We start from the raw sequence: 56,537 nt of genomic DNA, 5'->3' as shown, positions 1-56,537 counted from the left end.
ACGCCCCGGTTGGAGCGCAGCCCGCTCAGCAGCCGCACCGCCTGGGTGCCCGTCTCGCAGGCGCGTTCCAGGTCGCGCTGCTGGAGTTGGGCGGTGGCGAGCAGCACCAGGTCCACCGCGCGGCGGCGGACCCGGGTCGGCGGGTGGAGGTCGAGCGCCCGGCGGGCGTAGTGCTCGGCCGGCCCGGCCTGTTCCAGGTCCCGGTGGCAGTGGGCGAGTTCGTCGGCGAGGTAGGCGTCGTCGAAGTGGACGATCCAGTCCGGGTCGTCCTCCGGGCGGCGCTTCTCCATCATCTCCAGCGCCTTGGCCGACACCGCCTCGCAGGAGCGGGCGTCGCCGAGCAGGGCGTGGCCGCGGGCCTCGGCGGCGTAGAACATCGCCATCGCCGTCGGGGTGGCCACCGTCCGGGCGCCCTCCTGGGCGGCGCGGGCGAGTTGGGCGATCTCCCGCGGGTTGCCGAGGGTGGCCGCCAGGTGGCTCATCGAGGCGGCCAGCACATAGCCGCCGTAGCCGCGGTCGTCGGCGGCCTGGGCGAGCCGCAGGGCCTGGATGTAGTAGCGCTGGGCGAGCCCGGGCTGCCCGGTGTCCACCGCCATGTAGCCGGCCAGTTCGGTCAACCGGGCCACCGCGGCGAACAGTTGGCGGCCGGTCTCCTCCCGGTAGGCGCCGCCGAGCAGGCCGGAGACCACCGAGTTGAGGTAGTGCACCACGACCGGGCGGACGTGACCGCTGCCGAAGCGGTGGTCCAGGTCGACCAGCATCGCGGTGGTCGCCTTGATCGCGGCCACGTCGGTCGGGCCGACCCGGGGGCCGCCGGTGCGGGCCACCACCGGGTCGGGCGGGGTGATCAGCCAGTCCCGGCTGGGCTCCACCAGCGCGGAGGCGGCGACCGTCGCACCGGTCAGGAAGTCCCGCCGGCCGACGTCACTGCGCCACAGCTCGCACACCTGCTCAAGGGCCGCGTTCAGGGTCGGCGCGAACTGCAGCCCGATGCCGGAGCTGAGGTTCTTGCCGTCGGCCATGCCGATCTCCTCGACCGACACGCTGCGGCCGAGCTTGCGCCCGAGCGCCTCGGCGATCACGGCCGGCGCCTGCCCGCGCGGCTGCTGCCCGCGCAGCCAGCGGGCGACGGAGGTCTTGTCGTAGCGCAGGTCCAGTCCGTGCTCCGCGCCGCACAGGTTGACCCTGCGGGCCAGACCGGCGTTGGAACAGCTGGCCTCCTGGATCAGTTGCTGCAGGCGCTCGTTGGGCTGTCGTGCGACGAGTGGTCTCGCGGCCATTGGGCTTCGCCTCCCCACACCCTCCGGTCCCGGCCGGCGGGCGACGATGTGCTGATCTGTTGCCGACTGTCCGACCGTCCAAGGAATCTGACACCAGGTTAGCGATCAGCAACGCCAGCGGGATACCCACGGTGACGAACCGCACCCCCCGCGCGCCCTGGGGAATGCTTCCGTGCGCCCCCGCTGCGCCCGCCTCCGCCCGCCCCAACTCGCTTGAGTCACCGGTTCGGGTGACATTGCCGGGATGCGGCCGACCGGGGCCCGCCGGGCCGTAACCAGCCTCACACACGGTAGTTGAGCAGCCCGTGGAAGACATCCCCGACGCCCCCGGCCAGGACAAGAACGCCGGCCTGCCCCCGCTGCTGATCGAAGCCGTCGGCTACGCCGAGAACCGCCACTGGGAGGTGGCCCCGGGCGCCTGGCTGATCGACGGCGACGGGCCCGCCCGCTGCTCCTGCGGCGACCAGCGCTGCACCCAGCCGGGCGCCCACCCGCTGGACGCGGACTGGGCCCGCAAGGCGAGCGCCGGGCCGGGTGCGGTGCGGCGCTGGTGGACGGAGCGGCCCAAGGCCTCGATCCTGCTGCCCACCGGCCGGTCCTTCGACGTCCTGGACGTGCCGGAGACGGCCGGGTGCCTGGCGCTGGCCCGGATGGAGCGGATGGACCTCCAGCTCGGCCCGGTCGTGGTGCTGCCCACCTCGCCCGGCCGGGTGGGGCGCCGACTGCACTTCCTGGTGCTGCCCGGGGTCGCGGCCAAGCTGCCGGAGATGCTCCGCAAGCTCGGCTGGCCGCCCGGGCGGCTGGACCTGGTCGCCCGCGGCGAGGGGGACTGGACGGTCGCCCCGCCGTCCCGGATCGGCTCCACCGGCTACGCCCAGTGGGCCCGCTCCCCCTCCGAGTCCAACCGCTGGCTGCCGGACGCCGCCGAGCTGATCAGCCCGCTCGCGTACGCCTGCGGCCGCGAGGCGCCCGCGCAGCCCGTCCCGGTCGCCCAGCCGGCGGGCGTCTGACCGGACCACGCCCCGCCGCGGACCTGAGGTCCTGTCCGGCGGACCGAAGCCTGCCGCCCTACGCCGATCGGGTGAGGGTGCGCACCGCGCGACACAACGCGCGCGAGTGACGGGCCTTGTCTCCCACCGGAGACGAGGCCCGTCACACGCATGTGCGGATAAGGCCTCGGTCTACCCGCTGGTCAACCGGGAAAGCCCCCCGTACGAGTGACAGCGCTCAAGGATTGCCAAGATCGGCCGAGGGGAGGAATGGCGGTGTGGGGGTCGCCGGAAGGGTCGCTCGGACGGGGAAGCCGGGCGAGGCGGTGGAGGGGAGCGGGAGGGAGCCGGGGAGGACGAGAAGGGCCCGCTGCACGGGGAGCAGCGGGCCCTGATCGTCGGTACGGAGCGGGTGGCCCCGCCCGACCGGGGTCGGGCGGCGAGGCGGGGCACCGGGTCAGGCACCGGGTCGGACGGTGGGGTCAGGCGGTGACTCAGGCGGTGGACTCAGGCGGTGAGGCTGGTGGCTCAGGCCTGGGCGACGAAGACGTGCTGGGCGATGTCCTTGCCCAGCTCCGCCGCGTTCTCCCCGGTGCCGACCAGCACACCGCCGACGCCGGCGCCCATGGTCACCTTCACCGTGGAGCCCGGCCGGACGCCGGCCCGGCGCAGGGCGCTCATCAGCGCGCTGTCGGTCTGGATCGGCTCGCCGATCCGGCGGACCACCACGTCGGCCCCGGCCTCGCCCGGCTTGACGGAGTCCAGCGGGACGAGCGCGGCGTCGAAGCCCTCGCCCTCCGCCTTGGTGTCGCCCAGCTCGTCCAGGCCCGGGATCGGGTTGCCGTACGGGGACTGGGTCGGGTGGCCGAGCATGGCGAGCACCTTGCGCTCGACCGTCTCGCTCATCACGTGCTCCCAGCGGCAGGCCTCCTCGTGCACCTGCTCCCACTCCAGGCCGATCACGTCGACCAGCAGGCACTCGGCGATGCGGTGCTTGCGCATGACGCGCACCGCGAGCCGGCGGCCCTCCTCGGTGAGTTCGAGGTGGCGGTCCCCGGCGACCTGGAGCAGCCCGTCGCGCTCCATCCGCCCGACCGTCTGGCTGACCGTGGGTCCGCTCTGCTCCAGCCGCTCCGCGATCCGGGCACGCATCGGGACGATGCCCTCTTCCTCCAGCTCCAGGATGGTGCGAAGGTACATCTCTGTGGTGTCGATCAGCCCAGACATCGCCGCTGGCTCCGTTCTTCGGTGTCCTCACCGCCAATTCTGACGTACCGCACCGACAACCGGGCCCGCCCCGGGGTTTCCGGGACCGGTTTTCGTTCCTGTTGACAGCGGTACCGCCGGGGCGCGACCGTGCTCGCCGTAGCTTTCTCCACTGGCGGTCCGGGCCATCCCGGCCGCCCCACCCGGCCGGCGCCCCCACCGGCAGAGAGCGAAGGCACCCGATGAACGACCTGGTCGGCAGGTACTTCGACGCCGCGATCGCCCACCTGAACCGGGTCCGCGAGGAGGAGTCCGACTCCATCGAGGCGGCGGCGGCCCTGCTGGCCGAGGCGGTCTCCGAGGGGCGGCGGGTGTTCGCCTTCGGCGCCGGGCACTCCTCGCTGCCGGCCCAGGACGTGGTCTACCGGGCCGGCGGGCTGGTCCCGATGAACCTGCTGAACGTGCCCGGGATGGCCGGGGTGACGATGATGCCCGCACCGCTGTCCAGCGCGCTGGAGCGGGTCTCCGGGCTCGCCACCGCGACCCTGGACCTGACCCCGGCGACCAGCGGGGACCTGCTCTTCCTGATCTCGCTGTCCGGCCGCCAGGTGATGCCGGTCGAGCTGGCCCGGTACGCCCGGGACCGCGGCCTGAAGGTGATCGGGGTGACCTCGCTGGCCTACCCCGGCGAGGTGCCCTCGGCCCACCCCTCCGGCACCTACCTGAAGGACCACTGCGACGTGGTGCTGGACAGCAAGGTCGCGGTCGGCGACGGCGAGCTGAGCCACCCGGGCGCCGAGACCTCCTTCGGCCCGGTCTCCACCATCGTCACCAGCGCGCTGATGCAGGCCGTGGTCGCCTCGGCGGTCGGCCGGCTGGCCGACCGGGCGGCCGCCGGGGACGCGCCCGCGCCGCCGCTGTTCCGCTCCGGCAACGTGCCGGGGGGCACCGAGTGGAACGCCAAGCAGATGGCCGAGAACGCCGAGCGCATCCTCTACACCTACTGATACCGGCAGGACCGCCTGATCCCGACCGGCCCGCCCCCTGGCACGCCCGCTGACGGCGAGTGCCGGTCCGACTACGGGGCGTACCGGACAATCCACCGGGCCTTCCCGGCCATTGCGGACCGCTCCGGCCACCGCCAGGCGTACCGGGAAGCCGCCCGGGGCAGGAGAGCCGAGGGACCTGAGCGACGGGTGGGGGCCGAGCATGGCGTCTGGTGCGGGACCGACCGGGTGGGTGCGCGAACAGGAGCTGCTGCCCGAGTTCTTCTGGGCCGCCGACGCGGCCTCGCTGCGCGGCCAGCGCCGCGCGGTGCTGCTCTCCGCCGGGGAGCTGGCCCTGCTGCTGCTCGCCGCCGCGACCGGCTCGGCCGACGGCGAGCCGTGGGCCTGGTCGGCCGCCGCGGCGTACCTGGGCGCGGTGGCGCTGGCGGTGGTGATCGGCCGGCAGAACCCCCAGGGCCTCTGGTACGAGGGCCGGGCGGCCGCCGAGTCGGTGAAGACACTGGCCTGGAAGTTCGCCGTCCGGGCGGACGCCTACCGGCCGCCGCCGCGCAGCCTGCCGGACGCCGAGGGGCTGTACCGCTTCCAGCTCACCCGGGTGCTGGGCGCCTTCCGGAACAGCCCGGTGCCCGTGCCCGCGAGCGGGGTCGAGGTCACCGAGGCGATGCGCGACCTGCGCGGCCAGCCGCTGGCGGTGCGCCGCGAGGTGTACCTGAACGAGCGGATCCGGGTGCAGCACGACTGGTACCGCCGCAAGGCCCGCTACTGCGCCCGCGCCGGGTACTGGACCGGCGTGCTGGGCGTGCTGCTGCCGGCGCTGGGCCTGGCGCTGGCGGTGCTGCGGGCGCTCGGCGCGTTCACCTACGACGCGCTGGGCACGGTCTCGGCGGTGGCCGCCTCGGTCACCGCCTGGGCGCAGCTGCGCCAGTACCGCCCGCTGGCCGCCGCGTACGCGCTGGCGGCCGAGGAGTTGGAGCTGATCCGCCTCCAACTCGCCCGGCTGGACCTGGAGTCGGTGGACGCCGAGGAGCTCTGGGCGCGGCTGGCCCGGGACGCCGAGGACGCGGTGTCCCGCGAGCACACCACCTGGCAGGCCCGCCGGGAGGTGCGCACCACCACCGACCCGGAGTACTAGGAGGAACGCGTGGCGTTACGGATGGTCAAAACGGCGGACGGCCGCGCCCTCGCCGTCGAGTCCCTCGGCGACCCGCGCGGCCGTCCGGTGTTCCTGCTGCACGGCATGCCGGGCAGCCGGGTGGGGCCGCACCCGCGCAGCACCGTGCTGTACCGGCTGGGGGTGCGGCTGATCTCCTACGACCGGCCCGGTTACGGCGACTCGACCCGGCTGTTCGGCCGCCGGGTCGCCCACGCGGCGGCCGATGTGCGCACCATCGCCGACGAGTTGGGGCTGGACGGCTTCGCGGTGCTGGGCCGTTCCGGCGGCGGCCCGCACGCGCTGGCCTGCGCGGCGCTGCTGCCGGAACGGGTCAGCCGGGTGGCGGTGCTGGTGGGGCTGGCCCCGCGCGCCGCGACCGGCCTGGACTGGTACGCGGGGATGACCCCGTCCAACGTCCGCGCCTACCGGGAGGCGGAGCGCGGGCACGGCCGGATCGCGGACGCGATGGAGTTCCGCTCCCGGCAGATCAAGGACGACCCGGTCCGGCTGCTGAACGGGCTGCGCACCGAACTCTCCCCCGCCGACCGGGAGGTGGTGGCGGACAGCGGGCTGCGCCGGATGCTGCAGAGCAACTACCGGGAGGCGTTCCGGCACGGCGCGGACGGCTGGATCGACGACGTGCTGGCCTTCACCGCGGAGTGGGGCTTCGAGGTCGGGTCGATCGGGGTGCCGACCTGGCTGTGGCACGGCGCGGACGACCAGTTCTCGCCGGTCGACCACTCCCGCTGGCTGGCCGACCACATCCCGGGCGCCGAACTCTTCCTGGAGCCCGGCGCGGCGCACTTCGGGGCGTTCCGGGTGATGACCACGGCCCTGGCCTGGGCCGCGGGTTAACTCCGGATCGGGGTGAGCGGCCCGGAACCGCCCAGCACCGCCAGGATGTTGTCCACCGCGAGGTCGCCCATCGCCTGCCGGGTGCGCACGGTGGCGCTGCCCAGGTGCGGGACGAGCACCGCGCGCTCCTGGGCGAGCAGCGCGGACGGGACGGCGGGCTCGTGCTCGAAGTTGTCCACGGCGGCCGCGAACAGCGCGCCGGACTCCAGGGCGGCGGCCAGCGCCTCCTCGTCCACCACGCCGGCGGTCATGCTGACCACCACCGCCCCGGGCGGCAGCATGGCCAGCCGACGGGCGTCCAGCAGGTGCCGGGTCTCCTCGGTGCAGGGGCAGGTGACGACCAGCACGGTGGAGGTGGCCAGCAGCTCCTCCAGCGGCTTCCACTCGGCGCCGGCGGCCTGCTCGGGCGGCAGTTCGCGGCGGTTGTGGTAGCTGACCGGCATGTCGGAGGCGGCGGCCCGGCGGGCCACCGACTGCCCGATCCGGCCCATGCCGAGCACGCCGAGCGGGGTGCCGGCCAGTTCCAGGCCGAGCAGGAAGTTCGGGCTCCAGGTCCAGGGCGTGCCGGAGCGCAGCAGGCGCTCGCCCTCGCCGAGCCGGCGGGTGGCGGCCAGCAGCAGGGCCCAGGCGGTCTCGGCGGTGGCGTTGGTGAGCACCCCGGGGGTGTTGGTGACGACCACGCCGCGTTCGGCGCAGGCCGCGAGGTCGACGTTGTGGTAGCCGACGGCGTGGTTGGCGACGATCTCCAGCTGTGGGCCGGCGGCGTCCAGGAACTCGGCGTCCACCCGGTCGTTGAGGGTGGTGAGCACGGCCCGGCGGCCGCGGACGGCGTCGAGCAGTTCGGCCCGTTCCAGCGCCCGGTCGGTCTCGCCGCAGGTGACGGCGTACCGGTCGGTGAGCCGTTCCAGGACGCCGGGCGCGGGGTGCCGGGTGACCAGGACCGGGGGCGGGGTGCTCGCACTCATGGTTCCGGAGCGTACCCCGCCCCCTTCCCCGACTACACCGGCTGCGGCTCCAGGTCGCGGTTGATCCGCTTCCAGCCGCGCGCGGAGACCGTGTTGGGGTGTTCCTCGCCGAACTGCCGGATCAGCTCGGAGATCGCCCGGGCGCGCAGTTCGGCGGCCTGGGTGTGCCGGCCGGCCGCGCGCAGGGTGATCGCCAGGTTGGCCTCGCAGGCGACGGCGTCCGGGTGCTGCGGGGTGTAGCGCCCGCACAGGCCGGCGTAGGCGGACCGGCCGAGCTGTTCGGCGAGGTCGGTCTGCCCGGCGTCGCCGTAGGCGTTGGCCAGGTTGATCACCGCGTTGAGGGTGTACGGGTGCTCCGCGCCGACGGAGCGGGTCAGTCCGTCGACGGTGAGCCGGCCGCGTTCGATGGCGCCCTGGACGTCGCCGCTGCCGCGCAGGTAGATGCCGAGGTTGTTGGCGCAGGCCAGGGTGAACGGGTGCTCGTCGCCGAACAGCCGCCGGTGGCCCTCGAAGACGGTGGAGCAGAGGTCGCGGGCGGCCTCCTTGTCGCCGGAGGCGCTGTGGTCGGCGGCCAGGTTGAGCGCGCAGGCGAGGGCGTCGGGGGCGTCGGCGCCGTAGCGCTCCAGGTAGCGCTCGTAGGTCTCCTTGGTGATCCGGCGGGCCTCGGCGAGCTGACCGATCCGGCGGAGCGAGACGGCCAGCGACTTGGCGTTGCGCAGGTTCTCCGGGAGGTCCGGGTCTAGCACGTCGCCGAGGTCGGAGGTGACTTCCTGGAGGAGGTCTACCGAGCCGCGGTAGTCGCCGAGTTCGCGCAGGTCGCGGGCCAGGTTGGACTTGGTGGACAGGGTGTAGGGGTGCTTGGGGCCGAGGACGGCGGTGCGCCGGTCGAGGGTCTCCTGGTCGAGTTCGCGGGCGGCCTCGCTGTTGCCGACCAGCCGGTAGTCGATGGCCAGGTTGTTGGCCATCGACAGGGTGCGCGGGTTGTCGTCGCCGAAGAGTTCGCGGAACTGCTCCAGGATCTCCTGGTCGAGGTCGAGCGCGGCCTGGAAGCGGCCGAGTGCCCGCCGGTCGGCGCCGAGCGAGCCGGCCGTCATCAGGGTGTACGGGTGGTGTTCGCCGAGCAGCACCCGCTGGCGCTCCAGGGTGGCCTCGTCGAGGGCGAGCGCCTCGGCGTAGTTGCCCTGGGAGCGCAGCACGTTGGCGAGCTGGAAGCGCAGCAGGAGGGTCTGCCGGTCGTCGTCGCCGAGTTTGCTGGTCCATTCGGCGTCGAGGGCGTGGCCGAGGTCGCGGGCGCGGTCGAGTTCGCCGCGCTTCCACAGGTAGCGGACCCGGTCGATGAGCAGTTGGCGGGTGTCGGCCTCGTCGCAGTTGTGCGCCTTGGAGGGCGACAGGTGGGGCCAGATCTCGTCGAAGGCGGGCCAGTTGGCGGGGTCGTCGGTGTCGCCGAGGACGGGCCGGGCGCCGGTGAGGATGCGGTGCACCTCGTGGACGGCGATCTCCTGCTCGTCGTCGGTCATCCCGGCCCGGATCACCGCCTGGACGAGCCGGTGCACCTGGAAGCTGTTGCTGCCGGCGTCGACCTTGGCGAGGGCGTACCGGCCGATCGCCTGGATGACCTTGCCCAGCATGAACTTGTCGCTGAGGTCGGCGTCGTAGCGCACCAGCGCGCGGATCATCTGGTCGCTGTAGAAGAGGTTCATCGAGATCGGCTCGGGCGCGAAGAAGGCGCACAGCTGGAGCAGCCGGACGGCCGCCGGGGACTGCTGGCGCAGCCGTCCGATCGAGACGTTCCAGGTCGCGGCGACCGGGGTGGGGTAGTCGGTGGGGTGGTCGACGGCGAGGGCGCGGGCGGCCTCGGCGTGCAGCTGGTTGACGTAGGTGTCGACCGGGGTGCCGGTGGTGTCCAGCCAGGCGGCGGCCACCTCGACGGCCAGCGGGAGGTCCCCGACGGCCTCGGCGACCCGGTCGGCGTCCGGGCGGGAGAGGCTGCGGGCGCGCCGGCACAGGTGCTCGACGCTCTCGCCGCGGGTGAAGACGTCGACCTCCAGCGCCTCGGCGTGCCCGGTCCAGGCCTGGTTGCGGGAGGTGACCAGGATGTGGCCGGAGCCGCCGGGGAAGAACCGGCGGATCTCGGAGGGCTCGTCGGCGTTGTCGAAGATCAGCAGCCAGCGCGAGGTGGGCACGCCGCGGCGCAGCGCCTCCCGGGCGGCCTCGGCGGCCTCGGTGACCGAGTCGCCGACCCGCAGGCCGAGTCGGCGGGCGAGTTCGGCCAGTGCCGGGGCGACCAGTTCGGTCTGCTCGGCGTCGATCCACCAGACCAGGTCGTAGTCGGACATGAAGCGGTGGGCGTACTCCAGCGCCACCTGGGTCTTGCCGACGCCGCCGAGCCCGTACAGGGTCTGCGGGGTGGGCAGGACGGCCGCCATGCCTCCGCGCAGCTGGTTGCGCAGCTGCTCCAGGACGGCGGCGCGGCCGGTGAAGGAGGGGTTGCGCGGCGGGACGTCCCAGACCGAGGGCTTGCTGCCGGGGAAGCGCGGGCCGCCGGCGGGGGCGTCGCCGAGCACCGCGTCGCCGCGGCCGAGGGCGCGCAGCAGGCTCTGGATGGACTGGGTCTCGTCGCGGCCGACCAGGTCGACGGGGTTGCGGTTGCTGAACGGCGCGGTGAGCCGGACGTCGCCGACGCGCACCGGCAGCAGCTGGCGCCGGGTGCCGGAGGGGTCGGAGTTGACCACCGACTCCCACAGCGCCCGGGCCTGCGGGGAGCGCTGGTAGGCGGGCGAGAGCACGGCGACCGTGCGGTAGGCGGAGTCGATGCCGCGCTCGGTCTCCTCGCGCGGGTCGGTGCCGGCGCTGAGGTCGCGCGGCAGCACCCGGAAGCCGGCCCTGGTGAGCACGGACTCGATCCAGTCCGCCCACATCCGGTCCTCGGGCACGTAGGACAGGTAGAGGTCGGCGGGGACGGACGGGCGGCGGCGGGTGAAGGCGTCGACGTAGCGCAGCCGCACCTCCTCGTCGATCGCCGGCAGCCCGCTGACCCGCCCCTCGGTGATCATCGAGGTGAGCCGTTCGCAGGCGGCCAGCATCGAGGTGGGGGTGCCGGTCTGGTCGCCGAAGGTGGCGAGGATCTCCTCGTAGGCGTAGAAGGGCCGGTACGGGATCTCCACCGAGCCCCAGTAGCCGGCGAGTTCCTCGCCGCCCAGGCCGGCGGGCAGGCCGTCGAAGCGGACCCGGGCGAGGGCGCGGCCGGCGTCCGCCTTCTCCTTCTCGCCCTCGTCGATGCGCATCGGGACGGGCAGGATGCGGATGCCGCGGTCGCGGTAGCGGTCGTGGATGTGCTGGGCGATCCGGGAGGCGCCGTCGATGGACTGGTCGCTGAGGGTGAAGCAGACCACCAGGTCGTCGGGCATCTGGACGGTGCAGATCTCGGCGATGTCGGACAGGCCGGTGCGGGAGTCGATCAGCACGTAGTCGTAGCGCTTGGCCATGTCGGCCTTGAGCGCGTCGAAGAACTGCCCGCCGTCGAAGCGGTCGTAGAAGATGTCCCAGTCGAGGTGGGTGACGGCCTCGGAGTAGTCGCGGTTGAACTGGCCCGCGGAGAGGAAGTCCAGGCTGCCGCCGGCCGGGAAGTACGGCCAGGAGAGCGAGAGCGCGTGCGGGTGCACCCGGGCGAAGTCCAGGTGCCAGCCCTCGGCGTGCTCGACCGGGCGCAGCGCCTCCTCGCGGTACTCGGCGATGAGGTCCATCATCCCGGTGGTGCCGGCCAGCGAGGCCGGGTCCAGGAAGGGGTGGAAGAACTTGGCGAGGCCGGGGGCTTCGAGGTCCCAGTCGACGGTGAGCACCCGGAAGCCGTTGGCGGCCAGGATCCAGGCGGTGTTGGCGAGGGCCATGGTGCGGCCGGTGCCGCCCTTGTAGGAGTAGAAGGTGATGATCCGGCCGTTGCGGTCCTGTTCCGCGGCCCGCCGGGCGGCCTCGCGGGCGGCGGCCATCTCGGCGGCGCCGAGGCGGAGGTTCCTGGTGGTGTTGTCGCTCATCGGTTCGGTCCTCCCAAGGGCGCCATCCCAGCATCGGGGTCATCGCCGTCGTCACGGTCGTAGCGGTGGTCGCGATCGTTCTCACGGGCGGTGCGGTGGTTGAGGTCGGTGGTGCGGCCGGTGGTGCGGTCGGTCGTGCGGTCGGTCGTGCGATCTACTCGGTCGGTGTGGCGGTCGAGCGGGGTGCCGCGGTCGAGGGGGGTGCTGCGGTCGGGGGGATCGTTCCGGGCGGTGGGGCCGTCGCGGCCGTCCCGGTCCGGGCCCCGGTCCCGGTCGGGATCCCGATCGGGGTCGTGGTCCCGGTCGAAGGGTTCCGGTCCGTAGGGTTCGGTCCGGTGCCCGCCGAAGCCGTCCGGCCCGTACCCTCCGGGACCGCGGCGGAAGGCCTCGCGCAGGCTGGGCCGGGGCGTCGGCGGCTCCTCCGGTTCGGCCCTGGTGCGGCTCTCGAAGGCGTACTTGGCCTTCATCGCGGCCCGGGGCAGCGCGTCGTCGAAGTCCTCCAGGCTGTTCAGCCCGGTCGGGCCGGTGACGCCGAGGAAGCTGGGGCGGCCCGCGCGCCGGGTCTTGCGCAGGGTCTGGTCGGAGAGCCCGCTGAACTCGCCGTCCCGTTCGAGGCATTCGCGGTCGTCGGTGTTCCACGGCTCCAGCACGCTGACCCAGGTGGCGTCGGAGCGGTCGAAGCGGCGGACGAGTTCGCGGCGGCGCGGGTCGCGCAGTGACCAGCGGTCGAGCAGCAGCAGCCCGGGGGCCTCGGCGTTGCCCTCGATGATCGACTCCACCTCGTCGTCGAACTCGTGCACGGTCGGCTGGAACCCCAACTGCCGGGCCAGGCGCACGGCGTGCTGGGCGATGGGGGATCCGGCCGGGCGGTACGGGTGCCAGTCGGTGCGCCGGGCGCCGTAGAAGTCGGGGTTGCGGTCCCGCGGCAACTCGCCCTGGTGGTAGGTGAGTACGGAGATCCGCAGCTGTTTGGTGGGGGCGGAGACGTTGAACGCGCTCGGCAGGCCGTTGAATTCGAGCCGCCGCCCGACCGGGATCACCGTCTCCTCCGCCACCTGGACGATCCGCGCCGCCAGCCGGTGCACGGCCAGTTCGTACGCGGCCCGGAAGTAGCTGAGCTTCATCAGCGCGTACAGGCCCTCGGTGGCGTAGTCGGGCCCGAATCCCGCGTGGTTGAACTGCAGTTCGCTGGCCACCTTGGGCAGCCGGTAACGGCTCATCGGCGCCCACAGCACCGGGACGATGCCACTGGTGCGCTCCACCTCCATGGTCGCCGGGTAGACCGGACGGCGGGTGAAGGCATGCCACTCCTGGCCGCACGGAACGCTGTTGAAGTACCGGGGCGAGTACAGCGGCACGAACACCCGGCAGGTCGCCAGTTCCTCGGACAGCCGCTCGGCCCACAACTCGCCCTGGTGCATGGACTCGTCCATGAACCCGACGGGCACGCCGGCCGGGACGGTGGTGAGTTGGAGCACCGCCTCGCAGAGGTCGCGGTACAGCTGGCGCACCCAGTGGTTCGGGTCGCCGGCGCCACGCGCACCGGACTTCGGCGTGTGCGCGTAGGAGAGGAAGAAGTACGGCCGGGCCTCGTCCTCGTCCCAGCCCCGGTCAGTCACACGTGCCTCCCCCGGGCCCGTCGGCAACCTGCCTCCCGCAGCCCCCGTGCGGCGGGGTCTCAGTGTAGGAACGACTGACACCCCAATGGAATAGCACAACGGGTCGTACGAATTGACATGACCGAAACGATGCCGCTGTCCTCTTGCGTGGACCAGTACCCTCGTTGCGGCCGACGTGAACGATCAGCCGACGCGAACGATCAGAAGGGGCCCTCATGGACCAGCTCAACTGGCAGCGGTCGAGTTTCAGCGCCGGCGAGGCCCAGTACCTGGAGATCGCCTCCGCCGGGGACCTCGTCTACATCCGCCAGTCCGACAACCCCGACCTGGTCGTCACCACCACCCGGGTCAAGCTCAACGCCTGGATCCTGGGCGCCAAGGACGGCGAGTTCGACCACTTCGTCGGCCTCTGACCCGCTGCCCAGCTGACCCGCTGACCCGCTGACTCGCTGACCCGCTACTGCCGGTAGCGGGCCGCCAGCGTCCGGACCGTCCCGGCGATCCGCTCGCGCAGCTCGGCCGGTTCGAGCACCTCGACCTCGGCGCCGAGGCGCAGGAACTCCCCGTGCGCGTGGTCGACCGACTCGATCGGGACCAGGGCCTCCGTCCAGTCGCCCTCCCCCGGTGTCACCCCGAGGCGGCGGGCGCCCTCCGGGGTGAGCCGCACCAGCGCCTCCCCGGTGTGCAGCCGGGCGTGGAAGTCCGCCAGGTACGTCCGCCAGTACGCGGGCAGGTCGAAGCCCTCCGGCACGGCGAACTCGCCCCCGGGGTCGCCGAGTTCGATGATCTGGTCGACCCGGTAGGTGCGCGTCCCGGACGGCCCGCCGGCCACCAGGTACCAGCGGCCCGCCTTGAGCACCAGCCCGTACGGCTCCACCCGGCGCTCGATCTCCTCCGGCGCCCGCCACCGCCGGTACCGCAGCAGCACCGCCCGGCGCGCCCACACCGCCGAGGCGACGGCCGCCAGGTGCGGCGTCTCGTCGGCGCGGCCGTACCAGCCGGGGGCGTCCAGCAGGAAGCGCTCCTGGATCCGCCCGGCGTGCTCGCGCAGTTCGGCGGGGAGCGCGGCCCGCAGCTTGAGCTGGGCGGCGGCGAGCGCCTCGCCGAGGCCGAGGTCGGCGGCGGTGCCGGGGAGGGCGGCGAGGAAGGCGGCCTGCGCCTCGTCGGCCGTCAGCCCGGTGAGGCGGGTGCGGTAGCCGTCGACCAGCCGGTAGCCGCCCGCGTGCCCGGCCTCGCCGTACAGCGGGATGCCGGCGGCGGCGAGCGCCTCGACGTCCCGGTAGACGGTGCGGACGGAGACCTCCAGCTCCCCGGCCAGTTGCCGGGCGGTCATCCGGTCCCGGTTCTGGAGGAGCAGCAGCAGGTTGACCAGTCGGCTCGCGCGCATGCCGCCCAGTGTTCCCGTCTCCACTGACAGTGGATGTCAGTGGAGTGCCCCTAGCCTGCGGCGCATGAACGACTTCGACTTCTTTCACGGCTCCTGGAACGTGGCCAACCGCCGCCTCACCGCACCGCTCACCGGTGGCGGCACCTGGGAGGAGTTCCCCGGCCGCACGGCGTGCCGGCCGCTGTTCGGGGGCGCGGGCAACATCGACGAGATCCTCTTCCCCACCCTCGACCGCCGGGGCGCCACCCTGCGGCTGTTCGACCGGGCGACCGAGCAGTGGTCGATCCACTGGTCCGACAGCCGGACCGGGCGGCTCGACCCCCCGGTGGTCGGCGGCTTCACCGGGGAGCGCGGCGACTTCCACGGCGACGACGTCCTCGACGGCCGCCCGATCCGGGTGCACTTCGCCTGGCACCGCCTCGGCCCGGACACCGCCCGCTGGGAGCAGGAGTTCTCCGCCGACGGGGGCCGCAGCTGGGAGCTGAACTGGACGATGGACTTCACCCGCACCGGCCCCGCGTTCGAGGGGCTGGCGGCATGAGCTTCATCGTCGAACTGCGCCAGTACACCCTGCGCCCCGGCGCCCGGGAGACCCTCATCGAGCTGTTCGAGCGGGAGTTCGTGACCGGGCAGGAGGCCGTCGGCATCACCCTCGGCGGCCGGTTCCGCGACCTGGACGACCCGGACCGCTTCGTCTGGCTGCGCGCCTTCCCCTCGATGGCCGAGCGCCGCCGCTCCCTGGAGGCCTTCTACTACGGGCCGGTCTGGCGGGAGCACCGCGACGCGGCCAACGCCACCATGGTCGACAGCGACGACGTCCTGCTGCTGCGCGGGCCCGGCTTCCTGCCGCCGCCCGGGGCCCGCGAGGTGCTGGCGACCGTCTGCCACCCGGCCGACACCGCCGCCTTCGACGGCTACGCCGCCCGGCATCTCGGCCCCGGCCACGCGCTGCACCGCACCGAGCACGCCGAGAACGACTTCCCCGTCCTGCCCGTCCGCAGCGGCGAGGACGTCCGGGTGTGGTTCGGCCCGGCCGAAGCACCCCTGGTGCCGGCATCGCCGATGCGGCGGCTCCGGCTGGAGCCCGTGACCGCCTGACCGTCCGGGTGCCCCGGCCCCTCGCCGGGGCACCCGGATATCCGGTGGCAGGCCCGGCGTCCGGCGGCGAGGATCACCGCATGCACGCCTTCCTGGAGACCGAACGGCTCGTGTTGCGCCCGTTCACCGACGCCGACGCCGACGCCCTCCACGCGCTGGACGACGACCCCGAGGTCATGCGCTTCATCAACGGCGGTGAGCCGACCAGCCCGGAGACCGTCCGGGCGAAGGTCCTGCCCCGGCTCCTGCACGACTACCCGTGCTTCGGCACCCGCGGCTTCTGGGCCGCCGAGGAGACGGCCACCGGCACCTTCCTGGGCTGGTTCGAGTTCCGCCCCCTCGACGAGCACAGCCCCGCCGTGGTGGAACTCGGCTACCGGCTCAACCAGGCCTCCTGGGGACGCGGTTACGCCACCGAGGGCTGCCGGGCGCTGATCCGCAAGGGGTTCACCGAGCTGGGCGTGGAGCGGGTCACCGCGAACACCATGGCCGTCAACTCCCGCTCCCGGCGGGTGATGGAGAAGTCCGGGCTGTCCTTCCTGCGGAACTTCACCGGCGACTGGCCCGACGCGATCCCCGGCTCGGAGCACGGCGAGGTCGAGTACGAGCTGACCCGGTCGGCATGGCAGCAGGAGACCTGACGCCTGCATGCACGCATGCAGGCACGCACGGGAAGTCGGATGGGCCGACTTCCCGTGCACGGGCGTCCGCGCGGGTCAGGACCCGCTGGACAGCAGCGCGGCGACCTCCCCCAGCACCCGGGCCGCCGGGGCCGGGTCGACCAGCCACTTCAGGTGGCTGCTCACGAGCGTCCGGACGTCGTACGGGTTGTCCGGCGTCAGGGCGTCGCCCTCACGGATCATCCGGTCCTGCATGGCGGGCGGGATGCTGGTGTCCTCGGCCAGCCGGACGTACGACCGGGGGATCCGGCCCCAACTGTCGGCCCGCGCCCGGTCGTCGGGGCCGCCGGCGTCGAGGTTCTCGTCGGGCTGGAAGGTGTTGAGGAAGACCATGAACTCCTCGTCCGTCCCGTCGGCCAGGAAGGCCGCCTTGAAGGACGCCAGGACGGCCGGGTCCGCGGTGCGGAAGTTGCAGCGCAGCAGCCCGAGTTCGGCCGGGTTGCCGGCCATCGCCGCGGCCAGCCCGGCGGCGTCGACGGCGGCCATCTCGGGCTCGGCGTAGTAGGCGCCGACCGTGAGGTCGACGGGCGCCCAGGCGGAGACGTAGACGATCCGGTCGATCAGGTCGGGCCGCCGGTTGGCCGCGACGGTGGCCGTCAGCCCGCCGCGGCTGTGCGAGACCAGGATGACCGGCCCGTTCTCCTTGGCCCGCTCCAGGATCCCGATCAGGTGCGCGACGTTGTCGGCGAGCGTGACGCCCTTGATCGCCCCGGCCGCGGTGGCGAGTTCGGCGAGGTCCTGCGGCGCCTGGTAGGCCCGCGGGAACGTGGCGGCGAACCCGTGGCCCGGGAGGTCGACGGCCACCGAACGGTGCCCGAGCAGGCCGAGTTCGGCCTGTAGCGGCGCGAACGAGAAGGAGTTCGCGAAGGCTCCGTGTACCAGTACGAACGTCGGCTGCATCTGTCCACACTCCCTGTCCCCCGGGGCCGCACACGAACGGCCGCCCCCGTACGGTGATCCACCCTACTCGGCGAAGATCATCCGCACTACGGTCCGAGCGTTCACGGGACCAGCCTGACGGGCCGGGCCTCGCGCGCCGGATCTCACGGGCCGGGCACAGCGCCGATCCTAGGAGCGGGGTCCGACAGGGGCCGGGGCCGGACAGACCCTACGCGCTCGCCCGGGGCAGCCGGTCGTCGATCGGCACCCGGCAGGCGTTGAGGATGCCGGCGACCGTCGGGTACGTCCCGACCAGCGTCAGGAGCTCCAGCACCTCGATGACCGAGACCCTGCTGCGCCGGCTCGACGTGATCGCCGGCGGGTTCACGGCCTGACGTCGGGCGCACCGTTCCCGGAAGCGCATGGAGCAAACTTGGCCCCTGCGCCGACGGCGGCGGCCGCCACCCCGAACTGGACACCGCGCTGACGGAACAGCCCCAGGGCTCACCATTCCTCGGCGAGCCCGAAGCAGTAGCCATGTTCAGGCGACAGTTCGGCCCAGCTCCCGCCCCGACGCGCCTGCGCAGGAAGTCGGTGGCACCGACTTCCTGCGCGCCAGGGCCTCGGCGGCCGGGCGATAGCCCGGGTCAGCAGAAGACGGCCTTGATCAGCTGGTCCAGGGCCTTCGGGAACTCGACCGCCGGGTTCTTGTCCGAGTCGCCGGTGGTCAGTCCGGCGGTCAGGGTGCGGCTGCCGTCCGGGGTGGCGATCATCAGGGCGCCGTAGCCGCCGGGGGCACCGCCGTTGTGGTGGACGATGGTGACGTCGCCGTTCTCCGGGCCCAACTCCTGGATGAACAGGCCCAGTCCGTAGCCGAGCAGGCCGTGCGGCGTCCGCATCTCCGCCAACAGTTCAGCCGGCAGCAGTCGGCCGCCGAGGAGGGCGGTGAAGAACACCTGGAGGTCCCGGGTGGTGGAGATCATGTCCCCGGAGCCGCAGAGCAGCGAGAGGTTCTGGCGGGAGACGTCGACCACCTTCCACTCCTCGCCGTCCTGGTAGCGGCAGTAGCCGTGGGCGTGCGGGCCGGGGAGCTCCGAGAGGTCGCCCGGCACCACGGTGTCCGCCAGCCCCAGCGGCCGCAGGATCCGCCGCTGCATCTCCTCCGCGTAGGAGCGTCCGCTCAGGGCTTCGACCAGCAGCACGGCCAGCGTGTAGTTGGTGTTGGAGTAGCTCTGGTCGGTTCCCGGTTCGAACCGGGCGGGCTTGGCCAGCGCGAACTCCACCAGTTCGTCCGGTCGGTAGCTGTGGAACCGGTTGTCCACCCACGCCTTGCCGATCGAGGGCAGCCCGGGCACGAACTCGCCGCCCTCCAGTTCGCCGGTGCAGTTGTAGACGCCGCTGGTGTGCTGGAGGAGCATCCGCACGGTGATCCGCTCGTCCAGGGCGAACCGGGGCAGGTGTTCGGCGACCGGCGAGTCCAGCCCGATCGCGCCGTCGGCGACGAGGTTCAGCAGCAGGGCGGCGACGAAGGTCTTGGTGGTGCTGCCGACCCAGAACTGCCCCTCGGTGGACGGCTTCGCGCTCTCGCCCAGCTTGTGCACCCCGGCGCTGCCGGTCCATTCGCCGCGGTCGTCGCGCACCCGCAGCTGTATTCCGGCGAAACCGGCGTCGACGAAGTCCTGGGCGGCCTTGCTCAGTTCGGGGCGGTCCTGCTCGATGCTGCTCATGGTCGTTCCTTCTCTCAGGCGTGGCGGGCGTGGCGGGCGTGGCGGGCGTGGCGGGCGTGGCGTGGGCGGGAGTGGGAGCGCGGGCTCAGAGGCTGCGGGCGGTGATGTCGCCGTAGGCGGTGGTGGCGTGGATGGTCAGCCCGGGGGTGCCGTCGGCGTTCTTCAGGGCGTTGTGGATCCGGCCGTGGCCGGTGCCGGCGTCGAGGGCGGCGGAGACCCCGCGGGCGGCGCCGACGGCGATCCGGCCGTACTCGGTGCGCAGGGTGACGGCGCCGCTCACGGCCTCGGTGATCCGCAGGTCGCCCTTCTGGGTGTGGATCTCGGCGGGGCCGCCGAGTCGGCCGACCTCGATGTCCCCGTCCTGGAGGGCGAGGTGGGCGCCGGCGGTCTCGTCGAGCTTGACGGTGCCCTGGGCAGCCTTGAGGGTGACGTCGCCGAGGCGGCCGACGCCGCGGAACTCGCCGAGCGCGGCGGTGGCGTCGATCCGGGAGCCGGCCGGGAGTTGGACGGTGACCTCGACGGAGCCGGAGCTGCCGAGGACGCGGTTCCGCGCCTCCGGGGTCACCACTCGGAGCACGCCGTCGGCGTAGGCGACCTCGACCCGCGCGGCGGCCTTCACGTCGCGGCTCTTGGTGGCGTCGGCGGGCCGGACCTCGACGACGGTGTCGGACCGGTCGGCGGCGATGAACCGGATGCGGCCCGCGGGGATGTCCAGGACGGCCGAGACCGGGGCGGTGGTGGCGAACTTCTGCATGGTGCTCTCCTTCTCCTCCGCGTCGTGGCCTCTTGGCCCCGCCGCTTTCTGATGAAGGAAACGCTACGTTGCGTTCGCATCTGCAGCAACAGTCCAGTTGCGCTTAATCGCCATAACCGCAGCTAGATGCTCTGCAATCATTGCAACGGCCCTGCCGGAAATGCAACGCCACCACTCTCGTTCATTGCAATGGACTGAGAGTGAACGCTATGGCAGGGCCGCTGCTCCGTGCGCCTCAGCCTCCGGGCCTCCCCTTGGAGACGAAGACGGTCACGGCGGTGCCCGGTGCGACGACGGCGCCGGGCCGGGGCTCGGTGCTGATCACAGCGCCCGCCGGGACCTTCCAGTCGGTGAACATCTGCACGTGCTCGATCCTCAACCCGACGTCCGTGAGCGCCTTCTCCGCCTGGGCCTGCGGCAGGCCCACGACTGCCGGCACGGTGATCCCGGGCTGACCCGGCTCCGGGGCGGTGTCGGGCCCCGGGGACGGCGCGCCGGAGCCCATGGTGGCCGTGGGCACGGGGGCGACCGGGGACGGGGTGCCGCTCCCGCGCAAGGGCGAGACGCTCGCTCCGGCCGGGGCTGCGGCAACGGTCCCGCCGGCCGGCTGATTGACGGCGTGCACCGCGAATGCCGCGCCCGCCGTGAGGGCGATGGCGGCCGCGGCTGCCGTCGCCATGAGCACAGTGTGTCGGCGACGGGTGCGGCGAAGGATGGCGGCGCCGTCGATCGCGGGGACGCGCGCGTCGTTCGTGAAGTCGTCCATGGCCTGGATCAGTGCCTCTCCGAGGTCGGTGTCCGGGAGTGAGTCGCAGCGCGCGGGGTCGGCGCCGGGCGGGAACGGGGTCATCACGCACCTTCGAGCTGCGGAAGCGGAGTGGGTCGGTCGCCGCCCGGCGCGGTGGACCGTGGTGCCCAGGAGGGTCCTGCGGCACGCAGTTTGGCCAGACCACGGGCGAGCTGTGAGCGCACCGAGCCGGGCGAGATGCCCAGGGTCGCGGCGATCTGCTGGTCGTCCATGTCGTGGAGGTAGTGCAGCACCACGACGGTGCGCATCCCGATCGGCAGGGCGTGCAGCGCCCGGACCAGCTCGTCGCGCAGGTCCACCAGCCGGTACGGGTCACCGGGATCGGCCCGCTCCGCGAGATCCGCCGGCTCGCGCACGCGACGCAGCCCGCGCCACCGGTCGTTGGCGAGGTTCACCACGATCCGTCTCACATAGGCCTCCGGCGAATCCGCGACGGTGACCCGTTTCCAGTGCCGGCACGCCTTCTCCAACGCCTCCTGCAGCAGGTCCTCCGCCGCGTGCTGGCTGCCGGTCAGGATGTAGGCGGTGCGGAACAGCGCCGGAGAACGCTGCTGGACGAACTCGACGAAGTCGATCCCCCGCTCTCCCCCGCCGCGCCTTCGTAGTCTCACCAGCGCCCCGCCGATGCACTCATGCTCTCCTCCTCGGTGCTCTCGCCTCCCTGACGGCCGCCCACGCGCCATTGCTGCACCGGTTCGCCAAGCGTGACGCGCATCACTTCCCCAGCAGGGCCGCCGCAGCAGGCGCTACCCGCGCCGGGCCCCGCCCCACGGCCACGGGCACCCGCTCCACGGCCCCGGGCACCCGCCGCCGTTCAGCAGCACCGAGACGGTGGCGTCCTGGGCGTTGGTGACCGCCAGGTCGAGACCCCCGTGGCGGGTGAACCGCCCGGCCACCGCCGTGTCCGGAGTGGAGAAGTCGCCGGACCCGGCGGGCAGGAACTCCGGCGCCCGGAAGCTGCCGTCGCCGTTGCCCAGCAGCACCGGTCGCCAACACGGTCACCCGGCGCCGAAGGGCGCGGACGCAACGACACCCCGGGGTCACCGGGAATGACCGGAACGCTACCGGTCCGGTGCTGGGCTCAGCCGATCGCGCCGGTCCGCAGCAGCCGGTCGGCGAGGTCGACGGCCTCCCGGACCGGCACCAGCCGGCAGTCGGCGCCGCCGATCCGCCCGGTGCGCACCCCCTCGGCCTCGGCCAGCACCCGGGCGCCCAGCGCCCCGAAGTGCAGGTCGTCCAACTCGGCCGCCCGGAAGGCGGTCCAGCCCTCCGGGGTGACGCAGCGGTACTCCCGCTCCCGTACGCCGGGCTGGCGCAGGTCGGCGAGGTGGAAGGCGGTGAAGCGGGCCATCTCGACGCCGAGCATCAGCACCCGGGCGTCCAGCTCGTACAGCCGCCCGAGCGGGGTGTCCGGGCCGAGGTGGGAGGTGAGCGGGTGCCGGGCGGTGATCTCCCCGGCCCGCGGTCCGAGCGCCGCCCAGGAGGTCTGCGGGTGCCCGCTGCGCAGGGCGCCGGGGCGGGTGCGGACGGCCTCGGAGAGGGCGCCCAGGGTCGGCGAGGCCGGGGTGGTGGCCGGGTCGAAGCGCGGCATCCGCGCCCGGTACGCCTCGGCCTCCGCCGGTGCGAGCCCCGCCACCGCGTCCTGGTGAATCCGGGACGTCGAGGAGTTCTCGGGCGTCGCGGTGTACGCCACCAACGTCCCGTCCTCGCCCAGGACTTCGAGCAGCGCGTCGACCACGCCGGCCGCCCCGCCCTGGACCGGCCCGACCGCCCGCAACGACGCCTGGACGTGCAGCACCGTGCCCGCCCGGACACCCAGCCCGGCGAACCCGTCCACCAGATCGGCCACAGCGATCACCGCGACCCCCTCCTCCACCCTCAGGCCCCGGCCATCCGCTCCGAGAGCTCCGGTCGCTCCGTACGCGCCGTACGCGCCCGGGACGCCTCGGCCTCCGCCGCCGCCGGCAGCGGCACGTCCAGCCACGGCGCGACGCTCTCCGCCATCCCCGCCGCGAACCGCTCCCCGAGCCCGGTCAGCGCCCCCGACTCGCCCAGCCGCTCCACCGCCTCCGCCGTGTACCGCCGCCAGAGCGCGAACTGCGCCCGCGCCCGCTCGGCGGCCTCCCCGGCCAGGCCGTCGTACGCGGCCGTCCGGGTGCCCCAGTACTCGGTGACTGCCAGGTGCGCGTACGTGCCCTGGAGCAGCCCCTCCAGCGGGCGCGGGTCGGGCCGCCAGGGGGCGAAGTACAGCCGGTCGTCGGCCCGGTCGTAGAGGTCGAACAGGTCGAGCACCGCCCCGAGCTTCACGTGCTGGAACTCGTGCGCGAGCAGCAGCGCCAGCGTCGGCGCCGTCGCGGGCCGGGCGATGCCGACCGCGCCGTACGCCTGCCGGGCCGCCGAGCTGACGTCCCGCCCGGCCGGTCCGGGCCGCAGCGGGGTCACCGTGGCCAGCCCGGCCCGGATGCCCTCCGCGTAGGCCGGCAGGTCCCGCCCGAGCAGCTCCCAGGCCTCGCGCAACGCGCCCGTCCAGCCCAGCAGTTCGGTCTCGGCGAGCCGCTCGGCCACCGGGTGGTCATGGCTGTCCCGCAGCGGGTCCACGTCCTCCAGGACGACCGTCCAGCCCCCGGCCAGCCGGACCCGCCGCAACGGCTGGTCCAGCACCGTGGCCACCGTCCCGTCGGCGGCCCGCACCTCGAAGCCGTCCGCCCGCCCGGTCACCACCGCCTCGCCGTCCGGCACCGCGACCCGCCCCAGCGTCGGCAGGTGCAGCCACCCGCCCCGCACCGGCACCGTCACCGCGTCCCCCCGCCCGGCCCGCACCGCCGCCGCGGCCGCCAGCGCCGCCATCGGCCCCAGCCCCACCGACAGGTCCCCGGCGATCCGCCGCGCCGCCCACGCCCGCGCGTACGGGTGCGCCAGCACCGCGTCCACCGCCCGGGGCGCCGCCCCGTCCAGCTCCGACAGCAACTCCCAGGCCGCCGCCCGCCCCTGCCCGGAGGCATCCCAGGCGGCGGCCAACATCGCGCGGGTGAGCGAGAGTTGGGCCTGCCCGAGGGCGGCGATGGTGTCGGCCCCGCCGTACCCCCGGGCCAGTTCGTCGAGTTGGGCCGGCGAGAGCGCGGTCGGCAGCAGCGGCCGGCCGCCCTGGGCGGGCACCGGAGCCGGGGCGGAGGGCGAACCTCCGCTCTCCGCAATGCCGTTGATGAGCGTCATGAGGTCACCGCAGTAGACGGAGGGATTGTCGAAGCCATTGTCCGCACGGTAGCGGTGGGCGTACAACCCGCCACCGCAGGCGCGGACCACCGGGCAGGCCCGGCAGGTCTCGCTCAGCCCGGCCAGACCGGACTGGCGGGCGGCGATGCCGGGGTGGCGGGCGAGGTCGTCGAGACTGTGCGCGAAAACGTTCATGCCGGTGACGGGCGCCCCGTCGTAGGCGGTCTTCAGGCTGTCCGCCTGCTCGAAGGTCCCGTCCGTCTCCAACACCGCGAGGTCCGAGGGCTCCAGTCCGAGCGACTCGGTGAGGCTGGAGAGCCCACGCACCGTCCGGTGCACGGATTCGAAGGTGCGCACGGCGAACGGACGCGCGTCCGATTCCCACAGCCTGTGGACGGCGAGCAGCCAGTCCGCGTACGGCGTCCGCGCGGCATCGCCCGGGCGCCGCTTCGGCGGCTCCTCCCAGGTCGCGTGCGGCAGCAGGAAGTCCACGGCGGGGGGCCGTAGTTCGGCCAGCGCCCGGTAGACGGCCACCGGGTCGTTCTCGATGTCGATGGTGCACAGCAGCCCGGCGAACAGGTGCCGGAACTCCGGCTCGTTCAGCAGCCCGACCGCCCGCAGCACCTGCGGGTGGCTGCTGCGGCCGTCGGCGAAGCGCCGGTGGCGGTCGTTGGCGGCCTTGTCGCCGTCCAGCGAGATGCCGACCTTGAGGTCCAGTTCCGCGAACAGCTCGCAGAACGCGCGGCTGAGCAGCACGCCGTTGGTGTGGATGCGCAGATCGAGGCCGCAGCCGGGCGGGAGCGCCGCCCGCAGCGCCTCGGCGGCGCGGCGCAACCGGTCCGGGCCGGCGAGCAGGGGTTCTCCCCCGTGCAGGACGACCCGGACGGCGGACAGCCGGTGGGCGACCGCGTGCTCACCGATCCGCTCGGCGGCCTTGGCCAGGATCCCCTCCCCGATGACCTTGGGGCGGGAGCGCCAGCTGCTGTCCGCGTGCTCGTAGACGTAGCAGTGGTCGCAGGCGAGATCGCACCGGCTGTGCATCTTGACCACGAATTGCGTCAGTGGCACCGGAATTCGCGTCATCATGGGTGTGGCAGGTTCAGCTCGGCCTGGGTCCGTTCGGTGTTCGGAGCCGGTCAGATCGAGGAGTTGAAGGCGGCGACCGGCACGAGGCCGGATTCCGCGCCGGGGAGGGCGCGCTGCAGTCGGGCGGCGAGTTCCTCCGCGCCCAGGGCGGCGAGCTCGGCGAGGGACGGGCGTTCCGGCGTCTCCTGAGTGTCAGTGAGCTTGCCGGCCGGCCTGGTGCTGGTTACCGGAGTCATATTCGTTTCCTTAGGCGCGGTTAGGACCTGCCGAGTGCGGGTAGGCCACCCGGTTGCGACCAATGTAGTGCCCGCGAGGACTCCGCGCGGCACCTTGCTCCCCCAAGTTGGTCTGCCCAGCCGGTCGACGCCGTACCACGGCGCGCGACGGCCTGAGAATTCACCCGTTCAGCGGTCGCGCACTTCGCCATTGCGCGCGCCGAAGCGCATTGGCCGGAGCAGGCGTTCGAGCCCGCGGGCCGGTCTCCGCACAGACGCGCGCCGGAGGTACGGACGGCGGGTTCCCAACGGGTTCCGGGCGCGTTTCCGGGCGCGTTCCGGACGGGTTCCGGGGGCGTTCCGGGAGCGCCGCACCGTCACCCGAGCGGCCGATGCCGTCCGGGCGCTCGGCCTCAGGCCCCCAGCGCACGGACCGCACCCGCCAACTCCTCGGTGAACTCCCGCCCGATCGCCGTCAGTTCGCCGCACTCCAGCAGCGTCCCGGCCGCCGCCAGGGTGTGTGCCCGCCAGCGGGCGAACTCCCGTTGCGCGCGGGCCGGTTCACTCACTCCGGCGGCCGCCTCGGCGCTCCAGAAGGAGGCCACCCCCAGGTGCGCGTACGTCCCCTGGAGCAGCGCGCCGATCGGGCGCAGATCGGGCCGCCAGGGCGCGTGGTAGACCGCCGGGCCGTTCGGCCGGTGCAGCGGCACGAGGTCCAGCAGGGCGCCGAGTTGAACGTGCAGGAACTCGTGCACCAGGGCCAGCGCGAGCAGTACCGGTTCGGCCGGCAGCGAGGCCGCCACCGCGCCGTACGCCCGCCGGGCGGCAGCGCTCACCGCCTCCCCGCCGGGCGCCGGACGCAGCGGCACCACGATGGCGACGCAGGCCGCCACCGCCTCCGCGTGCCGCCGGTGCCGACGCACCAGGATCTCCCAGGCCGCCGCCAACTGCTCCTGCCACAGCAGTAGTTCGGCGTCGGAGAGGGGACCGACCGGGGGCCGCCCGTAGTCCACCCGGCGCGGACCGAGGTGGTCGACCAGCGGTGCCCACCGCAGCCCGTCGCACTCCAGGTCGAGCGCCGGGCCGGCCTCCGCCCCCAGGAACTCGCCCAGCCCGTCCAGCGGCGCCGGGCCGAGCGACAGCGCTCGCAGGCGGTCCGCCGCCCAGGCGTCCAACTCCGGTCGCAGCAGCACCTCTTCCCAGCGCGCCCGGTCGGCCCGCTGGAGCGCGCACACCTCGCCGTAGGCCTTCCGGTAGGCCTCGTCCTGCGGCGCCGCCCGGCGCAGCGCCAGCAGCAGCAGCGCCCGCTTGCTCAACTGCCCGGCCCGCAGCAGTTGAACGGCCTCGGGGCCGCCGCGCGCGCCCGCGATCGCCCGGAAGGTCTCCCGGTCCACGCCGTGCCGCGGCAGCCCGTCCGGGCCGTTCACCCGCGCGCCCGGCACCCCGGCCGCCACCGCCTCGCCCACACCCGTCACCGCTCCGCCCTCTCCTGAGAACCCCTGAACGACCGGGCGGCCCGCCCGGTCCGCCCGCAGTCTCCCCACGCGGCGCCGACTCAGCCGGTCCGGCCCCGGGCATGACCCGGACGGGTGAGCCCGGAGCGCGCCCGGCGAGATCCGCCGGCCAGGCCCTACCGCCGCTGCCCGACCCCGGCCAGCTCCGCCACCCCGGCCCGCAGCCGACGCGCGATGTGCCGGATCAACCGGTCCATGTCGGCGCAGTACACCGAGGGGTGCGCGAAGCCGTCGCCCGCGTACCGGTGGGCGTAGAGTCCGCCGCCGCAGACCCTGACCAGCGGGCAGTCCGCGCACTCCGGTCCGAGTCCGGCGAGGCCGCGCTGACGGGCCCGGAAGGCCGGGTGGGCCGCCGCCTGCGCGAAGCCGTGCCGCCACACGTCCAGGCCCGTTCCGGCGGCCCCGTCGTACGCCACCTTGAGGCTGTCGGCCTGCTCGATGGTGCCGTCCGCCTCGACCACCACGAGGTCCACCGGGGCCAGTCCGACCGCCTCGCTGGCCGCCCGCCCGCCGAGCAGCAGGACGGACAGCTCCTCGAACAGCCGCACCCCGGTCTCCCGGTACGGCGCGTCGTACCAGCGGTCGAAGGCGGCGATCAGCCACTCCCCGTACGGTGCCGGGTCGGTGCCCGGGGGCGGCGCGAGCGGCAGGCCGCGCCGCACGCCCGCCGGCTGCTCCTGCCAGGTGGCGTGCGGCAGCAGCAGGTCGAGCCGGGGCGGGGCGAACTCCAGCAGCGCCTCGTAGGTGGCGACCGGGTCGGCGGCCAGGTCGACCACGCACAGCAGGCCGGCGAACAGCTCCCGGTGCCGGTCCGAGCCGAGCAGCCGCACCGCCGCCGCGGTCCGCTGCCAGCTGCCCGCGCCGGTGGGCAGCCGCCGGTGCCGGTCGTGGTCGGCCGGGGTGCCGTCCAGCGAGACCGCCACGCCGACCCGGTACCGGTGCAGCACGTCGAACAGGGCGGGTTCGTCCAGCAGCCGCAGCCCGTTGGTCTGCAGGCTGAACCGCACCCGGGGCCCGGCTGCGGCCAACTCGGCCAGCAGGGCGTCCAGATGGGCCGCGCCGACGAGCAGCGGCTCACCGCCGTGCAGCACCACGGAGACCTCGTCGAGCCCCTGCGCGGCCGCGTGCTCGGCGATCCGCCGGGCGGTGCGGCGGACGGTCGCCAGTTCCATCCGCCGCGGCCGGTCGCGCCAGCTCTGGTCGGCCGCCTCGTACATGTAGCAGTAGTCGCAGGCCAGGTTGCAACGGCTGTGGATCTTCAGCAGGAACTGCCGGAACGGCACCATGCGCGTGAACCTAGCACCGCCCGGCGGGATCGTTGACCGCCCGTCACCGTCGGTCACACGTGCGGGGGCTCCACGTCCGAGTCGAGCCTGGTGCCCGCCTTCACGGCGACCGTGGTCGGGTGCTCCTCCCCCAGGGTGATCCGGGCCCGTCGGATGCAGTCCGCCCGCAGGTCGGCGGCCCGTTCGGTCTCCCCGAGCGCCGCCAGGGTCAGCGACAGGTTGGAGGTGATGCCGATGGAGTCGTAGTGGTCCGGGCCGAGGACCTCGGTCATCAGCGGCGCCGCCTCCTGCTCCAGGACGAGCGCGGCCCGGATCTCCCCGCCCAGCGCCAGGTCGTTCGCGTGGTTCATCATCGCGATCGGGATGTAGAGGTGGTGGGCTCCGAGGACGGTCCGGAACTGCGCCAGCGTGCGTCCGGACAGCTCCCGCGCCTCCGCGACCCGCCCGGCCAGCCGCAGGTAGACCGAGAGGTTGTTGGCGCCCGCCAGGGTGACCGGGTGGTTCTCGCCCAGGTAGTCGCGGTAGCGCGCGAGCGCCCGTTCGGCCAGTGGGATGGCCCGGTCGGTGTCGCCGAGCGCGTTGTAGTCGCTGGCCAGGTTGGTGGCGGCGGCCAGGGTGTCCGGGTGCTCGGGGCCGTTGATGTCCAGGTAGCGCTGGTAGATGTCCTCGTCGATCTCCACGGCCTCGTGGTAGCGCCCGGCCCGGCGCAGTGCCACGGCGAGGTTCTTGCGGGCGCGCAGGGTGTCGGTGTGGTTGTCGCCGATGGTCTGCTGGTAGATCCGGACGGTCTCCTCCAGCAGGTCCAGTGCCTCCCGCAGCCGCCCGGTCTCGCGCAGGTCGCGGGCGTAGTTGGAGGCGGAGGACAGCGCGTACAGGCTGTGCGCGCCGAGGGCGTCGCGCTGCTGGAGGTAGTTGCTGCGGTGCCGTTCCAGCGCGGCGTAGCGGTCGCCGGCCAGGTAGTCGGAGACCGCGAGGTTGTTGGTGATCATCAGGGTGCGCGGGTGGTCCGGCCCGAGGGTGCGCCGGGCCGCGTCCAGGGTCTTGCGGTCGAGCGCCCGGGCCTCGTCGTAGCGGCCGAGGAAGCGCAGGTCGGCGCCGAGGCTGTTGGCGACGGCGAGGGTGTGCGAGTGCTCCGGGCCCAGGGTCGCGGTGAACCGCTCCAGGATGTCCCGGTCCATCTCGTACGCCTCCTGGAGGGCGCCCTGGGAGCGGCGGATGTTGCTCAGCTGGGTGCGCAGCATGAGGGTCTGGGCGTCGTTGTCGGCGTCGAAGCCGGGGCCGCCGTAGCCGTCCTCCCGCCAGTGCTCCAGGGTCCGTTCGGCGAGTTCCCGGCCGGACTCGTGCAGGCTGCGCTTCCACTGGTAGCGGACCGAGTCGATGATCCACTGCCGGACGTCCTCGTCGGCGCTGTCGAGCGCGCCGGACGGCCAGAGGTGGGGCAGCAGTTCGGCGTACTCGGCCCAGTTGGCGGGGATGTCCGGGTCGCCGGGGTTGGCGGTGGCCAGGGCCGCGTGCACCACCCCGCGCAGCTCGGCCTGCCGCTCCTCCTCGACCTGGTCCCGGAGCACCGCCTGGACCAGCCGGTGCACGGTGATGGTCTCGCTGCCCTGGTCGGTGCGGGCGAGCCCGAACCGGTTGATGGCGCGCAGGAACTCGCCGATCGCCAGCTTGTCGCGGGGGGCGCGCGGGGGCAGCCGCAGGGCCCGGGTGACGGCCCGGCTGTAGAGCAGCCGCATCGGGATGGCGTCCGGGCCGAAGAAGGCGCAGATCTCCAGGATCTGGGCGGCCGGGGCGTTCAGCCGGCGCAGTTCCTCGACCGAGATGCGCCAGGTGGCGGCGGCCGAGTGGGGGTACTCGGCGGGGCGCAGCCGGGTGCGCTCCAGCATCTCGGTGAGTTCGTCGTCGAGGAGTTCGAGGTAGGTGGCGATCGGCATCGACGTCTCCTGGAGCCAGACGGCGGCCTGGCCGACGGCCAGCGGGAGGTCGCCGAGGCGGTGCGCGACCTGGTCGGCGTCCTCCGGGGAGAGGCCGTTGTTGAAGCGGCGCAGCAGCCGGATGCTCTCCTCGCGCAGGAAGACGTCGACCTCGACCAGGCCGGCGTGCCGGGCCCAGCCCTGGTTGCGCGAGGTGATCAGCACGTGTCCGCCGGAGGAGGCGCCGCCGGGCTGCCAGGGCGCGAGTTCCTCGGGGGTGCCGGCGTTGTCGAAGACCAGCAGCCAGCGGCGGTACGGGTGGCCGCGGCGCAGTGCGTCGAGGACGGCGGCGGCGGTGTGCGCGACGTCGTCGCTGGTCGGCACGCCGAGCCGGGGGGCGAGTTCGGCGAGCTTCTGCGGGATGTTGGCGGGCTCCTCGGCGGGCACCCACCAGATGACGTCGTAGGCGGACTTGAAGCGGTGCGCGTACTCGGCGGCGATCTGGGACTTGCCGGCGCCGCCGAAGCCGTAGAGGACCTGGCTGAGGACGGCGGCCGGCCCGCCGGTGAAGCGGTTGCGGAGCAGTTCGAGCAGCTTGCCGCGGCCGATGAAGGCGGCGTTGCGCGAGGGCGCCTCCTGGACCTGCGGGGCGGTGCCGGGGAAGCGCGCCGGGGCGATGAACTCGCCGCTGTCGGTGTCGAACTGGCGGTTGCTGCCGGGCGGCGGGCCGAGTTCGCCGTACAGCTGGGCCTCGGCCGCGGTGCCGGAGGAGCGGATCAGGTCGGGCACCGCCTGGCCGACGAACGGGCGGGGCACCGGCTCGTCCGAGTCCTGGAGCCGCAGGGCGACCAACGCCGAGGAGCCGGAAGGCAGTTCGCGCCCCTGCAGGAGCTGCCAGACCTCGCCGGCCCGGGGCAGCGCGGTGTACTCGGGCGAGAGCAGGGCGAGCACCCGGCCCTGGCCGTCGAGCGGCCCGGCGACCTCCGGCGGCCGTGGGCCGGTGTGCGGCTCGGCGGCGTTGTGCAGGGAGGTCTGGTAGCCGAAGCGGGTGAGGGTGGCGGCCGCCCACTCGGCCCACATCCGGTCCTCGGGCGCGTAGCTGACGAAGACCTGGCGGGGCACCGCCCGGGCGGAGCGCAGGTAGGCGGCGTACAGCCGGCGACGGGCCTCGGCGCTGAGCGGGCGCAGCGAGCGGACCCGCCCGTCGGTGATCCACTCGGCCAGCCGCTCGAAGGCGTTGAGCAGGCTGCGCGCCTCCTGCGGGCGGTCGGCGACGGTGGCCGGGACCTCCTCGTAGGCGTAGAACGGCTTGTACGGCACCTCGACGTCGGCCCAGTAGGCGGCCCGGCGGTCCCCGGGCAGCCAGCGGCCGAGGTAGGGGGCGAAGGCGTCGCGGGCGAAGTCCCGTCCGGCTTCCAGGCGTTCCTGCTCGGCGTCCTCGACCCGCATCGGCACCGGCAGCACCCGGATGGCCCGCTCCTCGGCCTCGGCGATGGCCTTGGCCGCGTCCACGCCGCCGCGGATGTTCTGGGCGCTGAAGGTGAAGCAGTCGACCACGGTGTCGGGCATCAGCACGGTGCAGATGCCGGAGGTGTCGCTGACGCCGGTGCGGCTGTCGATGAGCACGTAGTCGTAGGCGCGGGCCCAGCGTTCGCGCAGCTCGCGCAGGAACTCGCCGCCGCGGATGTCCCGGCCGTGGTAGAAGCTGCGCCAGTTGAAGCTGGTGACGGCGGCCGCGTAGGCGGCGTTCTGCCGGCCGGCGGGCAGGAAGTCGAGCCGGCCGCCGGCCGGCAGGTCGAGGGCGAGGCCGCAGGTGTAGCCGCCCAGCCGCCCGGGTTCGTCCAGCCAGGCGGCCGGCGGCAGGCCGGTCGGCCCGGTGGCGGAGGGCAGTGCCTGCTTGACGTAGGAGCGCAGCAGGTCGATCAGGCCGTCGGTGGAGTGGAGTTCGGGGTCGACCAGCAGCGGGTGGTAGTAGCGGTGCAGGCCGGGGGCCTCCAGGTCCCAGTCGACCACCAGGACGCGCAGGCCCCGGCTGGCGAGGATCCAGCCGACGTTGGCGAGCGCCATGGTCCGGCCGGTGCCGCCCTTGAACGAGTAGAACGTGACGACCGTCCCCGGTCCGCCGCGTCCCGGCTCCGTGCCGGGCTCAGTGCTCATCGTCCGTCTCCCCTCAGCGGGACAGAGCCGTCGTGGCCGCCCGGGCGCTGGCCGGGCACGTCCTTCGGTGTCGGTTCCGGATCGCGGCGCGCGGAGGGGCTCCGCGGCGGACCGGAGGGGCTTGGCGGGCCGGCCGGGATGGCGAGTCCGGGCATGTCCGGGCCGCCGCCCGGGCCGAAGCCGAAGGCGTCGCCGCCATCGTCCCCCCAATCCAAGTTGTCGTCCATGAGCTTGTTCTGAGCGATCGTCACCATGATGGCGAGGTCGCTGTCGAAGCTCTCCTGGCTCACTTTCACCCGGAACAAGTGCTCCGGGTCACGCCGGCGCAGCCAGTTGCGGCGGAACACGCCGCGCACGCCCGCCCACGGCGCTTCGCGCTCCCCGTCCGGGTCGTTGCCGCCGATCGGCACCATCACACCGGTGACCGGGTGGTTCTGGTCGTCGTACTCGCGCAGGGCGGACCGGTAGCGCTCGTGCTCGGCCGCCCACGGGTCCACCAGCAGGACGCTGACCTGGCTGTCCTCCCGGGCCTGGTCGAGCTTCTCGCCGAGCCCGGCGCCGACCTCCTCCAGGGTGGTGGTGTGCCCGGCGTTGGTGATCACCCGCTGGGCGCGCGAGGCCAGCGAGGGCTGGGCGGGCGGGTAGAACGGCGCCCAGTGCCACGGCTTGGCGCCGTACCGGCCGCCCGGGTACGAGCCGCCCTCGGCGGCGGCCTCGGAGGCCCGGCCGGCCGCGATGAACAGCCGCACCATGCCGGGCTCGGCGGCGGGTGCGGGCGCGGCCGGCCCGGGGAAGTAGCCGCGGACGGCGTCGAGGTCGAACTCGGGCAGTTCGGCGAGCCGCCGCACGGCCGCGTCCCGGATCCGCCCGGCGACCACCCGGACGACCTGGCGGTAGGCGTCCTGCTGGGCGGTGCGCAGCAGCGCGCGCAGGCCGTGCCGGGCGTAGGCGTCGCCCATGTCCGGCTGGGCCCACTGGATCTTGGTGACCTCGGTGACGAGGTCACCGGACGCGACCGGCTCCCAGAGCACCGGGATCAGTGCCGAGAGCAGTTCCCCGGTCTCCTCGTGGTGGCGCCGGACCCTGCCGCGGAAGGCCGTCCACTCCTTGCCGCAGTAGAGGCTGTCGAAGTAGGCCGGGGAGTAGAGCGCGACCATGGTCCGGCTCCGGCCGAGCATCAGCGCGAGCTTCTCGGCCCATTCGTCGCCCAGGCGCAGTCGTTCGGTGTCCCGGAAGGCGAGTTCGTAGGCCTGGACGGCCGGTCCGAGGATGCGTCCGAGTTCGTCCCTCAGGTCGTTGAAGAACTGGTCGACGAAGGCGTCCTCCGCCTGGAAGTCCCGACGCGCGTAGCTGAAGAAGAAGTACGGCCGTTGCTGCTGTTCCCGCTCACTCACCTGTTCCCCCCGACCCCGACGGTGCCGTGACGGCGCTGGTTTCTTACCCAGCATGTCGTGAACCGCACCAGTACGGCGGGGAGTTGGCGTTTTCGTCCGGACCGCGGGGTTTAGCCGACGGTCAGCGGCGGATCACCGGAGTTCGAGCGCCGACTGGAAGGCGGCGAGCGGCTCCGCGCCGGGGGTCAGGGCGTCCGCCACGACCCGGCGCAGCAGGTCGCCGAGGACGGTGTCGGGCAGGGCGTCGAGTTCGTCGAGCGGCAGGGCGGCGACGTCGACCAGGTCGGAGTCGAGTCCAGCGGCGGTTTCCGCACCGGTGACGCCCATCAGTCCCTCACTCGATCGTGCCGGCACAGCGGGCTGCCGGCCGGAGAAGAATCACCGACCTGGTCCGCGACGCGCACATTCTACACAAAACTGTGACGATCCGTCAGGTACGGCCCGGCGCCGCGCCCGGGCCGGACCCGGCCGCCCCCGGTCACGGGCAGAGGCGCTCCACCCGCCAGCCGGTGGGGCTGTCCGGGTCGGCGAGGTAGCGGAGCCGGTCGTGCAGGCGGTTCTCCCGGCCCTGCCAGAACTCGACGCTGTCCGGGACGACCCGGTAGCCGCCCCAGAACGGCGGGACGGGGACGCCCTCGCCCTCGGGGTAGCGGCGTTCGAGGTCGGCGTAGCGCTGTTCGAGGACGGCGCGGTCGCTGACCGGGCTGGACTGCTCGCTGGCCCAGGCGCCGAGTTGGGAGCCGTGCGGGCGGGTGCGGAAGTAGGCGGCGGTCTCGTCCCGGCCGACCTTCTCGACCCGGCCCTGGACGATCACCTGGCGGGCCAGCGCGATCCACGGGAAGAGCAGTCCGGCGTACGGGTTGGCGGCGAGCTCGGAGCCCTTGCGGGAGCCGTAGTTGGTGAAGAACACGAAGCCTCGGGCGTCGTAGCTCTTGAGCAGGACGGTGCGCGAGCTGGGCCGGCCCTGGGCGTCGGCGGTGGAGAGCACCATGGCGTTGGTCTCCACCACCCCGGCCTCGTCGGCCTCGTGGAACCAGCGGGTGAACTGGCCGATCGGCTCGGGCGCGAGCTGCTCCTCGGCCAGGCCCTCGTGGACGTAGTGCTTGCGCATCACGGTGAGGTCCGGACCGGGGCGGGCCTCACCGGCCGGGGTCCGGATGGCGGGGCTCAGGGGCGCCGACTGGGCGCGTTCCGGGGTCTGCACGCCAACATCATCCCGTACGACAAGCAACCGGCACCGCTACCTCCGGACGAACCCCGGTCGGAGATATGGTGACTCGCCACCGCTTGGCCGCCCGCCGTACGGGGAATTGTCCGGAATCTGGCGTTTGATTCCGGGGTCCCCGGGGGCACGACCGACCCTCGGCGGGAAAGTCAAGTGGCCCCACGGGCAACATCACCGCGGTGGTGTATGGCGCAATGCACCCCGTGCCTGTCACTCTGGCACCGAGTGCCAACCACGATTCGGTCACTGGAGCGCCGCCCCACCACGGCGGAGCGCCGAACACAGAACTGAAGGAGCCGTCGCATGTCCGACTTCGTACCCGGGCTTGAGGGAGTCGTCGCGTTCGAGAGCGAGATCGCCGAACCCGACCGTGAAGGCGGCGCCCTGCGGTACCGCGGTGTCGACATCGACGACCTGGTCGGCCACGTCTCCTTCGGCCACGTCTGGGGCCTGCTGGTGGACGGCAAGTTCAACCCCGGCCTGCCGGCCGCCGAGCCGTTCCCGATCCCGGTGCACTCCGGTGACATCCGGGTCGACGTCCAGTCCGCGCTCGCCATGCTCGCCCCGGTCTGGGGCCTGAAGCCGCTGCTCGACATCTCCGCCGAGCAGGCCCGCGACGACCTCGCCCGCGCCGCCGTGATGGCACTGTCCTACGTCGCCCAGTCCGCCCGCGGCCAGGGCCTGCCGATGGTCCCGCAGAGCGAGATCGACAAGGCCGAGACGGTCGTCGAGCGGTTCATGATCCGCTGGCGGGGCGAGCCGGACCCGAAGCACGTCAAGGCCGTCGACGCCTACTGGACCTCGGCCGCCGAGCACGGCATGAACGCCTCCACCTTCACCGCCCGGGTCATCGCCTCCACCGGCGCCGACGTCGCGGCGGCGCTCTCCGGCGCGGTCGGCGCGATGTCCGGCCCGCTGCACGGCGGCGCCCCGTCCCGGGTGCTCGGCATGATCGAGGAGATCGAGCGCACCGGCGACGCCACCGCCTGGGTCAAGAACGCCCTGGACAAGGGCGAGCGGCTGATGGGCTTCGGCCACCGCGTCTACCGCGCCGAGGACCCGCGCGCCCGCGTGCTGCGCCGCACCGCCAAGGAGCTCGGCGCGCCGCGCTTCGAGGTCGCCGAGGCACTGGAGAAGGCCGCGCTGGAGGAGCTGCACAACCGCCGCCCCGACCGCGTGCTCGCCACCAACGTCGAGTTCTGGGCCGCGATCATGCTGGACTTCGCCGAGGTCCCGGCGCACATGTTCACCTCGATGTTCACCTGTGCGCGCACCGCGGGCTGGTCGGCGCACATCCTGGAGCAGAAGCGCACCGGTCGCCTCGTGCGCCCCTCCGCGCGCTACATCGGCCCCGGCCCGCGCAAGCCCGAGGCGGTCGAGGGCTGGGACGCCATCGCCCACTGAGCGCACCGCACGCGAGCAGCTCAGCACCACCCCTGACCAGCGGGTCCGGCTCCGGCCGGGCCCGCTGTTCGTGCCGACGAGCAGTCAAGATCACAATCTCAGCGGGCGGACGACCGTACCCCGGACGGCTCCCCAACCAGTAGGCTGCGCGCGTGGCTCAGATCCAGATCCCCGCTGACATCAAGCCCGCAGACGGCCGTTTCGGCTGCGGACCGTCCAAGGTGCGCCCCGAGGCCCTGAGTGCCCTCGCCGCCACCCAGACCTCCCTGCTCGGCACCTCGCACCGCCAGGCCCCGGTCAAGAACGTGGTCAAGCGCGTGCGCGAGGGCGTGAGCAGCCTGTTCTCGCTGCCGGAGGGCTACGAAGTCGTCCTCGGCAACGGCGGCTCCACCGCCTTCTGGGACATCGCCGCCTTCGGCCTGGTGCGGGAGAAGTCCCAGCACCTGGACTTCGGCGAGTTCTCCTCGAAGTTCGCCTCCTCGGTCAAGGCCGCCCCGTGGCTGGCCGAGCCGACGGTGATCAAGACCGCCCCGGGCACCCACCCGCTCCCGGTCGCCGAGGCCGGCGTGGACGTCTACGGCCTCACCCACAACGAGACCTCGACCGGCGTCGCGATGCCGATCAAGCGTCCGGTGGGCGCGGACGAGGGCTCGCTGGTGCTGGTGGACGCCACCTCGGGCGCCGGCGGCCTGCCGGTCGACATCACCGAGACCGACGTCTACTACTTCGCCCCGCAGAAGTCCTTCGCCTCCGAGGGCGGCCTGTGGCTGGCCACCTTCTCCCCGGCCGCCCTGGAGCGCGCCGCCGAGATCGCCGGCTCCGGCCGGTACGTCCCGCCGTTCTTCTCGCTGCCGACGGCCATCGACAACTCGTCGAAGGACCAGACGTACAACACCCCGGCGCTCTCCACCCTGTTCCTGCTGGCCGACCAGCTGGAGTGGATGAACGGCAACGGCGGGCTGGACTGGGCCGTCGCCCGTACGGCTGATTCCTCGTCCCGGCTGTACGCCTGGGCTGAGAAGTCCTCCTTCGCGACCCCGTTCGTGGCGAACCCGGCCGAGCGCTCCCAGGTGGTCGGCACCATCGACTTCGACGAGTCGGTGGACGCCGCCGCGGTCGCCAAGGCACTGCGTGCCAACGGCATCGTGGACACCGAGCCGTACCGCAAGCTGGGCCGCAACCAGCTGCGCATCGCGATGTTCCCGGCGATCGACCCGGCGGACGTCGAGGCGCTCACCCACTGCATCGACTACGTGGTCGAGCAGCTGGCCGGCTGAGCTCCCGAGAACACGGCTGAGGGCCACCGCCTGCGGGCGGTGGCCCTCTCGCCGTTCCCGGGCTGCTTGCCGACCGGCCGGGGCCCGCAGGCCGCGTACCGTTCGGCCGGGGCCCCCGGGCCGCGTACCGTTCGGCTCGGGCCGGGCCGCCGGCTACTTGCCGACCAGCGAGCTGATCAGGACGACGACCAGCAGCAGCACCAGGGTGCCGGAGACGATGCGCATTCGAGTCTTGGGATCCACGGTCATCGAGCGTACCCGTGGCTCACACCGACACGAATCCCAGGCCCTCGGCTCCGGCCGGCTCCAGCCGGCTCCGGTCAGCTCCAGTCGGCCAGCGCCCAGGAGCGCAGCGACTCGTAGTGGGCGAAGCCCCCGCTCAGGTCGCTCCGCATCAGGTGCAGCTCGGCGGCCTCCCACTCCGGCCCCCGGTACGGCGCCAGCGCCGCCGCCAGGGCCTCCAGCTCGGCCGCCGCGACCCGCTGGACGGCCCGCCGGTGGCCCCGCGAGGAGCCGGCCCGGGCCAGTGTGAGGTGCGGGTGGAAGGCGAAGGCGTCGGTCTCCCCGGTGAACTCGGCGGTGGCCTCGGCCACCGCCTCCGCGAGCCGGCGGATCGCCCAGGTCTGCCCCTCGACCCCGGCCCAGAGCACCCGGTCCCCGAACCGGCCGGCGCCCGCGATCCGCAGCCGGTGCACCGGGTGGACGGCGGCCACGGCGGCCAGACCGGTCTCCAGCTCCGGCAGCCGCTCGGCCGGGACCTCGCCGAGGAAGGCCAGGGTCAGGTGCCAGCCGTCGACGATGGTCCAGCGCAGCCGGTCCGCCCCGGGCAGCCCCCGCACCGGGGCGACGGCGTCGGAGAGTCCCTGGAGCGCCTCGACGGGCGGGAGGACCGCCACGAACAGTCTCATGATCCAATCTTCCCTCGCCCGACGGCACGGTGTAGAACGGTTGTCCATGAAGATCCGCACCGGGGGTCCCGCGGACGTCCCCGACATCCTGTCCCTGCTCGACGGCGCCATCTCCTGGCTGGCCGGCCAGGACCGCACCGGCCAGTGGGGCGACCAACCGTTCAGCACCATCCAGGCCCGAGTCGACCAGGTCGCCTCGTACGCCGAGGAACCCTTCCTGGTCCGCCTCGCGGTGGACGACGACGGCCGTACGGTCGGCTGCTGCGTGGTGGCCGAGCAGCGCGGGAGGTTCGTCCCGCCCTCGGCGGAGCCGGAGCTCTTCGTGCGCATGCTGGTCACCGACCGCAGCCGCAAGGGCTCCGGCATCGGCGCCGCGCTGATCGCCGACGCGATCGAGGAGACCCGCCGGCGCGGCTTCGACCTGCTGCGGGTGGACTGCTACGCCGGCAACGACCGCAAGCTGGTCGGCCAGTACCGGGCGCTCGGCTTCACCGAGACCGAGGGCTTCGAGGTCGAGCAGCCGTCCGGCATCTGGCCCGGCCAGGTGCTGGAGATCCGTCTCTGACCGGGCCGACCTGACATGGCGTCAGATGACCCACGGGAGGAGGCTCCCGAGGGTCATCTGACGTACCGTCAGCAGGCGGCGGCCAGCTCGGACTTGCGCGCCGCGACGGTGCGCGGCACGAAGGCCACCACCCGCCCGCCGCGGCCCGGGTGGAGGTCGAACCGCACCCGCAGGTCGGCGCTGCGGGCCAGCACCAGGCCGACCGTGCCGGCCGCCAGCGCGGACACCAGACCGCAGGCCAGCAGGCCGAGCCGGGGCCCGTACGAGGCGGTGACCCAGCCGACGATCGGGGCGCCGATCGGCGTGCCGCCGGTGAAGACCAGCACCAGCAGGCCCATCACCCGGCCGCGCATCTCGGGGTCGGTGCCCAGCTGCAGCATCGAGTTGACCGAGGTGTTGAAGCTCAGCCCGAACACCCCGATCAGGGTGAGCAGCAGCGCGAAGGTCCAGTAGTCGGGCGCGAAGGCCGCGACCACCTCCAGGGTGCCGAAGGCCAGCGCCGCGGCGACCAGCCGGCGCAGCCGGGGCGCGCCCCGGCGGGCCGCGAGCAGCGCGCCGGCCAGCGAGCCGACCGCCATCGCGGTGTTCAGCAGACCGTACTGCCCGGCGCCGACCTTGAAGGTGTCGTACGCGAAGCCGGACAGCAGCGTCGGGAAGTTGAACCCGAAGGTGCCGATGAACCCGGCCAGCACCATCGGCCAGAGCAGCTCGGGCCGCTCCTTCACGTACCGCAGCCCTTCCCTCAACTGCCCCTTCTCGCGGGCGATCGGCTCGGTCGGGCGCAGTTCGGACTCCCGCATCGCGAGCAGCCCGCCGATCACGGCGGCGAAGGACAGCGCGTTGACGGCGAACGCCCAGCCGCTGCCGACCGCGGCGATCAGCAGGCCCGCGACGGCGGGGCCGACCAGCCGGGCGGTCTGGAAGTTGGCGGCGTTCAGGCTGACGGCGTTGGCGAGGTCCTTGGGGCCGACCATCTCGGAGACGAAGGCCTGCCGGGTCGGGTTGTCGACCACGGTGACCAGGCCGAGCAGCAGCGCGAAGGCGTACACGTAGTACGGAGTCACCACGTCGCCGATGGTCAGTACGGCCAGGCCCGCGGCGAGCAGGCCCATGGCGCCCTGGGTGTAGACCAGCAGCCGGCGCTTGGGCATCCGGTCGGCGAGCACTCCGCCGAACAGGCCGAGCAGCAGCATCGGCAGGAACTGCATGGCGGTGGTGATGCCGACCGCGAGCGGGCTGCCGGTGAGGCTCAGGACCAGCCAGTCCTGGGCGATCCGCTGCATCCAGGTGCCGGTGTTGGACACCACCTGGCCGGCGAAGTAGTAGCGGTAGTTGCGAACGCGCAGTGAGGAGAACATCCCCCGGGGCCGGGTGAACTCGGCGCCGGTCGGCGTTGCGGCCGAACTCGTGGGGGACGCGGCCGAATGGGCTCGGCCCTGAGCGGCGGGGTCCGCCGCGGTGCGTTCGTCGGGGTCGTCGTCGCCGTTGCCGGGCAGTCCGCTGGGGGCGGGTGCCTGGGCGTCGGCGGCCGCGGTGCTGTCCGCGGCGGGGTCGCTGGTCGGGTCGTCGGTACGGATGGCGGCGGCGCTGGCTGCGGCCGGCGGTGTCACGGTGGTCTCCCCTCGTGGCGCGACGACCCTGGCGGGGGCCGTCGCGCTGCTGGTTTCGGTGGTCGGTCCTGCGGTGATGCTGACTCCTTCTCCTCCCGGCGGCCGGCCGGGTTCGGTGTGCCTAGAGGTGTGCGAGCTTGTAGAGCACGGGTGCGGCCTCCCGAAGGACGGCCCACTCCTCCTCGTCGAGCCCCTCGGCGAGCTCGGCGAGCCAGACGTTTCGGCGCCGGCGACTCTCGTCGAGGATCGTCTCGGCCTGCTCGGTGCTGCTGACGACCACCTGGCGGCGGTCCTCGGGATGCGGCTCGCGCCGCACCAGCCCCTTCTCCTCCAGCATCGCGACGATCCTGGTCATCGAAGGCGGCTGCACGTGCTCCTTCCGGGCGAGCTCACCCGGCGTCGCCTTTCCGCACCGGGCGAGGGTGCCCAGCACTCCCATCTCGGTAGGACTCAGCGACTCCTCCACCCGCTGGTGTTTGAGTCGTCGGGAGAGGCGCATCGTGGACGACCGCAGCTGTGAGATCGCTGCGAGGTCCTGCTCGGACATCTCGGGCATCTCTTTAGCTTACGTCATTACTCTCTCTAAAGAAAAACGGGTTCCCACCGTGCCGGAGGATCGGCCCGGTGCCATATTGGTGAGGGGTGATCGTTCCCGACTCCGGAAGGGCCGACCAGACATGTCCGACCTCGTCTCCGCACCGTCCGCACCGTCGCCGCAGGCCACCGGATCCGTACCGCCGCCGCAGGCCGCCGGGTCCACGCCGGCCCCGCAGGACGACTCCGGCTTCGCCCGGCTCGCCATGGTCACCATCGACTGCGCCGACCCGATCGCGCTGGCCTCCTTCTACGGCGAGCTGCTCGGCTGGGAGACCCGGCACGTGGACGAGCACTTCGCGATCCTGGACAACCCGGAGGGCGGCAGCCCGCTGGGCTTCGGGCGGGTCACCGGCTACCGGCCCGAGCCGTGGACCGAACCGGACGGCAGCAAGCACTTCCACCTGGACTTCTACGTCGACGACCTGGAGGAGTCCACCGCCAAGGCGCTCGCCCTCGGTGCGACCGAGCCGAGCTACCAGCACGGCCGCACGCTCAAGGTGCTGATCGACCCGGCCGGCCACCCGTTCGGGCTGGCCCCGCTGGAGTAACGCACGAACGCGCCCGAAGGCCATGCGCAGGCGGTGTCAGGGCTTGGTGCCGGGATCTTGTAGACCGCGTAAAGGTCCGTCCTGACCTGGGACTTCACCAAAACCCCGAACATTGTGCGACCGGCGGGTAATGGCTACTCTCCCCGTTGTCAGGGGCACCACACGCCAGGTCTCCCCTCGGCGGAGCCAACTCCCGCGCCCACTGCGCGCGCGTGCCCCGGCCCATCCCCTCCCCTTCCCTGCCGACGCGCCCGTCCGAGCCCTGGCGCCCTCAACCCCTCGTCCAGGGAGCTCTCTTGGGTGCGATCCACCATGCCGACCACGGCTGGGTGACACCGGCGATCTCGTACTTCGTCGCCTGCCTCGGCTCATTCGTCGCGCTGCGCAGCGCCCGTTGGGCACTCGTCTCACAGGGCCGCACCCGGGCGGTCTGGCTGCTGTTCGCCTCGACGTCGCTCGGCGCCGGGATCTGGTCCATGCACTTCATCGCGATGCTCGGCTTCTCCGTGACCGGGGCCGAGATCACCTACCAGCCCGGGCTGACCGTGGTGAGCCTGCTGGTCGCGATCGCCTTCGTCGGCGTCGGGCTGTTCACCGTCGGGTACTGGCGCCGCCGTCCCGTCCTGTCGCTGCTGATCGGCGGCTTGACCACCGGCCTCGGGGTCGCGGCGATGCACTACCTGGGCATGGCCGCGATGGTCCTGCCCGGCCGACTCGGCTACGACCACACCACGGTCGCGATCTCCATCGCCATCGCGGTGTTCGCGGCGACGGCCGCGCTCTGGGCCGCGCTGAACATCCGCGGCACGCTGGCCGTCCTGGCGGCGGCGCCGGTGATGGGCGTGGCCGTCTGCGCGATGCACTACACGGGCATGGCGGCGCTCTCGGTCCACCTGGACTTCTCGCGCTCCACCGAGAGCGGCGTGATGGCACTGCAGTTCATCTTCCCGCTCGGCGTCGGGCTCGGCTGCTACGTGTTCTTCGGCTCGCTGGCCTTCGCGGTCTCGCCGAGCAAGAGCTCCGGGCAGCCGCTGCTGGTCGGCCCGGCGGCGCCGCTGCCGCCGCGGGTTCCACTCTCCTCCAAGGTCCCGCCGCAGCAGCAGCGGCGGCCGTTGAGCGAGACGCGCGCCCGGCGCTGACCCGGGCAACGCAATGCGGCGGGCGTCCGACCGGGGTGGGGGACCCGGTCGGACGCCCGCCGCATTTGCTCCGGCCACCTACTCCGGCCGGCTACTCCAGCCGGTTACTCGGGCCGGTTACTCGGGCCGGCCGAGCAGCCCGGTCAGGTGCTCCGGGGTGGCCACCGGGCAGGCCTTGCGCACGAAGTCCCGCCGCAGCGCGTGGTACGGCTCGCCCGCCCGGTAGAAGTTGGCGTGCATCCGGCGCAGCTCCTCGGTCCGGTACTCGGCCAGCGGCTTGGCCTCCTCGTCCACGGCGCGGCGCCGCTTCTTGTCCACCAGCCGCGCGGTGAGCTCCGGCGCCTCCGCCAGCGCGGCGGCCTCCCGGGCCACCCAGCGGCGGAACCCGGCCGGGTCGCCGCCGGCCGTACGGTCCACCAGCCCGATCCGCCGGGCGTGTTCGGCCCCGACCGGCAGCGCCTCGGTGGTGAGCCGCTCGGCCTGCTCGGCGCCGACCCGGGCGGGCAGGGTGTACGTCCAGTACTCGGAGCCGTACAGGCCCATCAGCCGGTAGTGCGGGTTGAGCACCGCCGACTCCCGGCACCACACCTCGTCGGCGGCCAGCGCCAGCATCAGGCCGCCGGCCGCCGCGTTCCCGGCCAGGGCGGCGACGGTCAGCTTGTCGTCGGTGGTCAGGATCGCCTCGACCAGGTCGTCCATCGCGTTGATGTTCTCCCAGGACTCCAGCGCCGGGAAGGCCGCGCCCTCGATGACGTTGAGGTGGATCCCGTTGGAGTAGAAGTCCCGGGCCGCGCCCAGCACCAGCACCGAGGTGGGCCGGTCGGCGGCCTCCCGGTAGGCGGCCAGCAGCCTGCGGCACTGCTCGGTGCCCATCGCCCCGCCGGCGTAGCCGAACTCGAGGAAGCCGACGTCGCCGTCCTCGTGGTAGCGCAGCTCCGACCAGGTGTTCCGACGGGCCGCGGCGGCGGGGGTCACCGGCACCTCGCGGACCCGGTGCAGCTCGTCGGCGAGCACCGTGGCGGCCGGCAGCTTGAAGGTGACCGGCCCGCCGGGGGTGCGGCGAGGGCGCAGCTGGGGGATCCAGACCGCACCGTCCACGGTGGCCCGGCAGATCGCGCCGTCCCGGGTGGCGAGCACGGCACCGGGCTCGGGGCCGCGCAGCTCGTCCTCGGGGTGGCCGCCGTGCAGGAAGAACTCGCGCCCGTACAGCTCGTCGAGCACGCCGGGCTGGGAGTCGGCGGCGCGCAGTTTGCGCAGCACGGTGGCGGTGTCGTCCCGCTGCCAGTCGATCCGGCGGGCCTCCTGCTTGAGGAACGGCCGCAGTTCACCGCGCACGTCGGGCCGGGCGTAGTCCAGCGGCTCGGGGCTGAACAGCCCGCCCTCGTACCGCTGGACGGCCAGCAGGACGGCCTCGGTGGCGGCGTCCGCGACCTCGCCCCGGTACAGCTCGCTCTTGCCGCACTCGGGGACGGCGAACTCGACGGACGCCCAGATGTCGCCGGCGTCCATCTCCTCGACGGCCTGCAGCACGGTGACGCCCCAGCGCCGGGCGTCCTCGGTGATCGCCCAGTCGAGCGAGGAGGGGCCGCGGTCGCCCTTCGGGCCGGGGTGCACGATCAGGACCGTCCGGGTGGACCAGATGTCGGCCGGGACGGCCCTGGTGAGCATCGGGCAGATGATCAGCTCCGGGTCGACCCGGGCCACCGCCTCCCTCATCTGCTCGTCGCCGAGGGCGAGTTGGACGGCGACCTGGTGGCCGCGCTCGCGCAGCTCGGTGTGGACGCGCTGGGTCAGGCTGTTGAACGCGGTGGCGATCAGGAGAATGCGCACAGGGGGGCCTCCGGGCAGGGACTGCGGGTCGCGCGGAGGCGATGAAACCAGGGCATGGACACGTAATGGTCACGTTCCGTGCCTCGGCGCTCTACTCTCACGTACCCCGCACACCTGTGCCCTCGGCGTGCCCCGGCTTCGCGGTATCTCCCCAGCCCCTCCCCCGAGTTGGCCTGGCGCCGGACACCCGGCACCGGTCCGTCCGAAGACCGGCCCTACCGCGGGAAGGCCCGGCGGGCCCGCCAGGTGGTGTGCTCGCGGGAGACCGCGTCCTCCGCCTCGGCGGCCAGCCGGGCCCAGCGCTCCTCGGCGTCCGGCGTCTTGAGGTCGAGGTCGGACAGCTGGTTGCCGACGTTCTCCAGCTCGCGCGCGGCCAGCTGGTAGGCGGCGGCCAGCGGGCGCAGCTGCTTGAGCTGGGTCCAGGCGATGATCGCGGCGGCGGCGGCCGAGCTGGCACCGAAGATGTGCACCTCCAGCGCGCCGGTGGCCTGGGCGATGGCCGCCGCCGCGCCGATGATGATCAGCGTCGCGATGCCGAGGCCCCAGGAGACCGCCTGGGACTCGCAGGACTCCGCCCGGGAGCGGTACCAGGTGCGCTGGCCCTCGACCCGGGTGCGCAGGTAGAGGGTGCGCCGGGCGGTGAGGCTGTCGGCCCGGGCGCGGCGCATCTCCTCGGTGATCTCCGGGACGCTGCCGGGCGGCACGATCTCCGGGTCCTCGAAGGCCCGCAGCACGTCCTCGACCTGGAGCAGGTAGCCGCGGTCGGCGTCCGGCGACTGGGCCTCGCCGCCGTACGGACTGGCCCGGACGCTGTACTTCCAGGCCAGCGTCTTGACCGACTCGGCCGCCGCCCGTGCCTCGTACCACCGGCCCTGCGGGTTGCCGCGGCGCAGCCGGGACCAGAAGTAGCCGGCGACCAGGAAGGCGGCCACCGAGAACAGTGGCTTGATGTCGCTGTCGCCCTTGTGGTCCGGGCCCGGCAGCGCGCCGATCAGCGCGGCGACCACCAGCATGGCGATCAGCCCGCGGTGCCAGCGGAGCGTCTCGCGTTGTCCGTCCAGCGAGGCCTTGTCCGCCCGCCAGAACAACTCCGGCAGCAGTCGCGCCTCGACTCCCCCGGGCGGATCCTGTTGCACCATCGGTCGAGTCCCCTCCCCGTCTCCGTCCAGGCAGTATGCCCACCGCCAACTGCCCTACACAGTCACCTTTTTGACACCTTTCGACCGTCGGCGATTGCCCCTCGCAGCCGTCACCGGTATAACCGGTTACATGCCGTTGCACTGGAAACTCGTCATCGACTGCGCCGACCCGCACCGCCAGGCCGCGTTCTGGGGGGCCGCCCTGGACTACGCCGTCGAGGACCACCGCACCCTGATCAGCCGCCTGCTGGACTCCGGCGCGATCACCCCGGACGCCCTCACCGAGGTCGACGGCCACCCCGCCTGGCGCACCCTCGCCGCGGTCCGCCACCCCGAGGACCCGTACGACCCGGTCTCGGACACCGGCCTGGGCCGCCGCATCCTGTTCCAGGCCGTCGGCGAGGACAAGGAGGCCAAGAACCGCCTCCACCTGGACGTCCACCCCGGCCCGGACGGGCGCGCGGCCACCGTCGCCCGCCTCGAATCCCTCGGCGCCACCGCCCTGCGCGAGGTCGCCGAGCCCGGCGGTGCCTGGACCGTCATGGCCGACCCGGAGGGCAACGAGTTCTGCGTCCACTGACCGGACGGCCCACCGACCCGACCCCGACGGGCCCGGAAACCCGACGCCCCCGGAATCGCCGGCTCCGGAAACCCGATGCCCCCGGAGACGCCGACGGCCCCGCACCCGAGCGGGTGCGGGGCCGTCGCGGGCCGTCCGGCGTCAGAGCAGGCCGAAGGCCGGCATCAGGTAGTAGAAGGCGAACACCGCCGCCACCACGTACATCGGGGCCGGCACCCCGCGCCCGCGCCCGGCGGCCAGCCGCAGGACGCAGAAGGCGATGAAGCCGAAGCCGATGCCGTTGGTGATCGAGTAGGTGAACGGCATCATCACGATGGTCAGGAAGGCCGGGATCGCGATGGTGTAGTCCGCCCAGTCGATCTCCTTGATCGAGTTGGCCAGGATCAGGAAGCCGACCGTGACCAGGGCCGGGGTGGCGGCCTGGGCCGGGACCATGGTGGCCAGCGGGGTGAGGAAGAGCGCCAGCACGAAGAGCAGGCCGGTGACGATCGAGGCGAAGCCGGTACGGGCGCCCTCGCCGACGCCGGCGGTGGACTCGACGAAGCAGGTGTTGGCGGAGGCCGAGGTGGCGCCGCCGGCCGCGGTGGCGATGCCGTCGACCATCAGGATCCGGTTGATGCCCGGCAGGTCGCCCTTCTCGTCCAGCAGGTGGGCCTCGTCGGCGACGCCGAGGATGGTGCCCATCGCGTCGAAGAAGCAGGACATCAGCACGGTGAAGACGAACAGCACGCCGGTCAGCACGCCGACCTTCTCGAAGCCGCCGAACAGGCTGACCTTGCCGACCAGGCCGAAGTCCGGGGCCGCCACCGGGTTGCCGGGCCAGGCGGGGACGGTGAGGCCCCACTTGAGCGCCGGGACGTCGGCGAACTTGTCGATCACCACGGCCAGCGCGGTGGAGGCGACGATGCTGATCAGGATCGCGCCGGGCACCTTGCGGATGACCAGGACCAGGGTCAGCAGCAGGCCGAAGACGAAGACCAGCACCGGGAAGCCGAGCAGGTGGCCGTTGCCGCCGAGCTGCAGCGGGACGGTGGTGTGGGCGGCGTCCGGGATGCGGCTGACGAAGCCTGAGTCGACCAGGCCGACCAGGCTGATGAACAGGCCGATGCCGATCGCGATGGCCTTGCGCAGGCCGAGCGGGACGGCGTTCATGACCCGCTCGCGCAGGCCGGTGGCGACCAGCAGCATGATCGCGAAGCCGGCCAGCACCACCATGCCCATGGCGTCCGGCCAGGTCATCTTGGGTGCGAGCTGCAGCGCCACGATGGTGTTGACGCCGAGTCCGGCGGCCAGGCCGATCGGCACGTTGCCGATCACGCCCATCAGCAGGGTGGTGAGACCCGCGGTGAGGGCGGTGGCGGTGACCAGCTGGGCGCTGTCCAGGTGGGCCCCGGTCATGTCCGTGGCGCTGGCCAGGATGATCGGGTTCAGCACCAGGATGTACGCCATGGTGAAGAAGGTGGCGACACCGCCGCGGAGCTCCCGCGGCAGGGTGGAGCCGCGCTCGCTGATCTTGAAGTAGCGGTCCAGGGCGCCGGAGGGGGGCGTGGGCGCGCTGGGGGCGGGTTCGGGCGACTCGGTGGTCGGCTGGACCACAGGCATGCGGGCGTCCTCTGTGGGGGAGCTGAGGAGGAGGGGGACACCCGGGACGACGGTGGCCGGGCGTGGACCTTTAAGTATGGTTTCCGGATCGCACACGCGCTATCTTCGCGCGTAGAGCGCCGATGGCGTCCGGAGCCCGTCGACCGGGCACCCGCCACATCCCCCGAGCCCCCCGCGCACCGTACGCTAGGCCCCATGCCCAAGACGCCACTGCACCCCTCGCCCCCTCCGCTGGAGGCCAATGACGTCGCCATCGTCGGCGGCGGCACGGTGCTGTGGTTCGTCGCCTTCGTCGCCCTGCTCCCCTTCCAGGGCACCCTCTCCGACCACGGCCACGGCAGCTGGCCGTGGATCTGCCTCTCCGGCGGCCTGCTCGGCCTGATCGGCCTCTGGTACTGCCGCGCCCGGCGGGACGCGATCGCCCGCAGCCGCGCCGCCGAGGCCGCGCGGCACACCGCCGGGGACGACGGTCAGAACCCGGCCACCCAGTCGGACTGAATGGTCCTTTAGTAGCACGCATCGGACATAAGGCGCCCGTAGAGTCGGTGCCATGACGCAGCCTGCCCAGCCAGCGGAAGAGCAGCCGACCGACGGGGACCGCCTGGACGGAGCGCACCCGCTCGGGCTGCTGCCCGGGCGGCGCGGCGGCCTGACCGCCGCCGAGGTCGCCGAGCGGGTGGCGGACGGACGGGTCAACGACGTCCCGGTGCGGTCCAGCCGGTCCGCCAAGGAGATCGTCCGGGCCAACGTCTTCACCCGGTTCAACGCCATCATCGGCATCATGTTCGGGATCATCCTGATCGTCGGGCCCCTCCAGGACGGCCTGTTCGGCCTGGTCATCGTGGCCAACACGGCGATCGGCATCATCCAGGAGCTGCGCGCCAAGAAGACCCTGGACAGCCTGGCCCTGATCGGCGAGGCCAGACCGCAGGTCCGCCGGGACGGCGCCGTCCAGCAGGTCCCGGTCTCCGAGATCGTCCTCGACGACACCGTGCTGCTCGGCATCGGCGACAAGGTGATCGTGGACGGTGAGGTCACCGAGGCGGACGGCCTGGAGATCGACGAGTCGCTGCTCACCGGCGAGCCCGACCCCGTCCTCAAGCAGCCCGGCGACCAGGTGATGTCCGGCAGCTTCGTGGTGGCCGGCGCCGGCGCCTTCACCGCGACCAAGGTCGGCCGGGAGGCCTACGCGGCGCAGCTGGCCGAGGAGGCCAGCAAGTTCACCCTGGTGAAGTCGGAGCTGCGCAGCGGCATCAACAGCATCCTGCGGTTCATCACGTACCTGCTGATCCCCACCGCGATCGGTCTGATCATCAGCCAGCTGGCCGTGGAGGGCCGCGACTGGCGCGAGGCCGTGCGCCGGATGGTGGCCGGCATCGTGCCGATGGTCCCCGAGGGCCTGGTGCTGCTGACCTCGGTCGCCTTCGCGATCGGCGTGGTCCGGCTGGGCCGCCGGCAGTGCCTGGTCCAGGAGCTGCCGGCGATCGAGGGCCTGGCCCGGGTGGACACCGTCTGCCTGGACAAGACCGGCACCCTCACCGAGGGCGGCATGGACGTCGTCGACCTGCGGGTGCTCTCCGACGGCGAGGCCGACCCGGTCGACAAGGACGCCATCGAGCACGCGCTCGCCGTGATGGCCGGCGCCGACGCCCGCCCCAACCCGTCCATGCAGGCCGTCATCGACGCCTACGGGCGCGGCGACGGCGACGGCCCGGGCGGCCACGGCTGGCGGGTGATCGAGGCGATGCCCTTCTCCTCCGCCCGCAAGTGGAGCGGCGTCCAGCTGCTGGAGCCCCAGGGCGCCGAGGCCAGCTGGCTGCTCGGCGCCCCGGACGTCCTGCTCTCCGCCGGGCACCCGGCGCTCGCCGAGGTGGACGAGCTGGGCGCCCAGGGCCTGCGGGTGCTGCTGCTCGGCCGCACGCCCGTCCCGCTGGACTCCCCCGATCCGGCGGCCGGCCTCACCCCGCTGGCCCTGGTGGTGCTCCAGCAGCGGCTGCGCGCGGACGCCGCCGAGACCCTGCGCTACTTCGAGGGGCAGAACGTCCGGGCCAAGGTGATCTCCGGTGACTCGGCCGTCTCGGTCGGCGCGGTGGCCGGCCACCTCGGACTGCCCGGCGCGGAGCGCCCGCTGGACGCCCGCACCCTGCCGCAGGACCCGGAACAGCTCGCCGAGACCGCGGACCGGACCAGCGTCTTCGGCCGGGTCACCCCCCAGCAGAAGCGCCAGCTGGTCGGGGCGCTGCAGTCGCGCGGCCACACCGTGGCGATGACCGGCGACGGCGTCAACGACGTGCTCGCGCTCAAGGACGCGGACATCGGCGTGGCGATGGGCACCGGCTCGGACGCCACCAAGGCCGTCGCCCAGATCGTGCTGCTGAACGACTCCTTCGCGACCCTGCCGTCGGTGGTGGCCGAGGGCCGCCGGGTGATCGGCAACATCGAGCGGGTGGCCGGGCTGTTCCTGGTCAAGACGGTGTACTCGGTCCTGCTGGCGCTGCTGGTGATCTTCACCCACTCGCCGTACCCGTTCCTGCCCCGGCACTCCACCGTGCTGTCCACCCTCACCATCGGCGTGCCCGCCTTCTTCCTCGCCCTCGCCCCCAACAACGAGCGGGCCCGCACCGGCTTCGTGAAGCGGGTGCTGCGCCTGGCCGTCCCCGGCGGCGCCATCGCCGGCACCGGCACCTTCGTCGCCTACGCGCTGGCCCGCTCCGACCACGCCACCGACCTCAGGGCCGACACCAGCGTGGCCACCCTGACGCTCTTCCTGATCGCCATCTGGGTACTCGCCATCGTCGCCCGCCCGTACAACTGGTGGCGCCTGCTGCTGATCGGCACCATGGGCTTCGCCTTCGCCCTGGTGCTGCTGGTGCCGTTCCTGTCGGACTTCTTCGAGCTCTCCCTGGTCGGCCGGCGGGACCCGTGGACGGGCGTGGCCATCGCCGTGGTCTGCGGGGTGCTGCTGGAGGTCGCCTGGGGCTGGATGAAGCGCCGCGGCATGGAGTGAGCACCCCGGAGCCACCCGGGATCCGCCCCGGAGCCCCCGACAGCCCCCGACGGCCCACGACAGCCCCCTACCATGGCCCCGAGAGGGGGTGCCGGATGGCACGCAAGGGTGGGGAACTGGAGGCGTTCACCGCCTTCCTGGGCGGACTGCTGGCGGCCGGACTGGTGGCGCTGGCGATGACGGGCGTCGGCCTGGCGGTCAGGCCGACGCCCGCACTGAAGACGGCGGCGCTGGTGACGCTCGGCGCGGTCTGGCTGACCGTCACCACCACCGTCTACCTGCGGCTCAAGCCGCGTGCCGGTCAGCCTTCGAAGTCCCGGGCCGCGGACAACTCGTAGGCCCGGTCCGGCTCGCTGAGCGCGGCCAGCACCTCGAAGCGCCGGTGCCACTGCCCGACCGACCAGGCGAGCCCGGCGGCCAGGCCCTCGGGGGTGGCCGCGTGCAGCAGTCCGGTCACCGGCGGGACCTCGAACTCGTCGTCCTCGTCGCCGGCTTCGGCCAGCTCCGGGTCGTACGGCGGTTCCGGGGCGTCCGCCTCGTGGTCCCAGCGCCAGTCAACCGCGGCCTCGCCGCCGTCCGGGCCGACCACCAGCAGCTCCTCGTGCTCCTCGTAGGCGACCGGGCAGCCGGGCAGCAGCTCCCGCACCACCGCCGGGACGCGGTGCAGCACGCCCTCGGAGAGCACCCGCCCGCCGGCCACCTCGCTGGCCAGCGACACGTGCAGCCGCTCGGCGAGGTCCGCGGCGAGCGCCGGGGCGACCGGCAACAGCGGGTACGGATGCAGGAGTTGGACCAGGTCGGGGGCGTCGGCGACGACCGCCTCGGTGGCGTCCACGATCACCGTGTGGTCCGGACGGCGGCCGGTGGCCGGGTCCAGCGGCGGCAACGCCCGTACCACGTCGAGCGGTTCGATCCGCTCCCGGTCGACCCGGGCCAACGCGCTGTGGATGCCGTGCAGTTGGCGGTGCCCGACCTCGGCGGCCGGGTCGGTGAGCCGGTCCAGCACCTCGTCCGGGCCGTGCACCTCGGCGAGCAGCGCGGCCAGCGTGGTACGCACCCCGAGCGCGTGCAGGAACTGGTCGTCCAGGGTAGTGCGCGCCTCGTCGTACAGGCCGCGCAGCAGCGGGTCGGCGCCGGCGGCGCGCAGCCCGGCGGGCTCCCGGCCGCCCAGCACCGGGTGGTCGCGCAGCCACCAGGCGGTGTACGGCGGCAGGTCGGCGTAGTTGCCGTCGGGCAGCAGGGTGCGCACCGGGTTGACCACGGCGTCCCGGTACGGCGGGCGGGCGAGCGCGGCCAGCGCCTCCGGCCAGGCGTCGTCGTCCACCAGGTCGAGGTCCCGGACGGCCAGCAGTTCGGCGGCCACCGGCGGGACGCCGATCACCTCGTCCGCGTTCAGCGCCTCCAGGGCGTCCTCGGCCCACTCGGCGAGTCCGTCGGGCGCCTCGTCCAGCAGCCCGGTGGGGTGGCCGCCGGCCGCCCGGTCGGCGGGGGCGGTGGGGTCGAGGCGCTCCAGGTCGTCCGGGTCGAGCACCACGTCCTCGGCGCGCACCAGCACGAAGTCGGCCAGCACGCCGACGGCCACGAGCACCTCGGGGCCCCAGCGCTCCAGCAGCTCGTCGTCCACCCAGCCGGCGTCCTCCTCGCGGGCGAGGGCGGCGAACGGGCTGCCGGGCAGCACCAGTTCGCCGGCCCGGGCGGGCTCGCCCTCGTCGTCCAGCAGCGCCAGCCGGGCCAGCCAGGGGTGCTCCCCGGCGGCCGGGGCGGCGGCCTTCACCAGGGCGAGGACGGCGTCGGCCAGTTCCAGCGCGGCGTCCAGGTCGTCGTCGGCCAGCTCGTAGGAGCGGGCGACGGCGGCCCGCACCTCGGGGGTGTCCAGCACCCCGGCCGGGGTGGCGGTGCTGGCGCCCAGCTTGGCCAGCAGCGGGTGGGCGGCCTCGGGGTGGGCGAGCCGCAGGTCGAGCGCGGCCAGCGCCCCGGCCAGCGACTCGGGGTAGCCGGGGAAGGCCGCCCAGTCGGCGTCCTCGGAGGGCAGCAGGACCCGCCGGGGCCCGGTGACGGTCCGCCCGTCGGCGAGCGGCACGGGCAGCGCGCCGAGCGACTCCGGGTCGGCGGCGCCGAGCGCCGCGTACAGGTTGCGCCACCAGGCCGGGTCCCGGTCCAGGCCGCCGAGCTGGTCCACCACCTCGGCCAGCGGCACCCGGCGCACGTTCAGCACCCGCAGCTCGCTGCGGCGCTCCAGGCCGGCCGGCAGCAGCCCGGGGAAGATCGGCGCGAGCGCCTCCACCACCGAGCCGTCGGCGCCCTCCAGCAGCGTCGCGTCCCGGGGCCGCAGCGCGGGCGTGCCCTCCTCGACGCCGCCGGGGTGCGGCAGGAACGGCGTGCCGGGCAGCCGGGACAGCACCGCGGCGCGCAGCGCGTTGTCCAGCGCGCCCTGCCCGAGCGGCCCGGGGACGAGGCCGAGCGAGCCGAGGTCCGCACCACGGGCCCGCAGCAGGTCGGTGTAGCTGTCGGCGGCGCGTTCGGTGAGGAAGTCGGCGAGCGCGCCGGGGGCGATGTGCCGGCGGGTGGAGTCCAGCGGGTAGGAGGCGATCAGCAGCGCGGGCAGGCCGATCGGCTCGTCGCTGGGGGTGGGCGCGTGCAGCACCGGCGCGATGGCGGGCCGCTGCGGGGCGCCGTCCTCCGCGACCGGGACGGCCCAGGTGACCGTCCAGTACGGGCGGGCGCGCTCCTCGGTGGGCCGGTCGGCGAGCAGTTCGGCATCCAGCCGGCCGGAGGCGCCGGCGGTCTGCCAGACGGTGCGCCGCAGCCGGCCGCCCTCGTCGTCGGTGACGGTGACCTCGGTGACGCCGTCCGGGCGCGGCTCGGCGGCGCCGCGGGTGAGCGTCCGGGTGCCCTCCGGGGTCTCCACCACGACCTCGGCCAGGCCGGGCAGGGTGAGCAGCAGGGCGTCGTCGATCGCGGCCAGCAGACGCCGGGTCAGGTCCTCGGCGGCGGCGTCCCGCAGCGGCAGCACCACCACGGTGTCGTAGCCGGCGGGGGCCGGGCCCTCGGCCGCGAACGGCAGCCGCAGCAGCGGCACGTGGCCGTCCCGGCGGCGCAGTTCGTCGGTCAGCGCGGGCTGCGCCTCGGCGAGCGAGCGGGCCTCGCCCAGCGACCAGCGGACCCCGCCGGCGGCACCGAGCACGGCGGGCTCGTCAGTGACGGCGAGGACGGCGGCGAAGCCGACGCCGAACCGGCCGACGGCGGGCTGCTCGCCGCGCTTGGAGGAGGCGCGCAGGGTGGACAGCGACTCGACGGCCGCGGCGTCCAGCGGGGCGCCGGTGTTGGCGGCGGCCAGCACGCCGTCGGCGAGGGTCAGCCGCAGCCGGCCGGGGCCGTGCCCGGCCCGGAGGGCGGCGTCGGCCGCGTTCTGCGCCAACTCGACCACCAGGCGGTCGCGGTAGCCGCCGAGCGCCAGTTCCTCCTCGGCGTTGGCGTCCTCCCGGAACCGGGCCGGCGAGGCGGCCCAGGCGTCCAGCACCCGTCGGCGCAGCGCGGCGCTCCCGAACGGGTCGGCGAGGTGCTCGTCCGTGCCGCTGCCGATGATCCGAGGTTCCACTGGACCTGCCGCCTTCCGCCGCCCTGTACGTCGTAGGGGCATTCTTCCCTGCCCCACTGACTGCTCCCGACCACGGCCCGGTCCGGTGGGCGCCGACGGGCCGCGATCGGCCGGGGAATCCGCAGGCGAAGGCCCGTCAGCGGCCGGTATCCGTCGGACCCGGTCCGGCACTCCGGTCCCAGGAGCCCCAGGGGCACCGGCGGCGCGCGCGGCGGAAAGGCGGGAGCGAAAAGGGCAGGAGCGGGAAGGACGGCGGCGGAAAGGGCGGGAGCGGGAAGGGCGGCGGCGGAAAGGGCGACGAGGTGGCACGAGGGACGGGCCCGCCGACCCGGCACCCCACTGCCGGGGCCGACGGCCCGCCCTGCCGCTGTCCGCGGACATGGGGGGTCCCCACGAACGGCAGGCCAGCCGGGGCACCGCGGCGAACGGGCGCCCCTACCTGGAACAACGCCGCGGCCCGCCCCACCGGTTCAGTGGGACGGGCCGCGGGCGAGACGGGCTCAGGAGTGGCCGAGCTCCTCCGCCGGGGCGTCCGGCTCGACCGAGCCGGAGGCGCGGTCCGGGTGGAGCTGCAGCGGCTCGACCACCAGCTCGTCCAGGATCAGCTCGGACGGCGCCGGCGGGGCCGGGATGACGGCCGCCTCGGAGTGCCCGCCGCAGCCGTACGCGAAGGAGACGATCTGGCCGTCGGCCGGGCCGAACTCGTTGCCGCACACGCCGAAGGCCTGCCCGAGCGAGCCGCCGATCGGGATCAGGAAGCCGCAGCTGCCGCACGCGGCGGGCGCGGCCTGCGCCATCGGGGTCTGCGGGCCGTGCGACTTCTCCCAGCGGTCGGCGGCCAGGTGCAGCCCGAGCCGGGAGAGCACCCGGCTGCGGCCCAGGCCCAGCTCCTCGGCGACGGCGTTGATCTGGGCGCGGGCCGGGGCGGGCTGGACGTGCGGGTCGGTGACGACCACGTCCTCCTCGGCGGCCAGCGCGACCGCGGAGTTCGGCGCGGGCTCGTCCTCGCCGGTCCAGCCGGGCTCCAGCCGCGCGTCGTCGGCGCCGGTGGGCAGCAGGTCGCCGGGGCCCATGTCGCCCGGGCGCAGCCGCTCGCTCCACGGCACCCACTCCGGCGCCAGCACGGCGTCCGGGCCGGGCAGCAGCACGACCTCGTCCAGCGTCACGTTCTTCGCGCGCGGGGCGCGGGCGACGGTGACCGCCCAGTGCCAGCCGCGGTAGGCCGCGTCCAGGCACTCGAAGGTGTGGGTGACGACGCGGTCGGCGTCCGCCTGCGCACCCAGGTGCGCTCCGACGGCCTCGGGCCCGACGGCCTCCTCGGCTGCCTGGCGGGCGAGTTCGACGGCCTCGGCACAGAGCCGGTCGGGGGTACGGCTTCGCATCGCAGCACTCACGGCGTCGATTCTCTCCCAGTTCTTCTGTCGCCCACGGCGTGTTGCCTTCTCGTCGCGGCTCGGTAGTCCCTCATCCATTCTGCGCGACCCGGGGCCGCGTCGGGTACCGGCCGCGCCGCTCGTCCGGCCTCCCGGCGGCCCGGCGCCCCGGCGGGCGGACCCTGGGGCAGGCTACCCGTCGGTCGGTGCCCCGGCACAGTCCGGGGCGGAGCAGACCGTTCCGGAGGCCGCGCCGACCCCCGTCGATTCCCGGGTCACCCCGGCGAATCTGGGGCAGGATGGCCTTGTGGCGGACGACGACCCGTCGCAGCACGCACTGCGCCCCTCGCAGGCCGGCAACCCCGACGAGGCGGACGCCGTGCCGCGACAGCAGCCTCCTGTCCCCGCTGCGGGCGAACCGCAGTCGGCGGACGGTGGCGGGGCGTCCGCGGCCGCCCCGGTCAGCCTGGAGAAGGCCGTCCCCCCGGCCGACGGCCTCCCCCCGGCGGTCGAGGACGACCCGGACGCGGCCCCGGAGCCGCACCGCAACTTCCTGGTCCGCACCGCCTCCGCGGCCGGCCTGCGCACCGGCCGGCTGGTGCACGGCACCGGCCGCCGGATCCGCCGCGCCACCTCGGCCGAGGGCGCGGGCGAGTCGGGCCTGGCGAAGCTGATCGAGCTGCACGCGCTGAACTCCTTCGGCGACATGCTGATCACCATCGCGCTGGCCTCCACGATCTTCTTCTCCGTCCCCACCGGCGAGGCCCGCGGCCGGGTCGCCCTCTACCTGCTGATCACGATGGCTCCGTTCGCCCTGCTGGCCCCGGTGATCGGCCCGCTGCTGGACCGGCTGCCGCACGGCCGCCGGGCGGCCATGGCGATGTCGATGCTGGCCCGGGCCGTACTGGCCTGGACGATG

General features: G+C 73.7%; 47 protein-coding genes (2 of these 47 only partly in view). 18 read left to right on the top strand and 29 right to left on the bottom strand.

Annotation, left to right across the window (positions count from 1 at the left end):
- Window positions 1-1,280 carry the 5' portion of a transcriptional regulator gene (locus ACZ47G_RS17920; protein ID WP_465743688.1) on the bottom strand. 97 nt of this gene lie to the left of the window's left edge, so only the first 1,280 of its 1,377 coding nucleotides appear in the window; it begins with the start codon at window positions 1,278-1,280; its stop codon lies beyond the left edge, outside the window.
- Between the two features lie 305 nt (window positions 1,281-1,585).
- Here ACZ47G_RS17920 and ACZ47G_RS17915 point away from each other — a divergent pair, with 305 nt between their 5' ends.
- Window positions 1,586-2,290 (top strand): bifunctional DNA primase/polymerase, encoded by a 705-nt coding sequence (locus tag ACZ47G_RS17915; RefSeq protein ID WP_465743686.1) that lies wholly within the window; start codon window positions 1,586-1,588, stop codon window positions 2,288-2,290.
- A 507-nt stretch (window positions 2,291-2,797) separates the two neighbouring features.
- On the opposite strand, the gene ACZ47G_RS17910 is transcribed toward ACZ47G_RS17915, so the two are convergent.
- Complete coding sequence (locus tag ACZ47G_RS17910; protein ID WP_465743684.1) at window positions 2,798-3,496, bottom strand: metal-dependent transcriptional regulator; 699 nt, start codon at window positions 3,494-3,496, stop codon at window positions 2,798-2,800.
- A 221-nt stretch (window positions 3,497-3,717) separates the two neighbouring features.
- On the opposite strand from ACZ47G_RS17910, the gene ACZ47G_RS17905 reads away from it, so the two are divergent.
- The 3 genes from ACZ47G_RS17905 (at window position 3,718) to ACZ47G_RS17895 (ending at window position 6,490) form a co-directional block, all read left to right on the top strand.
- Window positions 3,718-4,482, top strand: coding sequence for an SIS domain-containing protein (locus tag ACZ47G_RS17905; protein ID WP_465743682.1), 765 nt, complete (start codon window positions 3,718-3,720; stop codon window positions 4,480-4,482).
- A gap of 232 nt (window positions 4,483-4,714) precedes the next feature.
- Entirely contained in the window at window positions 4,715-5,614 is a 900-nt protein-coding gene (locus tag ACZ47G_RS17900; RefSeq protein ID WP_380455197.1) for a DUF4231 domain-containing protein, read from the top strand.
- Window positions 5,615-5,635: 21 nt separating this feature from the next.
- A complete protein-coding gene (locus tag ACZ47G_RS17895; RefSeq protein ID WP_465743978.1) occupies window positions 5,636-6,490 on the top strand; it encodes an alpha/beta fold hydrolase in 855 nt (284 codons plus the stop codon).
- Here ACZ47G_RS17895 and ACZ47G_RS17890 read toward each other — a convergent pair.
- The 3 genes from ACZ47G_RS17890 to ACZ47G_RS17880 are packed head-to-tail and all read right to left on the bottom strand — an operon-like array spanning window position 6,487 to window position 13,105.
- Window positions 6,487-7,455 carry a 2-hydroxyacid dehydrogenase gene (locus tag ACZ47G_RS17890; protein ID WP_465743679.1) on the bottom strand — a complete coding sequence of 323 codons (969 nt, stop codon included), beginning with the start codon at window positions 7,453-7,455 and terminating at the stop codon, window positions 6,487-6,489. The genes ACZ47G_RS17895 and ACZ47G_RS17890 overlap by 4 nt on opposite strands.
- Window positions 7,456-7,487: 32 nt before the next feature.
- Window positions 7,488-11,441, bottom strand: coding sequence for an FxSxx-COOH system tetratricopeptide repeat protein (fxsT, locus tag ACZ47G_RS17885; protein WP_465743976.1), 3,954 nt, complete (start codon window positions 11,439-11,441; stop codon window positions 7,488-7,490).
- A gap of 41 nt (window positions 11,442-11,482) precedes the next feature.
- A complete protein-coding gene (locus tag ACZ47G_RS17880; protein WP_465743677.1) occupies window positions 11,483-13,105 on the bottom strand; it encodes a TIR-like protein FxsC in 1,623 nt (540 codons plus the stop codon).
- 215 nt (window positions 13,106-13,320) lie between these two features.
- Here ACZ47G_RS17880 and ACZ47G_RS17875 point away from each other — a divergent pair, with 215 nt between their 5' ends.
- The gene (locus ACZ47G_RS17875) at window positions 13,321-13,518 is read left to right on the top strand and encodes a DUF397 domain-containing protein (RefSeq protein WP_380455203.1); all 198 of its coding nucleotides are present in this window, start codon (window positions 13,321-13,323) and stop codon (window positions 13,516-13,518) included.
- A gap of 44 nt (window positions 13,519-13,562) precedes the next feature.
- On the opposite strand, the gene ACZ47G_RS17870 is transcribed toward ACZ47G_RS17875, so the two are convergent.
- The gene (locus ACZ47G_RS17870; RefSeq protein WP_465743675.1) at window positions 13,563-14,492 is read right to left on the bottom strand and encodes a helix-turn-helix transcriptional regulator; all 930 of its coding nucleotides are present in this window, start codon (window positions 14,490-14,492) and stop codon (window positions 13,563-13,565) included.
- A gap of 64 nt (window positions 14,493-14,556) precedes the next feature.
- Between ACZ47G_RS17870 and ACZ47G_RS17865 the strand changes: the two genes are divergently transcribed.
- The 3 genes from ACZ47G_RS17865 to ACZ47G_RS17855 all read left to right on the top strand — a co-directional run bounded on the left by ACZ47G_RS17865 (window position 14,557) and on the right by ACZ47G_RS17855 (window position 16,231).
- Entirely contained in the window at window positions 14,557-15,033 is a 477-nt protein-coding gene (locus tag ACZ47G_RS17865) for a hypothetical protein (protein WP_465743673.1), read from the top strand.
- Window positions 15,030-15,590: an NIPSNAP family protein gene (locus ACZ47G_RS17860; protein WP_465743671.1), complete on the top strand. Its 561-nt coding sequence runs from the start codon at window positions 15,030-15,032 to the stop codon at window positions 15,588-15,590. Before ACZ47G_RS17865 ends, ACZ47G_RS17860 begins: the two co-directional genes overlap by 4 nt.
- 80 nt (window positions 15,591-15,670) lie before the next feature.
- The gene (locus ACZ47G_RS17855) at window positions 15,671-16,231 is read left to right on the top strand and encodes a GNAT family N-acetyltransferase (RefSeq protein WP_465743669.1); all 561 of its coding nucleotides are present in this window, start codon (window positions 15,671-15,673) and stop codon (window positions 16,229-16,231) included.
- Between the two features lie 75 nt (window positions 16,232-16,306).
- Here ACZ47G_RS17855 and ACZ47G_RS17850 read toward each other — a convergent pair whose 3' ends face one another.
- The 15 genes from ACZ47G_RS17850 to pdxH form a co-directional block, all read right to left on the bottom strand.
- A complete protein-coding gene (locus tag ACZ47G_RS17850) occupies window positions 16,307-17,170 on the bottom strand; it encodes an alpha/beta fold hydrolase (protein ID WP_465743667.1) in 864 nt (287 codons plus the stop codon).
- Window positions 17,171-17,796: 626 nt separating this feature from the next.
- Window positions 17,797-18,876 carry a serine hydrolase domain-containing protein gene (locus tag ACZ47G_RS17845; protein ID WP_465743665.1) on the bottom strand — a complete coding sequence of 360 codons (1,080 nt, stop codon included), beginning with the start codon at window positions 18,874-18,876 and terminating at the stop codon, window positions 17,797-17,799.
- An 85-nt stretch (window positions 18,877-18,961) separates the two neighbouring features.
- Window positions 18,962-19,630 carry a DUF4097 family beta strand repeat-containing protein gene (locus ACZ47G_RS17840; RefSeq protein ID WP_465743663.1) on the bottom strand — a complete coding sequence of 223 codons (669 nt, stop codon included), beginning with the start codon at window positions 19,628-19,630 and terminating at the stop codon, window positions 18,962-18,964.
- Between the two features lie 235 nt (window positions 19,631-19,865).
- Entirely contained in the window at window positions 19,866-20,480 is a 615-nt protein-coding gene (locus tag ACZ47G_RS17835; protein ID WP_465743661.1) for a PASTA domain-containing protein, read from the bottom strand.
- Window positions 20,480-21,013 carry a SigE family RNA polymerase sigma factor gene (locus ACZ47G_RS17830; protein ID WP_465743974.1) on the bottom strand — a complete coding sequence of 178 codons (534 nt, stop codon included), beginning with the start codon at window positions 21,011-21,013 and terminating at the stop codon, window positions 20,480-20,482. Before ACZ47G_RS17830 ends, ACZ47G_RS17835 begins: the two co-directional genes overlap by 1 nt.
- Window positions 21,014-21,184: 171 nt before the next feature.
- Window positions 21,185-21,421 carry a hypothetical protein gene (locus ACZ47G_RS17825; RefSeq protein ID WP_465743659.1) on the bottom strand — a complete coding sequence of 79 codons (237 nt, stop codon included), beginning with the start codon at window positions 21,419-21,421 and terminating at the stop codon, window positions 21,185-21,187.
- A gap of 98 nt (window positions 21,422-21,519) precedes the next feature.
- On the bottom strand, window positions 21,520-22,296 hold the full coding sequence (locus ACZ47G_RS17820; protein ID WP_465743657.1) for an AAC(3) family N-acetyltransferase: 777 nt from the start codon (window positions 22,294-22,296) through the stop codon (window positions 21,520-21,522).
- A gap of 20 nt (window positions 22,297-22,316) precedes the next feature.
- Window positions 22,317-24,734 carry an FxsB family cyclophane-forming radical SAM/SPASM peptide maturase gene (locus ACZ47G_RS17815; RefSeq protein ID WP_465743972.1) on the bottom strand — a complete coding sequence of 806 codons (2,418 nt, stop codon included), beginning with the start codon at window positions 24,732-24,734 and terminating at the stop codon, window positions 22,317-22,319.
- A 53-nt stretch (window positions 24,735-24,787) separates the two neighbouring features.
- Complete coding sequence (locus ACZ47G_RS17810; protein ID WP_380455226.1) at window positions 24,788-24,973, bottom strand: hypothetical protein; 186 nt, start codon at window positions 24,971-24,973, stop codon at window positions 24,788-24,790.
- Between the two features lie 392 nt (window positions 24,974-25,365).
- Window positions 25,366-26,427, bottom strand: coding sequence for an aKG-HExxH-type peptide beta-hydroxylase (locus ACZ47G_RS17805; RefSeq protein ID WP_465743655.1), 1,062 nt, complete (start codon window positions 26,425-26,427; stop codon window positions 25,366-25,368).
- A 155-nt stretch (window positions 26,428-26,582) separates the two neighbouring features.
- Window positions 26,583-27,752 (bottom strand): FxsB family cyclophane-forming radical SAM/SPASM peptide maturase, encoded by a 1,170-nt coding sequence (locus ACZ47G_RS17800; RefSeq protein ID WP_465743653.1) that lies wholly within the window; start codon window positions 27,750-27,752, stop codon window positions 26,583-26,585.
- Window positions 27,753-27,805: 53 nt separating this feature from the next.
- Window positions 27,806-31,822, bottom strand: coding sequence for an FxSxx-COOH system tetratricopeptide repeat protein (fxsT, locus tag ACZ47G_RS17795; RefSeq protein ID WP_465743651.1), 4,017 nt, complete (start codon window positions 31,820-31,822; stop codon window positions 27,806-27,808).
- Window positions 31,819-33,216, bottom strand: coding sequence for a TIR-like protein FxsC (locus ACZ47G_RS17790; protein ID WP_465743649.1), 1,398 nt, complete (start codon window positions 33,214-33,216; stop codon window positions 31,819-31,821). Before ACZ47G_RS17790 ends, fxsT (ACZ47G_RS17795) begins: the two co-directional genes overlap by 4 nt.
- A 132-nt stretch (window positions 33,217-33,348) precedes the next feature.
- Window positions 33,349-33,543, bottom strand: a complete 195-nt coding sequence (gene fxsA, locus ACZ47G_RS17785) for an FxSxx-COOH cyclophane-containing RiPP peptide (RefSeq protein WP_188304678.1) — start codon at window positions 33,541-33,543, stop codon at window positions 33,349-33,351.
- Window positions 33,544-33,694: 151 nt separating this feature from the next.
- On the bottom strand, window positions 33,695-34,327 hold the full coding sequence (gene pdxH, locus ACZ47G_RS17780) for a pyridoxamine 5'-phosphate oxidase (RefSeq protein WP_465743970.1): 633 nt from the start codon (window positions 34,325-34,327) through the stop codon (window positions 33,695-33,697).
- Window positions 34,328-34,744: 417 nt separating this feature from the next.
- Between pdxH and ACZ47G_RS17775 the strand changes: the two genes are divergently transcribed.
- Both ACZ47G_RS17775 and serC read left to right on the top strand, forming a co-directional pair.
- Window positions 34,745-35,845: a citrate synthase 2 gene (locus ACZ47G_RS17775; protein WP_465743647.1), complete on the top strand. Its 1,101-nt coding sequence runs from the start codon at window positions 34,745-34,747 to the stop codon at window positions 35,843-35,845.
- A 152-nt stretch (window positions 35,846-35,997) separates the two neighbouring features.
- A complete protein-coding gene (gene serC, locus ACZ47G_RS17770; RefSeq protein ID WP_465743645.1) occupies window positions 35,998-37,122 on the top strand; it encodes a phosphoserine transaminase in 1,125 nt (374 codons plus the stop codon).
- A 320-nt stretch (window positions 37,123-37,442) separates the two neighbouring features.
- Here the strand turns inward: serC and thpR are convergent, their stop codons facing one another.
- Complete coding sequence (thpR, locus tag ACZ47G_RS17765; RefSeq protein ID WP_465743643.1) at window positions 37,443-38,030, bottom strand: RNA 2',3'-cyclic phosphodiesterase; 588 nt, start codon at window positions 38,028-38,030, stop codon at window positions 37,443-37,445.
- Between the two features lie 46 nt (window positions 38,031-38,076).
- Here thpR and ACZ47G_RS17760 point away from each other — a divergent pair, with 46 nt between their 5' ends.
- Window positions 38,077-38,595 carry a GNAT family N-acetyltransferase gene (locus ACZ47G_RS17760; protein WP_465743641.1) on the top strand — a complete coding sequence of 173 codons (519 nt, stop codon included), beginning with the start codon at window positions 38,077-38,079 and terminating at the stop codon, window positions 38,593-38,595.
- 68 nt (window positions 38,596-38,663) lie between these two features.
- Here the strand turns inward: ACZ47G_RS17760 and ACZ47G_RS17755 are convergent, their stop codons facing one another.
- Both ACZ47G_RS17755 and ACZ47G_RS17750 read right to left on the bottom strand, forming a co-directional pair.
- Window positions 38,664-40,205: an MFS transporter gene (locus ACZ47G_RS17755; protein WP_465743639.1), complete on the bottom strand. Its 1,542-nt coding sequence runs from the start codon at window positions 40,203-40,205 to the stop codon at window positions 38,664-38,666.
- 121 nt (window positions 40,206-40,326) lie between these two features.
- On the bottom strand, window positions 40,327-40,761 hold the full coding sequence (locus ACZ47G_RS17750) for a MarR family winged helix-turn-helix transcriptional regulator (RefSeq protein WP_380455245.1): 435 nt from the start codon (window positions 40,759-40,761) through the stop codon (window positions 40,327-40,329).
- A gap of 121 nt (window positions 40,762-40,882) precedes the next feature.
- On the opposite strand from ACZ47G_RS17750, the gene ACZ47G_RS17745 reads away from it, so the two are divergent.
- Window positions 40,883-41,350: a VOC family protein gene (locus ACZ47G_RS17745; RefSeq protein WP_465743636.1), complete on the top strand. Its 468-nt coding sequence runs from the start codon at window positions 40,883-40,885 to the stop codon at window positions 41,348-41,350.
- Window positions 41,351-41,646: 296 nt separating this feature from the next.
- Window positions 41,647-42,489: an MHYT domain-containing protein gene (locus tag ACZ47G_RS17740; RefSeq protein ID WP_465743634.1), complete on the top strand. Its 843-nt coding sequence runs from the start codon at window positions 41,647-41,649 to the stop codon at window positions 42,487-42,489.
- 117 nt (window positions 42,490-42,606) lie between these two features.
- On the opposite strand, the gene ACZ47G_RS17735 is transcribed toward ACZ47G_RS17740, so the two are convergent.
- Together ACZ47G_RS17735 and ACZ47G_RS17730 are read right to left on the bottom strand one after the other, a co-directional pair.
- Entirely contained in the window at window positions 42,607-44,319 is a 1,713-nt protein-coding gene (locus tag ACZ47G_RS17735; RefSeq protein WP_465743632.1) for a hydrogenase maturation protein, read from the bottom strand.
- Window positions 44,320-44,534: 215 nt separating this feature from the next.
- A complete protein-coding gene (locus ACZ47G_RS17730; protein ID WP_465743630.1) occupies window positions 44,535-45,458 on the bottom strand; it encodes a DUF4231 domain-containing protein in 924 nt (307 codons plus the stop codon).
- A 130-nt stretch (window positions 45,459-45,588) separates the two neighbouring features.
- Between ACZ47G_RS17730 and ACZ47G_RS17725 the strand changes: the two genes are divergently transcribed.
- Window positions 45,589-46,038, top strand: coding sequence for a VOC family protein (locus ACZ47G_RS17725; protein WP_465743628.1), 450 nt, complete (start codon window positions 45,589-45,591; stop codon window positions 46,036-46,038).
- A 141-nt stretch (window positions 46,039-46,179) separates the two neighbouring features.
- Here the strand turns inward: ACZ47G_RS17725 and ACZ47G_RS17720 are convergent, their stop codons facing one another.
- Window positions 46,180-47,640 (bottom strand): NCS2 family permease, encoded by a 1,461-nt coding sequence (locus ACZ47G_RS17720; protein WP_465743626.1) that lies wholly within the window; start codon window positions 47,638-47,640, stop codon window positions 46,180-46,182.
- Between the two features lie 195 nt (window positions 47,641-47,835).
- Here ACZ47G_RS17720 and ACZ47G_RS17715 point away from each other — a divergent pair, with 195 nt between their 5' ends.
- The 3 genes from ACZ47G_RS17715 (at window position 47,836) to ACZ47G_RS17705 (ending at window position 50,985) form a co-directional block, all read left to right on the top strand.
- The gene (locus tag ACZ47G_RS17715; protein WP_465743624.1) at window positions 47,836-48,138 is read left to right on the top strand and encodes a DUF2530 domain-containing protein; all 303 of its coding nucleotides are present in this window, start codon (window positions 47,836-47,838) and stop codon (window positions 48,136-48,138) included.
- 52 nt (window positions 48,139-48,190) lie between these two features.
- Window positions 48,191-50,647 (top strand): HAD-IC family P-type ATPase, encoded by a 2,457-nt coding sequence (locus ACZ47G_RS17710; RefSeq protein ID WP_465743622.1) that lies wholly within the window; start codon window positions 48,191-48,193, stop codon window positions 50,645-50,647.
- A 95-nt stretch (window positions 50,648-50,742) separates the two neighbouring features.
- Window positions 50,743-50,985, top strand: a complete 243-nt coding sequence (locus ACZ47G_RS17705; RefSeq protein WP_380460223.1) for a hypothetical protein — start codon at window positions 50,743-50,745, stop codon at window positions 50,983-50,985.
- Here ACZ47G_RS17705 and ACZ47G_RS17700 read toward each other — a convergent pair.
- Together ACZ47G_RS17700 and ACZ47G_RS17695 are read right to left on the bottom strand one after the other, a co-directional pair.
- Window positions 50,949-54,245: a sacsin N-terminal ATP-binding-like domain-containing protein gene (locus ACZ47G_RS17700; RefSeq protein ID WP_465743620.1), complete on the bottom strand. Its 3,297-nt coding sequence runs from the start codon at window positions 54,243-54,245 to the stop codon at window positions 50,949-50,951. The genes ACZ47G_RS17705 and ACZ47G_RS17700 overlap by 37 nt on opposite strands.
- A gap of 500 nt (window positions 54,246-54,745) precedes the next feature.
- Window positions 54,746-55,627, bottom strand: a complete 882-nt coding sequence (locus tag ACZ47G_RS17695; RefSeq protein WP_465743968.1) for a DUF3027 domain-containing protein — start codon at window positions 55,625-55,627, stop codon at window positions 54,746-54,748.
- Window positions 55,628-56,171: 544 nt separating this feature from the next.
- Between ACZ47G_RS17695 and ACZ47G_RS17690 the strand changes: the two genes are divergently transcribed.
- Window positions 56,172-56,537, top strand: the start of a protein-coding gene (locus ACZ47G_RS17690) for an MFS transporter (RefSeq protein WP_465743966.1). 993 nt of this gene lie beyond the right edge of the window; the window shows 366 of its 1,359 coding nt (coding positions 1-366); its start codon is at window positions 56,172-56,174; its stop codon lies beyond the right edge, outside the window.

The organism is Kitasatospora sp. NPDC030952 (assembly GCF_055571335.1).
This window is presented reverse-complemented; position numbering and strand designations above follow the sequence as displayed.

Bases quoted from the DNA above. Each gene is read 5' to 3' on its own strand.
- ACZ47G_RS17910 (WP_465743684.1), bottom strand. From the start codon at position 3,496: ATGTCTGGGCTGATCGACACCACAGAGATGTACCTTCGCACCATCCTG.
- ACZ47G_RS17905 (WP_465743682.1), top strand. From the start codon at position 3,718: ATGAACGACCTGGTCGGCAGGTACTTCGACGCCGCGATCGCCCACCTG.
- ACZ47G_RS17895 (WP_465743978.1), top strand. From the start codon at position 5,636: ATGGTCAAAACGGCGGACGGCCGCGCCCTCGCCGTCGAGTCCCTCGGC.
- ACZ47G_RS17890 (WP_465743679.1), bottom strand. From the start codon at position 7,455: ATGAGTGCGAGCACCCCGCCCCCGGTCCTGGTCACCCGGCACCCCGCG.
- fxsT (WP_465743976.1), bottom strand. From the start codon at position 11,441: ATGGCCGCCGCCCGCGAGGCCGCCCGGCGGGCCGCGGAACAGGACCGC.
- ACZ47G_RS17875 (WP_380455203.1), top strand. From the start codon at position 13,321: ATGGACCAGCTCAACTGGCAGCGGTCGAGTTTCAGCGCCGGCGAGGCC.
- ACZ47G_RS17870 (WP_465743675.1), bottom strand. From the start codon at position 14,492: ATGCGCGCGAGCCGACTGGTCAACCTGCTGCTGCTCCTCCAGAACCGG.
- ACZ47G_RS17865 (WP_465743673.1), top strand. From the start codon at position 14,557: ATGAACGACTTCGACTTCTTTCACGGCTCCTGGAACGTGGCCAACCGC.
- ACZ47G_RS17860 (WP_465743671.1), top strand. From the start codon at position 15,030: ATGAGCTTCATCGTCGAACTGCGCCAGTACACCCTGCGCCCCGGCGCC.
- ACZ47G_RS17855 (WP_465743669.1), top strand. From the start codon at position 15,671: ATGCACGCCTTCCTGGAGACCGAACGGCTCGTGTTGCGCCCGTTCACC.
- ACZ47G_RS17850 (WP_465743667.1), bottom strand. From the start codon at position 17,170: ATGCAGCCGACGTTCGTACTGGTACACGGAGCCTTCGCGAACTCCTTC.
- ACZ47G_RS17845 (WP_465743665.1), bottom strand. From the start codon at position 18,876: ATGAGCAGCATCGAGCAGGACCGCCCCGAACTGAGCAAGGCCGCCCAG.
- ACZ47G_RS17840 (WP_465743663.1), bottom strand. From the start codon at position 19,630: ATGCAGAAGTTCGCCACCACCGCCCCGGTCTCGGCCGTCCTGGACATC.
- ACZ47G_RS17835 (WP_465743661.1), bottom strand. From the start codon at position 20,480: ATGACCCCGTTCCCGCCCGGCGCCGACCCCGCGCGCTGCGACTCACTC.
- ACZ47G_RS17815 (WP_465743972.1), bottom strand. From the start codon at position 24,734: ATGACGCGAATTCCGGTGCCACTGACGCAATTCGTGGTCAAGATGCAC.
- ACZ47G_RS17810 (WP_380455226.1), bottom strand. From the start codon at position 24,973: ATGACTCCGGTAACCAGCACCAGGCCGGCCGGCAAGCTCACTGACACT.
- ACZ47G_RS17800 (WP_465743653.1), bottom strand. From the start codon at position 27,752: ATGGTGCCGTTCCGGCAGTTCCTGCTGAAGATCCACAGCCGTTGCAAC.
- fxsT (WP_465743651.1), bottom strand. From the start codon at position 31,822: ATGAGCACTGAGCCCGGCACGGAGCCGGGACGCGGCGGACCGGGGACG.
- fxsA (WP_188304678.1), bottom strand. From the start codon at position 33,543: ATGGGCGTCACCGGTGCGGAAACCGCCGCTGGACTCGACTCCGACCTG.
- pdxH (WP_465743970.1), bottom strand. From the start codon at position 34,327: ATGCGCAAGCACTACGTCCACGAGGGCCTGGCCGAGGAGCAGCTCGCG.
- ACZ47G_RS17775 (WP_465743647.1), top strand. From the start codon at position 34,745: ATGTCCGACTTCGTACCCGGGCTTGAGGGAGTCGTCGCGTTCGAGAGC.
- thpR (WP_465743643.1), bottom strand. From the start codon at position 38,030: ATGAGACTGTTCGTGGCGGTCCTCCCGCCCGTCGAGGCGCTCCAGGGA.
- ACZ47G_RS17760 (WP_465743641.1), top strand. From the start codon at position 38,077: ATGAAGATCCGCACCGGGGGTCCCGCGGACGTCCCCGACATCCTGTCC.
- ACZ47G_RS17750 (WP_380455245.1), bottom strand. From the start codon at position 40,761: ATGCCCGAGATGTCCGAGCAGGACCTCGCAGCGATCTCACAGCTGCGG.
- ACZ47G_RS17745 (WP_465743636.1), top strand. From the start codon at position 40,883: ATGTCCGACCTCGTCTCCGCACCGTCCGCACCGTCGCCGCAGGCCACC.
- ACZ47G_RS17730 (WP_465743630.1), bottom strand. From the start codon at position 45,458: ATGGTGCAACAGGATCCGCCCGGGGGAGTCGAGGCGCGACTGCTGCCG.
- ACZ47G_RS17725 (WP_465743628.1), top strand. From the start codon at position 45,589: ATGCCGTTGCACTGGAAACTCGTCATCGACTGCGCCGACCCGCACCGC.
- ACZ47G_RS17720 (WP_465743626.1), bottom strand. From the start codon at position 47,640: ATGCCTGTGGTCCAGCCGACCACCGAGTCGCCCGAACCCGCCCCCAGC.
- ACZ47G_RS17715 (WP_465743624.1), top strand. From the start codon at position 47,836: ATGCCCAAGACGCCACTGCACCCCTCGCCCCCTCCGCTGGAGGCCAAT.
- ACZ47G_RS17710 (WP_465743622.1), top strand. From the start codon at position 48,191: ATGACGCAGCCTGCCCAGCCAGCGGAAGAGCAGCCGACCGACGGGGAC.
- ACZ47G_RS17705 (WP_380460223.1), top strand. From the start codon at position 50,743: ATGGCACGCAAGGGTGGGGAACTGGAGGCGTTCACCGCCTTCCTGGGC.
- ACZ47G_RS17695 (WP_465743968.1), bottom strand. From the start codon at position 55,627: ATGCGAAGCCGTACCCCCGACCGGCTCTGTGCCGAGGCCGTCGAACTC.